The organism is Phycisphaerae bacterium (assembly GCA_017999985.1).
Taxonomy (GTDB): domain Bacteria; phylum Planctomycetota; class Phycisphaerae; order UBA1845; family Fen-1342; genus JAGNKU01.
Genome location: JAGNKU010000021.1, coordinates 1 through 53890, shown reverse-complemented (window position 1 = coordinate 53890; position 53890 = coordinate 1). Strand labels below are relative to the sequence as shown.

The following is a 53890-nucleotide window of genomic DNA, read 5'->3' as shown; positions in this document are numbered from 1 at the left end:
GCGCCAAACTCCGGCCGAGTCCGCCGCCACCCCCTCAAAAACGGACGCCGTCCGCTCCCTCCAGGCTGGTCAGCCTCCGGCCTCCCGCCCCCGAAGCGTCGAGATCGTTACAACGCAACCGGCTCGCGAGCGGCAGCGGCGACGAACCACCCGACGGGTTACCGGCCTGGTGCGGGTAGTGTGACGGCGGGTGCGCGGTAAGCGCAAGGCGGCGGGGTGCTGCAGCCGAGCGGCTCAGCGGCGTGGCGGGGGAACGGGCGGGTTTTTTCGGGAGCGGCCGACAGCGGGCGGCGCGTCAGGAGCTGTCCAGACGGATTTGCATGGCGCCACCGCGCGCGGGGGCGAGCGGAAGGCGGCGTTGGTGTTAGGAAGGGCGAAGGGATGGCGCCACCGCGCGCGGGGTCGAGCGACTCCGCCGGGATGAGTTGGTGGCGGAGGCTCTCGGCCAGGCGGCGCGCCACGCTGTGCAGGCTGCCAAACAAGCGTGCGGGGGCTTGGCCGAGCAGGTTGCCGCGTTCGAGCAGTTGCAGGATGACGTGGGCCATCTGCAGCAGGAAATACCCGTTCTTGATCGGCTCGGGTCGGGTGCTGTAGGCGTGCTCCAGAGCGAACCCGCCGTTCTTCTGGAGGTTGAAGCCTTCGTTCCCGATCTTCCAGCGCAAGTGGCCGCCGCGGTTGGCCAAGCGGACCACATTCTCGGCGCGGAGGGTGAAGTTGGTCAGCCAGGCAAAGCAGCGGGTCGTGTCGCCGTGTTGCTCCTGGCACTCGAAGGCATGCAAGCGGTGCGACCGTTTCTGGTCGTCCTGGTGGTGCAGATCGGTCACCCAGGCAAAGGTCTGCACGGGACCCTCGGCCGGCCGGCGAACCAGACGGTTCTGGGGACAGAGCTCTCGCAGGGTCTGGTACTCTTGCCACACCGCCGGCAGGCTGCCTTCCTTGAAGCTGATGCTGTACTTCCCGTCGCGCTGCGCACCAATGTCCAGGACGGTGCTGTTGGCGTAGAGGCCGTCCAGGCGCAGGCACCGGCGCAGTTGCGGGAAATCCTGGGCGAGCTGTGCCGCCAGGCGCCGGAAGGCTTTGAGCGCGCAATCCGGCTTGGAGGCCTGGCGGTCGGTGTTTTCGAGGAACGCGCTGCCGACGGAGAGGGCAGACCGGTCGGCGTGACGAGCTTGGCCTCCAGGACCGGGTGGAAATAACGGGTCTGCCCAGCGTGGGTCTGTTCCAGGCAGTGCGGGCAATGCCGCTCGCGGAAGGTCAACTGCCCGGTGCCGCCGATGACGATCAGACCGTGCCACGGCCTGGCGATGCGTTGCCCGACCCCGCCGCGCTCGGTATCTTGCGGCTGGCATGGACGCACCGGCCTTATCCATCGTTATTCCCGCGTTCAACGAGGCGCGCCGGCTCGGACACACGCTCGAACTCGTGCGCGCCTGGGTCATGCGAACCGGCCGGAGCGTCGAGCTCATCGTCGTCGACGATGGCAGCACCGACACGACCGCCGAGATCGTGCGCCAGCACGCGGCCGAGCCCCCAGCGGTGCAACTGCTCACGAATCCCGTCAACCGCGGCAAGGGCTACAGCGTGGCCCGCGGCATGCTGGCCGCCCGGGGAGCCCGCGTGCTGATGTGCGACGCCGATCTCTCCACGCCGATCGAGGAAATCGACAAACTGTGGACCTGGCTCGACCAGGGCTTCGACGTGGTCATCGCGTCGCGCGACCTGCCCGACTCGCACCTGGACCCGCCCCAGCCGCGCTTGCGACGCTGGGCCGCGTGGCTGTTTCGGGCGCTGCGCCGTCGCTTGCTGCTGCCGGAACTACGCGACACGCAGTGCGGCTTCAAGCTGTTCACCCGCGCGGCTGCCCAGGCGATCTTCGCACGCCAGACGCTCCACGGCTGGCTGTTCGACTGCGAGGCACTCGGGCTTGCCGAGCGCCTGGGCTACCGCGTGAAGGAGGTCGGCGTCATCTGGCGGCACCGGACCCATAGCCGCGTCCGCCCGCTGCGCGAGGCGCTCGTCGCTGTGCCGACTTTGCTGGCGATCCGGCGGCGCCTGGCCCGCCTGGAGCAGACCGACCGGCTACATCCCGGACGCGGTTTCTGATAACGTGCCACCATGCGCAGACCGCCCCGCAAGTCACCTCCGACGCGCCGCCCGCCGCCGCCTTCCGCCGGCTGGGATCGCGTCGCCGCGTGGTACGACAAGCTCGTCGGTGACGAGGGCTCAGATTATCACCGCCATGTGATTCTGCCCGCCGCCCTGCGGCTGCTGGACCCGCAACCCGGACAGCGTATTCTTGACCTGTGCTGCGGACAGGGCGTGCTCACCCGCGCGCTACTGGAGCGCAACGTCGGCTTCGTGCTCGCCGTGGACGCGAGCCGCCAGCTCATCGAGGCCGCCAAGACGCGCGGCCCGCGCGACGACCGCGTCCGCTACGTCGTCCGCGACGCCCGCCGCCTCGACGCCCTTGCCGACGGCACCTACGACGCGGCGGCGTGCGTGATGGCGGTGCAGGATACCGACGGGCTGGAGCAGCTCTGCGGCGGCCTGGCGCGGGCCCTGCGCCCCGGCGGACATGCCGTGTTCGTGATGATGCACCCCTGCTTCCGCGTGCCGCGGCAATCCGAGTGGGGTTGGGACGAGGCGAAGAAGACGCAGTATCGCCGAATTGACCGGTACGCGACGTCGATGACGATCCCCATCGCGACGCATCCCGGCCGCGAGCCCGGGCAGCAGACGCTCTTCTACCACCGGCCGCTGGCGGACTACGTCAATGCGCTGGGGCAGGCCGGCTTGGCGGTTGTCGCGTGCGAAGAACTCCTGACGCACCGGCGTTCCGATCCAGGCAGTCACAGCCGCGGCGAAAACCGCGCCGCGCAGGAAATCCCGATCTTCCTGGCGCTGAAGGCCATCCGCCTGTAGCCCGGGCCAGCACCACACATCAGGACCCCAAGCGGCAGCGCGGGCCCAGGCGGATGCGCGATAATCACTCGCTCAGCGTCAACACCCCGCAATCGACCAGGAACGTCCGCACATTCGTCCAATCGTTGTAGAACCCATTGTGCCCGCAGTCGAGCTCGGCATAGCGCGACCCGGGCGCCAGCGCGTGCAGCCGCCGGCCGTGGGAAACGGGGATCTTCAAGTCGCGCCGGCCGTGGAAGATCGCAATCGGGATGCCCAGCGTCGGCAACACCCGGTCCGTATCGAACGGATACCGGCAGAGAAAGCCCGGCAGGCCGTACGTGTGCGCGAGACTACGCATGCTCGTAAACGTGCATTCGAGGACAAGCGCGGCCGGCTTGCGCTCCGCAGCCAATGCCGTCGCCACCGCACCACCGAGCGAAGCTCCCTGGTACACAATCCGCTGCGCGTCCACCTCCGGTCGGGCCGTGAGCCAGTCGTGGAACCACACCGCGTCCGCCACGATGCCAGCCTGCGACGGGGTGCCGCCGGCACGACCGTAGCCGCGGTATTCCATCACCAGCGTGGACATGCCCGCAGGCACGGCGTGCTCGGCAATCCACCACGCCTTGTCGACCAATACGTAATTACCGTGGAAGTACATGATCGCCGGTCCCGGATGCTCCGGCGTGCAGCCCCGCCCGGGCTGGTACCAGGCTTCCACGCGGTCCCCGTCCGGCGTCGCGGCCCACACCTGTTCCACGGCCGGGTCTTGCGGACCCGGCGCCGCGGCGTGTGGCAGGACCACGCCGGGAAAGATGATCCCGTCCTGGCCAAAGTACATGACGCCGGCGTAGGCAACGTACAGGGCGGGCAGCAGGGCGAGCAGCCACCAAAGGCGGCGCCGACCTCTGCATCGCATGACGGGCGCGGCGACGGTCAAGCACTCAGACATCCGGGGAATCCTCGTCCAGCGCGACAATCACGGCGGCGCCGGTGGCTCGTCGCGACTCGGATTGCAGGTGTGCCACGGCTCTTGAGCAGTGAAATCCGCACAAAACACTGCTCGAGAGCAGTGGCACATGCCATTGCCAACGCGGAATCCGAATCCTGACGAACTGCTGGAGTGGTATTCGTGACACGGACGCGACTATTCGCGCAACAAGGCCGGACCCTACGCGGTGGCCGCGGCAGTCTCTTGCTCGATCCGCGCCGAGTCCTCCTGGAACTTCCGCTCGCTGAACAGCAGACCGAACGCGATCGCGCCGACGACCGTGACGGCGATGGGCACCAGGAAGAACTTCTGCCAGGCGTACGGCACTTCGGCCTTTACGAACATGTCGTAAAGCTGCCCACTGATCAGGTTGCCGATGAGCATCCCCACGCCGTTTGTGGCAAAGACCATCAGGCCCTGCGCGCTGGCCCGGATGTCCTTCTGGCAGAGGCGCTCGACCGCAATCATGCCGCCGACGAAGAAGAACGAGTAACAGATCCCGTGCAGGCACTGGGCCGCCACCACGAGCCAGGTCGGGTGAATGAGGGCGAAGATTCCGTAGCGCACCGGCCACGCCAGGATGCCGAGCACGATCGTGGTCCGCATCCCCAGGTACTTCAACGACGGCGCCAATAGCAGCATCAGCACGATCTCGGCCACCTGCCCGAGGCTCATCGCATAATTGGCCCAGCCGGGATCGAGCCCCACGCCCGCTTTCGTGTCCGTCAGGAAGATGTTCGTGAAGCTGTAGTAGAACGGCAGCTCGATCGCGACGATGAACGAGATCACCAGCAGCACCGCGAAGTTGCGGTTGCTCGTGAGCTTGAACGCCTCCAGGAACGCGTACGGGTTCTTCGCCCCCCTGGACGGCGGCGTGTTCGGCAGCGTGAAGCAGTAAAGCCCGAGGATCAGCGACACGATGCCGCCCGCGGCCAGGCAGTCGCCGACGCGCCACGCGTTGGGGTCATGCGAGCTCCACCAGATCAGGTAGCCGCTGATGATCCAGTTCAGGATGATCCACCCGATCGTGCCCCAGACCCGGATGAACCCGAATTTCTTCGAGTCCTTCATGTGGTGAAACGCGATCGCGTTCGTCAGCGCGATCGTGGGCATGTACAGAATGGCGTACGCCAGCAGGGCCCAGAACATCGGCCCGAACGTGCTCTGCTTCCACGCCACGAAGAGTAGCACCGCCCCCACCACGTGCACGGCCCCGGTGAATATCTGGTTTGGCAGGAAGCGGTCGGCAATCCACCCGGCCACGAGCGGCGACAGCATTGCGCCCAGCGCGGTTGTCAGGTACACCAGGCTGATTTCCTTGCCGCTGAACCCCAGGTGTTCCATGTGCTTGCCGAGCAGGACGGACCAGACGCCCCACACGGCGAATTCCAGAAACATCATGATCGACAGCCGCGCCGTCAGCAGCGGCGGCGTGGCATGCGGGGCGGGCTGAGCAAGCGATTCCGGGCCGGTCTGGGCTTGGCGATCCATAGGTATGTCTTCCTCTCTCTGTGAACGCCATCAGGCGCCAATTGGCGGGCATCCTAACGCGATCGCCCCCGCTTGTCGCCAGCGCACGGCAGGGCGATTCGGCCGGATCGGAGGGGCAGTTCGAGCCGTCAGCCCGGGCGTGGCTCCGCCTCGTTCCCACGTGCTCACGTTCGCACATTCCCACGAGGCTTTCGCGCCAGCGCCCGGTTCCCAAGCTGCCCACACGCCGCCATCTGCTCGCGGCCCTTCGTCACCCGGCGTTTGCAGCCTTGCCCCGCCTCCGTCAGCCATGCCAGGAACTGCGTCACGTCCGCCTCGGTCGGCGCCGGCCACGGCGAATCGCGGCGCGGGTTGTACGGAATGACGTTGAGCATGCTCTTGAGGGGCCGCAGGTACTCGGCGACCTCGAACGCGTGCTCCCGCGCATTGTTCACGCCGGGGATCAGCACGTATTCCATCATGAAGAACTGGCAGTTGCGCAGCGGGTACGCCAGCAAGGCGTCGCGCAGTTCCGCCAGCGGCTCCCGCCGGTTGTGCGGCATGATCCGCGAGCGGATCTCGTCGTTCGGCGCATTCAGCGACACCGCCAGGTTCAGCCGCCGCCAGCCGAGCTGCGCCAGCTTCCGAATCCCCGCCACGCGTCCGACCGTGGAGATCGTCACGCGTTCGCCCGCGAACGATAGCCCGTTGGGGTCCATCAACACGCGGATGGCGTGAATGACGTTGTCATAATTGTCCAGCGGCTCGCCCATGCCCATGAAGACGACGTTGCGAATGCCGCCCGCGAAATCGCGCTGGGCCGCGACGACCTGCCCGACGATCTCCTCCGGCGTCAGGTTCCGGAGCAGCCCGAGCTGGGCCGTCTCGCAGAATAGGCACCCGCGGGCACAGCCGATCTGCGACGACACGCACAGCGTTCGCCACACGCCGTGCGTCCGCGGCATCGGCACAACCACGCTCTCGGTCTCCAGCCCGTCGTGCGTCTGCTGCACGAACTTGGTCAGATCGCCGTCGTCCAGCCGCCGGGCGATCGGCCGCACGTCGGCCGTGAGCACAAACCGGGACGCGGGCGGCACTTCGGCGGGCACCGCGGCGCGTTGGTTGAACTTGTCCCCGTTCTTCGGCGCGTGCAGCAGCGCGCGGTATTGCGCGCGCAGCGCCTTGAGCTCATGCCGGCGGGGGCTCAGCGCGGCGGTCAGTTCGGCGAAGGTTTTTCCCAGTACGTCCATCCGGGCCTCTGTGCCTGTCGCGATCGAATTACGTAGTATATCAGAGTGCCGTGCGCCGCGGTGCGCTGCCGCCGGCGTGCCAGCACCGGAAGCGACGCTTCCAGAGGGCTCAGGTGACGTACGAAAGCGTGACGTGGTTTACGGGCCAGGCCGTCGCGCTGGCCTTCACCGCGCTCGCCGGGCACAGACTCGCCCGTGCGGGGCCGCGCGTCTGGAAACCCGCCGCCATCGTCTCAGCCGTACTGGTCGCCCTCTGGCCGCTGCTGCGCATCGAGCCGACCTGGTCCCGGGCCATGCTGGGCACCCACTTCGCCGTCTTCCTCGAACTCACCGGCGTCGTGTTCCCGGCGGTCTTGCTGTTCATGATCGCCACGACCCACATGAAACGGCTGCGCGACCGGCAAGCGCTGCGTTGGCTCCCGGTGATGTGTGCCCTGTATTTCCTGCGCAGCGGCCTCTGGATGGTCCGGCCGGGGATGCCCGCTACGCCGACTTCGCAATATGCGGACGCGATCTGCCGGCAATCGACGGACTACACCTGCGTGGCCGCCTCGCTGGTCACGCTGCTGACCGCGCATGGCATCCCGGCGACAGAAAACGAGATGGCCAAGCTCAGCCTGACGGAGGTCGGCAACGGCACGACCGACACGCGCGCGGTCTACGCCCTGGAGCGCAAGCTGGCCGGGCAGCCCGTCCGCGTGCAGTACCGCCGCCTGGATTACGACGAACTGCAGCGCGTGCCGCTCCCCTGTCTGGTCCCCCTGAAATGGGGCTACTACAGCTCGCACATGGTGCCGGTCCTCGGTGTGACGGAGACGCACATCGTGTTCGGCGACCCGCTGAGCGGCTGGCAGGAAGTGCTCCGCGCCGACTTCGAGCCCGAGTGGCTCGGCCGCGCCATCTACGTCGAGGGCCTGAGCCCCGCCAGCCAACCCGCGCCGGCAACCAGTTCGGATGGCACGAGCCAAATCGCCGGCGGCCGGATGGGCTGCTCCTGGACAGGTAGCACTGCGGCTCCGCCCGCCAGAAGGCGTGTGGCAACCCCGGCTCAGTCTCCCGCAGGGACGTGCCCACGGTCGACTCGTGCGCGGACTGGACGAAAACCCCTGCGATGTAAGCGGCCAGACAACGATCGGAGTCGCGACCTACGCCGTCACGCGGCTCTGGCGTGTGCGATGCGTGGTGGAGATTGATGGCGACGGCTGGGCCGACTCCGGAGACCTCGACTAGTTTGTGCAGCTCCCGACCCAACGGTAGTAACGACCGCGCTCGATGCCGTTTGCACAATCACTGATTCATCGTGAAGTTCTGGGATGGACGATTGATCGTGAACTGGCGGTAGCGCGGGCGCTCAAGGAGCGCGCAGTACCAGTCGTATACCGGCATCGACGTAGCGCGTATCGGGAGCAATGCTGGCCCGGGCTGCACAGCGGGCCGCGCTGGCGTACCAGCCCCAGCCCGTACCGCGCATCACCCGCACCGTGCCGGTGGTCGGACCTTGGGGGTTGGCGTATGGGCTGGCGGCGTACCAGGCAGCGTCGTACCAGTCATTGCAGAATTCCCACACGCCACCGGCCATGTCGTGCAGGCCGTAGCCGTTCACGCCGTTCTGCGTTTGGTAGCTGCCCGGCGATCCCGGCCACGCCCACTCCGCCTGCTCCTGCAGAGCGCCGGAGAAGAAGCGAAGCGGGCTGGTCCAGCAGTTGCTGCCCGTCACGCCCCACAACGGGTGGTAGCCGCGGGTCGTGCTGGTGTCGTACGCGTACGCGGCGTCGCTGCGGTAGTTGGCCCGCGTGTGCTCGATGGTGTCGGAGTCGGCCCATGGGAAGCGGTAGCCGACCAAGCCGCCCCGGGCCGCTTTCTCCCATTCTGCCTCGGTGGGCAGCCGGTAGCCCGCCGCGAGATTGCAGGACCACGTCGCGAGGTCATAGGCGGGAGGCTGCTGCAGCATGGTGCTGCGCCAATTGGCATACGCCGCGGCGCCGTACCAACTCACCATGACCATGGGATGGGTGGCGCGGTAGGGTAGGCACGCGAACGAACTGCCGTTCCAGACGACCGAACTCGCCGTTTCCGCGGTCTGGGTCGCCGCGTAAACGATGCTCGAGCCGTCTTGATAGATCAGGCCGTTGGTGACCGCGATCAGGTTGCCCTGGCGGAGTGCCCAGTTGAGCGCGTCCACATACTGCTGGTTGGTGACCTCGTGTGCGTCCATGTAGAAGGAGTCCACCTGGACAGCGTGGCGGGGGTACTCATCGGGGGCGCCTTCCAGGAAGGAATCGCCCATCAGGAACTCGCCGCCTGGGACGAGCACCATGCCGGCAGGATTGGGCGACGGACCGGTCATGCTCGCTTGCAGCAGGACGAAATCGGCCATGTCCACGTCGCAGTCTTTGTCCACATCACCCAGGGGACGGCCCTGCGCGTCCACCGGAATGCCGGTTGGGGTTTCGGGGCACGCGTCCCAGGCGTCCGGCACACCATCGCCATCGAGGTCCGCCGCCCATGTGGGCGCAGCAGTTGCCCAAGCCAGCAGACCGATCGCGGAAACACACCACTTCGCTGCTCGTCGCGTGTTCATTTGCGCTTCTCCTCGACCCACGTTCCGCCGGGTTGGCAGCGTCGGGCGCTTTAAATCCGGCTCTTCCCGCTTGACTTGGCCCGGCTCCGTTGCCGGGCCGTGCAGACCCATCGTACCGCACCCTGGCCTCCGGCGTACACGTTTTTATGACGCACTGACGGGTTTGGAGGCTGCGCAGGGTCAGTCCGGCTCGTCCTCAAGGCCGGTCGAAGCCCCACGCAGGCGCGAAAAGGTCCCTTGGCGCCGGCCGAGCGCGTGGGGTCGCGCGGCTTGGCTGAAGACTAACAGCTATGCGGGGCCAGCCGGCTTATCGGGACGGCACCACGGCAAGATCGGACCGGCACGGACCCTGAACGCGTTCCACGGTGGCGGCGAGTAGCCTTCTCTGGATAACCACCTCGGCCACCCGGGGATTTACCCCGCAGGCATGCATGACAACCTTGGCACCGATCTTCAGCAATATCTCACGCAGCGCGGTGAGCAACCAGTGCTTCAACACCCTGGGCAGCGCCAGCCGCCGCGAGAAGCTGCCCAGGATGCATGCGAGGGTGAACAGTTGCAATCGCAGCGGGTTGTCAACGAAGTCGCGGCAGCTCAGCCGTGTCCACTTCACCGCATTGTTGGCGCCTTTGGTCCATTGCTCGACCGTATCGCGACGGGTGCGAGACGCCACAACCTGCCGGGCCGGCTGACGTTGGTCTGTGACGAAGAATTCCACCCCCGCGAGCAGCTCGCACATGGTGCCGGTCCTCAGTGTGACGGAGACGCACATCGTGCCCGGCGACCCGCTGAGCGGCCGACAGGGGATGCTCCGCGCCGACTTCGAGCCCGAGTGGCTCGGCCGCGCCATCTACGTCGAGGGCCTGAGCCCCGCCAGCCAACCCGTGTTGGATTCCCTTTCGAAGCGCGCGCCTGCGCAGTAAGCTTTCCGCCTGACACGCCCGCGCGGTACGGGCGTGGTTGCGGGGCCGATGATTGAGGTCGCAGCATGTCGCGCTACCAAGGCGTTTCGCGTCGGCAGTTCCTGAAAGGCGCCGCGGCACTCGCCGCCGCACCCTACGTCCTCTCCGCCCCCGCCTGGGGCCGCCCCGCCCCCAGCGCACGCATCACGCTCGGCATGATCGGCATCGGCAACATGGGCGGCGGGCACCTCCACACCCTGGTGCACAACCGCGACTTCCAGATCGTCGCCATCTGCGACGTCGATCGCACCAAGCGCGAAAAGGCCAGGCAAACCGTCGAGGAAACCTACGCCGCCGAGAACACCTCGGGCACATTCAAGGGCTGTGACATCTACAACGAGTTCGAGTTGCTGCTCGCCCGCCCCGACATCGACGCCGTCCTGATCGCCGTGCCCGATCACTGGCACGCCCTCATCGCCATCGCCGCCTGCCGCGCCGGCAAGGACGTCTACAGCGAGAAACCGCTGTCGCTGACCATCGCCGAGGCCCAGCAGATGGTGCGGGCCGTCCGGCGGTACGGGCGCGTCTTCCAGACCGGCAGCCAGCAGCGCTCCAGCCCCGAGTTCCGCCTGGCCTGCGAGCTGGTCCGCAGCGGCCGCATCGGCCGCGTGCACACGGTGAACGTCGGCATCGGCGGGCCGTCGCAGGAGAAGTACCTGCCGGAAGAGCCGGTGCCCGACGGCTTCGACTGGGACCGCTGGCTCGGCCCCACCCCGTGGTATCCCTACAACGCCGAGCGCTGCAGCGGCAGCTACAGCGGCGGCTGGCGGCTGATCCGCAATTACTCCGGCGGCATGATGACCGACTGGGGCGCCCACCACTTCGACATCGCCCAGTGGGGCCTCGGCATGGACGGCACCGGCCCGGTCGAGATCATCCCGCCCAACCTCGCCGAAGCGAAGACGCTGACCTACAAGTACGCCAACGGCGTGACGATGTATCACGGCGGCGCGAACGGCATTCTGTTCACGGGCACCGACGGCAAGATCGAGGTCAACCGCGGCTATTTCAAGACGTGGCCCGAGAGCATCGGCCGCGAGCCGCTCGGCCCCAATGATGTGCACCTGTACGAAAGCCCCGGTCATCACCAGGACTGGCTGAACTGCATCCGCAATCGTCAGCGGCCGATCGCCGACGTGGCCATTGGCGCCAGCTCGATCACCGTCTGCCACCTCGGCAACATCGCGTGGTGGCTCGGCCGGCGGCTGCAATGGGATCCGGAAAAGCAGGAGATCATCGGCGACGAGCTGGCCAGCCGCTGGCTCGACCGCCCTAAGCGCGCCCCGTGGCGCCTGTACCCCTGAGCGGAAGTACGAACATGAAGAGACTCAGCATACTGGTAGCGCTCCTGACGTTGTTCTGCACCGCCTCTGGCTGCCAGCAACCGACGAAGCCCGGCGCGGTCGACGCCGACCGCGCGGCGCGCACCATGTTCGACGGGCTGATCGACGCGTGGCTGCCGGGCATGTCCGCGGACAACATCGCGGACCGCGAGCAGCCCCAGCAGCGCCTCGAGCAGCTCTGCTTCGAGATCGGACAGCCGGGGCGCGAAGCGGACCGCGTGGCGCTCTGCGAAGCCATGACCGCGCGCCTCGGGCCGGAGACCCCCAAGCCGGCGCGCATCTGGCTCCTGCGCCAGCTCGAACGCCTCAGCGGTGCCGAGTCAGTCGCGGCGGTCGCGCCCCTGCTCGACGAATCCGACGGCGAGGTCCGCGACCAGGCGCGGCGCGTCCTGCAGCACAACCCGTCCGCCGAGGCCGCCGCCGCGCTGCGCACCGCGCTCGAGCTGGCCATGGAACCCGCCTGGCAGCTCGCGTTGGTCAACGCGCTCGCCGCCCGGCGTGACGCGACGGCCGTCCCGCTGCTCGTGCGTCTCACCCGGCACGACGACGACGCCCTCGCGACGGCGGCCACCGCGGCGCTCGGTGATATCGGCGGCCACGACGCGGTGAACGGCCTCTATGCGCTGTGGCGCGGGTCCGACGAGACGCACCGGGCCACCGCGGCCGCGGCCCTGATCCAGGTCGCCGAGCGGCTGGTGGCCGGCGGCGACAAGGCACAGGCCGTGGAGATCTTCACGACGGTGTATCAACCGTCGCTGAGCCCGGCGCTGCAGACGGCGGCGCTGCACGGCCTGACGGTCGTCGATCCGGATGCGGCCGTGCCGCGGCTGCTCGAGGTACTCCACGGCCCGCGAACCGCCGCACTCGGTCCCGTCGCCGTGCGGCTCCTCGCCGACCTGCCGGGCCCGGCCGTGACCAGCACCCTGGTCCAGGAACTGCCCGCGCTTTCCCCCGAACTGCAGCTTGTGGCCGTCGAAGCGCTCGGCACACGGGGCGACCGCAGCGCGAAGCCGGCCATCGTGGAGATCCTCACCAGCTCCGACGTGGCGGTGCGCTGTGCAGCGCTGCGGGCCCTCGAACTGCTCGGCGATTCGGCCGATATCCTGGTCCTCGCCGGCGTGGCGGCAAGTGCCGACCGCGAGGAGCGTGATGCCGCGCGGCACGCGCTCGCCCGCCTGCGCGGCGCAGAGCTCAATGCCGTCTTCATCGCCAGCCTGCGAAGCGCTCCGCCGGAGCAGTGCGCGGAGCTGATTCGCGCGCTCGCCGCGCGGCGGCACTACGCCGGCGTGCCCGTGCTGTTCAAGGAGGCGAATCGGTCGGAAGAGGTCGTGCGGGTCGCGGCCCTCAACGCGCTCGGTGAGCTCGGCCAACCGGAACACGCCGCGACGCTGGTCACGTTGCTGGCCGACAGCGAGGCCGTTCGTGCGGCGGCTGCGGACGCCGTGGTGGCCGTCTGCCAGCGGACGGAAGACCCCGAGCAGCGCGCCGCGCCGATCCTGGCCGCGTGGGACAGCACCAGCGCGACGGCCCAACCCGCGCTGATCGACGTGCTCGGGCGCGTCGGCGGCGACGCGGCGCTCGCCCGGATTCGCACGGCGCGGCAGGCGGACGACGCCGAACTCGTTGACGCCGCGGTGCGCGCTTTGGCCCAGTGGCCGAGCAACGCGGTGCTCGACGACCTGCTCGATGTCGTGGAGCACAGCGCGAGCAAGACGCACCGCGTGCTGGCGTTGCAGGGCTATGTGCGGCTGCTCGGTCTGCCCAGCGAGCGGACACCGGCCGCGACCGCCGGCCTCTACAAACACGCCTGGGAGAAGTCAGAACGTCCGGACGAGAAGAAGGCGGTGCTCGCCGGATTGGCCAAGGTGCCGCACATCGACGCCCTGGACGCCGCACAGCAGGCGCTCGGTGACGAGGGTCTGCGGGCCGAGGCGGAAACGGCCGTGCTGGCCATCGCCCGGCTGATCGGCGGCGGAGACTCGGCGGCAGCGCGCGCGGCCGTTGACGCAGTCCTGGCGCAGACGACGAACGACGAGACGCGCAAACGCGGCAACGACGTGCTCGCGTTCCTGCGGCAGGCCAAGGGCTCCATCACGACGTGGCAGGCGGCGGGACCGTACTTCACTCAGGGTCAGACGTGGGAGCATGTCCAGGCCACTGCATACCCGCCGGAAGAAGCCGGCGCGGACGTGCAGTGGCGCGCCTTGCCGCCGACGAACGCAAACGAGCCGTGGGTGTTTGACCTGACGCCGCTCGACAAGGCCACCGATCGGTGCGTGTACGTGCGCTGCGCCGTCTGGACCGCTAGCGCGGGCCCCGCGCGGCTCGACGTCGGCAGCGACGACGGCGTGAAGGTCTGGCTGAACGGCGCGCTGGTGCACGAATTCAAGGGCTCGCGCAGTCACACGCCGCTGCAAGACCAGGTGCCGGTGCAGCTTGTCGGCGGCTGGAACACGCTCCTGCTGAAGGTGGTGCAGATCAGCGGCCAGTGGGGTTTCTCGTGCGCCGTGCGCGGTACAGACGGCGAGGCCCTGCCGGATATCAAGTTCCAGGCCGAAGTCCCCGTGAGCCAGTAGCGACGGCCCAGCCGCTCGGCTTGCGGGACTCTTGGGACCACTGGTACCGTGCCCATAATACTGCACGGCGCGGGTCGGAAACGGCCCCCCGGCACGGAGGTGGCGCGGTGAAGACGATGCGTGTTTTGGGCGGGGGGCTGCTGTTGGCATGTTGCGCGGTGACCCCGTCCTGTGTGGGGCCGCTGCTGACGATCGCGCCCGCGGAGTTACCCAACGCCGTGGAGGGCCTGAATTACTCGCAGGACCTGTACTCGGAAAACCTCGACCTCGAATGGGGGATCGTTGACGGCGCCCTGCCGGCCGGACTGATGCTCGATCGCGACGACGGCACGCTCAGCGGACGCCCGCTGGAGACCGGGACATTCACGTTCACGGTCGGCGTGAACAGCGCCTCGGTGCCGGTGCGCGAGGGCACCGCCGCGTACACACTGACTGTGCTGGAGCGGCTGACGGCACAGTTTGCGCTGGCGCCCGCCCGCGTCGGCGAGGCCTACGAAAGCACGCCCACGATCTCCGGCGGCGTTCCTCCCTATGCGATCACGATCATCGGCCTGCCCGCTGGCCTGGACTACGACGACGACACCGGCCGCATCTTCGGCACGCCCCTGGTGGAGAAATCCGGGCTGCAGCTCGAAATGGCTGTCACGGACAACGGCGATCCCCAGCAGTCGATCACCGAACGGGCCACGCTCGCGATTCATCCGATCGGCGTGACGATCACGACCACGGAACTGGAAGCAGGTGAGGTCGGCACCGCGTACAGCGCCCAGCTTCAGGCCATCGACGGGCGTGAGCCGTACACGTGGCGCGTCAGCGCTGGCGTGCTGCCCGACGGCCTGCGGCTCAGCCGCACCACGGGCCTGATCAGCGGGACGCCAACCGCCGGCGGCGGCACGGCGACCTTCACCATCGCGGTGACCGACACGGACTCGCCGGCCTCGACCGACTCACGCGAGTTCAAGATCGTCGTACCCGTGGTCGTCATCACGACGACGCTCGCGCCTGCCGCCGACGGTGTGGCCTACGAAGTCGCGCTCGGCGCGGCGGCGGGTCTGGCGCCATACACGTGGGCCGTCTCGGAGGGCACGCTGCCCGACGGGCTGACGCTCGCCGCGGACACCGGCCTGATCTCCGGCACGGTCACGGCCGCCGCGATGACCGAGACGTTCACCGTGTCAGCCATGGACGCCGACTCGCCGGCTACGTCGGCCGCCCAGGAGCTGAAGCTGGTCGTCTCGCCGCTGATCACGACGACCACGCTCCCGGACGCAACGATCGGCGTGGCGTACAGCGAAACAGCGGCCGCGGCGCATGGCGTCGCGCCGTACACGTGGTCGCTGACAGCCGGCGCGTTGCCGGCCGGCCTGACGCTGAACGCAGCCACGGGCGAGATCTCCGGCACGCCGGCGGTCGGCGCGACGAGCCAGACGTTCACGCTCCGGGTGAGGGATAGCGACACTCCGGCGATGACCGGCACACGAAGCCTGACCTTGACGGTCGGCCCTTGACGGAGGCACACAAATGGTCAAACGCAGCATGGTAGTCGGCGTGGTGAGCCTGTTGTGCATGGGCGGCAGTTGCACGATCACGATCGGTCCGGGCGACGGCGGTACCGCGCGCACGTACCTCGACGAGACGACGGCGAACATCGAGATCTCGCAGGTGCTCGGCGCGTCGCAGGCGACGGTGAGCGCGACGATCGTCGATGACGATGGCCGCGCGATCGAGTTCGAGGATGATCAGTCCGTGGAGGTCAACGCGGTCGCGCTCCAGGGCCCGAATGCGGCCGACATGTTCACGGCGACCGTGCCCGCGGCCGACGTGTATGTCATCCGCGTCGATGAGCCGACGCGCGGCATTGAGAGCACGTCGGTCGATGCGCCGGGAGAGTTCGCGATCACGTCCCCGGCGGAGGGCGGCGGGGCCTCGCTGGCGGGCTTCACACTGCAGTGGAGCGGGGCGAATGCGCGCCTGCAGGTGCGGATCCGACTGACCCAGACGGTGTTCGGGAAGACCGAGGTCGTGAATCTCGGCCCCTACACCGATACCGGCAGCCGGGAACTGACGCTCGACGATCTGGACCGGTTCGTGCAGGGGGCGGACTTGGTCGTGACCTTGACGAAGATCAACGCGGTGAACACCGTCGGCGGCTTTCAGGCCGGCACGGCGACCGCCCGGCTCTCGATTGAGCACACGCTGTCGCCGCGGCCATGATCGCGCGGCCTGACGGCCAGCCGTCAAGCGCCCGCGCTGGCCAGCGACCGGCGGGAAACCGCCTTGGTTTTTTGACAACCTTGCCAACTTGCGGTATCTGGTATAATTAGATGGACGCGATGCCAGCGCGGGCTGGCGCGCGGACGATGGATTGGAGACCTGCCCCCCGGGACTGAAACGCGCAAAAACTGAACGCGGCAACGCTCCTGGCTACGCGACGGTTGCCCACGCTCGCCGATAGGCGGAACGGCCTCATACATAGATATCATCCCCCCGAACGGCCGTCGCGGTAGACCTCCGACGGCAGCCGCTGCGAAACGATCGGCGGCCCCCCACGCGTGTAGTGTTCAACCTGACCGATCCTGCGCCGCACCGGCGGCGCTGGAAGATGTATGTCTTGGCGGCAGACGTGCGCACCCCGCATGCGCGGGTGCCCGGCCGGCTGACGCCCAAGGAGTACGTGTCATGGCTACCGGAAACGCAGTCTGGGGCATCGACGTCGGACAGTGTGCCCTCAAGGCCATCAAGCTCCGGCCGGCGGAGGGCGGCAAGGTTGAGTGCGTCGCCTTCGATGTCATCGAGCACCCCAAAATCCTCTCGCAGCCCGACGCGGACCGGGACGAGCTGATCAGCTCCGCGCTGGAGAAGTTCGCCTCACGGAATGATTGGCAAGGCGACCGCTTCGTCGTCGGCGTGCCGGGCCAGCAGACCTTCGCCCGGTTCTGCAAGATGCCGCCGATCGACCTCAAAAAGGACGCGAAGAAGATCCACGACCTGGTGCGCTATGAAGCCAGCCAGCAAATCCCGTTCGACATCGATGACGTCGTCTGGGACTACCAGGTCTTCACGAGCGAAGGCTCCCCGGATGTCGAGGTCGGCATCTTCGCCATCCGCAAGGACCTGATCCGCAAGCACCTGGGCTATTTCGCGGCGGTGAACATCGCGCCGGCCGGCGTCCAGACCGTGCCGGCCGCGCTCTACAACTTCTGCCAGTTCGACGGGCAGGCGGCGGGCGAGGGCGGCGCCACCGTCATGATCGACGTGGGCGCCCAGAACACCGACCTGATCATCGTCGAATCGAACGCCGCCTGGACGCGCAACATCCCGCTGGGCGGCAACAGTTTCACCGAGGCACTCGTCCGGGCGTTCAAACTCTCGTTCGCCAAGGCGGAAAACCTCAAGCGCTCGGCCGCGACGAGCAAGTATGCCCGGCAGATCTTCCAGGCCATGCGGCCGGTGTTCGCCGACCTGGTGGCGGAGATCCAGCGCTCGATCGGCTTCTACAGCTCGTCGCACCGCGACGTGGAGCTGCGGAAGGTGCTGGCGCTGGGCAACGCCTTCCGCCTGCCCGGCCTGCAGAAGTACCTGGAGAACAACCTGACGATCTCGGGCGGCGTCGCCAAGCTGGAAAAGTTCACCCAGCTCCTGCCGACCGCGACGATCACCGCGCCGCAGTTCACCGACAACATCCTCAGCTTCGCGGCCGCGTACGGGCTGGCGCTCCAGGGTCTCGGGCTGGCGAAGATCCGCGCGTCGCTGCTGCCGACCGAGCTGGCGCGCATCGCCGTCTGGCAGAAGAAACGCCCTTATTTCGTGGCGACCGCGGCGGCGCTGCTGATCGCCGCCGGCATCCCCTACGTCGCCAACGCGCTCGATCAGCAGACGCTCAACAGTGAAGCCGCGCGCCAGGCCCGCGCCACAACGGACAAGATCGTCCGAGAGGCCAAAACCTTCCGCGACGGGTTCAACACGGCCCAGACCGACACGAGCCAGCGCAAGAAGGACATCGACAACCTGCTCAAGCTGCAGGAGTACAAAACGCTGCTGCCGCAATTGCTGGTTCTGCCGAGCGTCGCGCTGCCGCCGCTCAATCCCCCGGAACTCATGCAGGTGACTGCCGCCGAGGAACTGAAGAAGCTGATTGCCTCCGATCCGACCCGGTTCGACCGGCGCACGCGCGGCCAGTTCATCATCGAGTCCCTGCGAATTGAGTATTCGCCCGCGCTCGATCCTGCGCAGCTTGACGCGACCGCCGCGTCCGGGGGTGGGGCCCGCGCCGCGGCCGCTACGCCGATGACGCCCGCCGCGGCGCCCACGACGCCGCCACCGATCGGTGGGCGGTCCGCCCGCGGGCGCGGTGTGCGGCCACCCACGCCCGCCATGCCGCAGTTCCAGGCCCCCGCCGGGGGCGAGGGCGGTGAGGCGCCCAGCGCTCCGGAAGGCGCAGGCTTCATCGTGCGGATTGAAGGTCGGCTGCTGTACGGCCGCACGCAGGCGGAGGCCATCAAGTGGCTGACCGAGGCTTATTTTGAGAACCTCCGCGAAAAGAGCCAGACGCCCGGCCTCGGGTTCTACATCCCTGACCCTGATGAAAAAGGCAAGAAGTACATCAGCGACCCCATCCCGGTGCGGTACAACCCCAGCGTGCCCACGGCGTACACGCCGCCGGGCGCCACCCCGTCCGCCGGTGGAGGCACCGCGCAGTTGCTGGACCCGGTGACGGGCGAGGACACGTCCGGCGACTGGAAAGTGTCGTTTGCATTCATGGCCAAGTTGGGCACAAAGCCGGCCGCGCCGCCCGACGGCACGAAACCCACGGAGTCCCCCGCCGGCACGCCGGCTCCCGGCGGCCAACCGGGCGCGCCGCGGCCCCCGCGCGGGGGAGCTGTGGCGCCGGCGCCGCGTGAAGATGGTCGTTGAGCGCGGGCCGTCTGCGGACCGCGCTGTTCGAGCAGGAGACTGGACATGCAATTCATCAAGACCCATTGGATGTTGCTCGCGAGTGGCGTCGTCGCGCTGGCCGCGATCGCCGTGACCGTCCTGGGGATGACGAGCGACGCTGTCATCAAAGAAATGGAGCAGCGCAAACAGGCGGCGAGCGAGATCAGCACGCTGCGGAGCGCCCCCCAGAACGAAGAGACGATCAACGCGGAAAAGGAGCGCGGCCACAAGTTCGAGCAGGAATACAAGACGGTCGTGGAAACCGCCGAGCGGATCAACAAGCGCGAGCCGCTGATCGAAGGCGCGTTCCCCAAGCCCGCGCAACTGGAAACCCAATATCGCTTCAAGCAGACCTACGCGCGCGCGATCTGGGACCTGCCGCGGTCCCTGAAGGCCGGCACGCTGCCCACCGACCAGGATCTCGCCGACGAGGCCGAGATCATGGCCGACATGCAAAAACGCAAGAGCGAGCTGGAGGGCGAGACGCCCGCCCCAACGGCGGAACCGTGGGCGCGGCCCCCGGTGCAGCCGCTGACGCCCCAGCCGCTGGCGCCCGTGCCGAGTGGGCGCACCGGCCGCGGGGTGCGCGGGCCGCGCGGCGGCCCGACCGGGGGGCAGGTGCCAACCGAGGCCGGCGCCGCGCTGCAGCCGGCCGCGATGCCCACGGGCGTGGCCGGCGAGGAGGTGCGCCGGCGGGCCGCGATCAAGAAGGCCCGCAACATTCGCATCTACGCCGACCCGCAGACCTCGTTCCACGTGAGCCCGATCGCGGACGCGGACGCGGCGCCGACGCCAGCCGAAATGTGGTACGCCCAAGTGAGCCTGTGGATCCAGCAGGACCTGGTCGACGCCATCGCGAAAGTGAACGACGCCGCGGCCCAGCAACTGGGCCCGAGCGAGGCCAGCGTCGCCCAGATGCCGGTAAAGCGCATCGAGCAGATCATGGTACACGGATACATCCTGAACGGCGGCGTGGTGGTGCCGTTCACGGCGGGCACCGCGCGTCCGGGCGCCGCCGGCGCACAGGTGGCGACGCTCACGTCGTTCACGAACCGGGTGTGCGACGAGCAGTTCGACGTGGTGCGGGTCACCTTGACCGTAATCGTCGACCAGCGCGAGCTGTTGAGACTGATCGATGCGATCGCCCGTACGAATTTCTACCAGTTGGTGGGCGCCGAATACACCGTCGTCGACAGCGTGGACCCCGCGGGATATCTGTACGGCCAGGCCCCGCTGGTCCGCGCGGCCCTGGATTTCGAAAGTTACATGGCCCGCAAGATCTACAAGAGCATGATGCCGGCCGAGGTGCTGCAGGTGCTGGGCGCCGCCCCGGCCGCCGGCGCGAACCCGTAGCCCGCGAGCCGGCCGCCCCTGCGGCGCGCGGAGCTCTGGAGGACCAGACATGGCCAAGAAAGGTTCGTTGAGTTTCGTCGAACTGCATTTGGAGAAGGGCATACTCGGCTTGGCGGTGCTCTTCACGCTGTTCCTCGGCGTGTACTACCTCGGGCTCGAGCCCAACAAGGTCGAGTTTGACGGGCAGGCGCTGGGGCCGCGCGAGCTGGACGAGGCCATTCAGCGCAAGGCCGAAGATCTGAAACGGGCCGTCGGGAGCATACAGCCCAAGACCGAGCCCGTCCCGCAATACGCCCGCGTGCTCGAGCAGAGCTTCGAGAAGGGCCTGTGGACCGATGACGCCACGTCCGGCTCCGAAGTACCCAAAACCGTGCCCGTGTTCGCACAGTTCGGCACGCCCCTGCCCACGCTCGAGGAAGGCGTGGAAGTCGACAACGTGGCGCTGGTGACGCCGCTGAGGCCCACGGCGGCCGTGGCGCGGACCGGGATCAGCCTGGCGCAGCGCCGCCCCGCCAGACTGCCGCAGGCCCGCACCGCGCAAGGCGCCGACCCGATGCCCACCGAGGACGAGGAGGCCACCGTCGGGTTCTCGTGGGTCACCGTAGCGGCCTACTTCCCATTGCAGGCCCAGCAAGCCGAGATGACCAAGGCCGGCTACGCGGCGTACCGCGCGAAACCCTATGTGGCCGGCATCGACGTGCAGCGCCAGGAAATGACGGCAAGCGGGGAGTACTCGGATTGGAAGGACGTCGCGCCCGGCAAGGCGATGCTGCAGCTCGACATCCCGGCCCCCATCTACGATGACAAGAGCGGCGACCTGATCAACCAGGCCGAGCTCGACGAGAAGCTTGAACTCGTGAAGCGGGCCCAGTCGCTCATCATGCAGGCCCCGTTCTATCCCGTGGAAGCCGGCGACGAGTGGGAGATCCCACCGCTGCCCGGACACGAACCGGTGGAGGAGGAAGAGGTTGTCGTCGACATTCCAGGGCCAGAGACACCGGCGCCGGCGCGGACGGGCGGCGACGAGCGACCGCGCACAGCCCCGCCGCCCCCCGTGGTCGCACCGCCGACCGGACCGCGCGGCGGGGGACGTGGGGTGCGTGGGCCGCGTGGCGGCGGGCAGGTCAACCCATTCACGCCGCTGCCCACGACGCCCACGCCCCAGCAGGACGCCGGCCGGGGCATCAAGGAGGATCTGCGCGAAGCGAAGAAGGCCGTACGGGAGAAGCAGTGGGACCGTGCCGAGCAGCTTGCGCGCGGCATCGCCAGCAACGGTGACGCGTCGCGCAGTGACCGGACCCAGGCCGAGCGCATTCTCCGCGACGTGGCCAAGGCCCGTGCCGCCCAGCAGCGCCGGGAGACCGGGCGCACGCCGACTGCGGCCACCGGGACCACGCAGGAGATCACCCTGGTCACGAACCCCGAGAAGGAGGGCGAGCCCGCCGTCTGGTTCCACGACGATTCCGTCGAGCCGGGCAAGACCTATCGCTACCGCCTGCGCGTGAAGCTCTGGAACCGCTACGTCGGCCGCCGGGCCTCGCTGAAGGACCCGTCGCAGGCCGACCAGACGCTGTTGGCGAGCGAATGGTCGCTGCCGACCGCCCCGCTCACGGTCGCGCCCAAGCGCCACTTCTTCGTCCGCAGCCCGGTCTTCGGCGAACCCGCCGCCAGCGTGGACGTGTTCACCTGGTACAAGGGCAACTGGCTGAAGGAAGACTTCAAGGTCCGCGTCGGCGACGTGATCGGCAACGCCCTCGAGGTGAAAACCGGCGAACTCGACAAGGACGACAAGCCCAAGAAGGAACGCGTCGACTTCTCGACCGACGCGCTCGTGCTCGACTTGCGCGTCGACGAGCCCGTGCTTCTGCGCCGCGCGGCAGGCAAGGCGGGCGAGTTCAGCTATCGCGAGGCCAAGTCTCTGGTGCTCGTCTATCTCGATCCGGCCGATGGCCAGGTGAAAGAGCGGATCGCCGATGTAGACCGCAGCGACCCCCTCTACACGAAGCTGAAGGCGGAGTGGGACACCTTCCGCGAAGGCCTGTAGGCGCGGCGTGTCGCTGCGGCTGACCATCCTCGGCTCCGGCACGTCGCATGGCATCCCGATGATTGCCTGCGACTGCCCGGTCTGCACGTCCCCCGATCCGCGCGACCGGCGGACGCGCACCAGCGCGCTGGTCAGCTTCGACGGCCGCCACGTGCTCATCGACACCGCCCCGGAGCTGCGGCTGCAGTGTCTGGCCGCAGGGGTCACGCGCGTGGATGCCCTGCTGTTCACGCACGCGCACGCCGACCACGTCGTCGGCCTCGACGACGTGCGCCGCTTCAACCACCTGGCACGCACCGTGCTGCCCGCGTACGCCAGCGCGGCGACACTGGACACGCTGCGCCGCATGTTCGACTACGCCTTTCGGGATGATCCGGATTACCCCAGCGCCAAGCCGCGCCTGGAGGCACGCGTGGTCACCGGGCCATTCGACCTCTTCGGCCGGCGCGTAACGCCGCTGCCCTACCCGCATGGCCCCACCGAGGTCCTCGGCTATCGCATCGGCAACATCGCCTACTGCCCGGACTGCAGCGGCATCCCGGACGAAATCCGTCCGCAGCTCGCGAGCCTCGACGTGCTCGTGCTCGACGCGCTGCGTCGCCGGCCGCACCCGACGCACTTCAACCTGGAGCAGGCGCTCGCCGAGGCCCGGCGGATCGGTGCGCGGCGAACGTACTTCACGCACATCGCGCACGAACTCGGCCACGCGGCCGCCAGCACCGAGTTGCCGCCCGGAGTGGAACTGGCCTGGGACGGGCTGATCTGCGAATCCGACTGACGCCGGCCAGCGTCAGGGTTTGGGCGCCGGGGCCGGCTGACTGGTGGGCTGCGTCCCGGCCGGGCGTGCGAGGGCCTGCTCGATCTGCCGCAGGACATACGCGGACTTGTTGGCGTGCATCTGCTCCTCGACGCGCTTCAGGCCGGCGGCCTCGTCCTTCGCAAACTCGCCCGCGCAGCCCGGGCAGCAGAAGTAGACCGTGCGGCCGCCGAAATCGCGCTTTGCCGCGAGGTTGATTTCTCCGCGACAGGCACCGCAGGTCGTCTGGAACGTGTAGCATTCCGCCTCGAGCCGTCGCGCAAAGGGCTTGCTGTCCGTGAGCCATTTCTGCTTGGCGTCCTCGGTGGCAAAGAACACTGCGCTGTCGCCCGCGCCCACGTAGATGTCCGCGGCCGGCGGCTCACCGGTCACCGGGCACTTGACCTGCACGCGCAGCGGCGGGTCCGCCTCCCACTGCGCCTGTACGCGGTCGGCAAACTCGTAGGGGTCATGCTCGAATTTCTGGCGCGCCGCCTCGGTCGCAAAGTACACCCACTTGCCGCGAAACCGGCTGACCTGCGCGCGATCCACGGCTTGGCCGGTGACTGGGCACAGCACGGCGGGTCGGGTCGTCGCGGACTTCTGGCCGGCCGCCTGCTGGGCCCGCACCCCCTCGACACTCAGACCGATGACAAGCCACGCCATCACACACTGCAACGCACGCTGGGGCATACTCCACCTCTGATGAATTCAGGACAGGCCGCTACTTCGGCAGGAACCTGGTCGTCGCGGCGCACAGCTCCTTCACGTGCGCCACGCTGGCATCCAGCATCTCACGCTCGCGCGGTTCGAGCTTGATCTCGATCACCCGCTCGACACCGTTCCGACCCAGGACGCACGGCACGCCGACGAAATACCCGCCCACGCCGTACTCCGCGTCGCAGTATGCCGCGCACGGCAGCACCCGGCGCTTGTCGCGCAGGATGGACTCGGTCATGGCGAGCGTAGCGGCGGCGGGCGCGTAGTAGGCGCTGCCGGTCTTGAGCAGGTTGACGATCTCGGCCCCGCCGTTGCGAGTGCGCGTGACGATTTCCTCGAGCTTGCCCGGAGCGATGAGCTGCGTGACGGGAATGCCGTTGACCGTGGTGTAGCGCGGCAGCGGCACCATGTCGTCGCCGTGGCCGCCGAGCAGCATCGCCTGGACGTCCTCGACGCTGCAGCCGATCTCCGCAGCGATGAAGGCCCGGTAGCGCGCCGTGTCCAGCACGCCGGCCTGCCCCACCACGCGCTGCGTCGGAAAGCCGGAGACCGTGTGCGCCGTGTAGACCATGGCGTCGAGCGGGTTCGAGACAACGAGCAGGATGGCGTCGGGGCTCCGGGCGACGGCCTTGGCCGTCACTTCCGCGACGATCTTGACGTTGGTCTCGAGCAACTGGTCGCGCGTCATGCCCGGCTTGCGCGGGATGCCGGAGGTGATGATGACCACGTCGCTGCCCGCGGTCGCTTCATAGTCATTCGTCCCGGTGATGGCCACGTCGTAGCCCTCGACGGGCGCGGCTTCGTACAGGTCGAGCGCTTTGCCCTGCGGCAGCCCCTCGACAATGTCAACCAGCACGATGTCGCCCAATTCCTTGGACGCGGCCCAGTGCGCACACGTCGCCCCGACGTTGCCGGCCCCGATGATCGTGATCTTCGCGCGTCGCATGGCGTGCCTCGCTCCCGCGAATAGCGTCTCGTGTTGCCCGTGTCCGGCCCGCTGCACGGTGGGCATACCAGGCATTGTAGGCCCGCGGGCGTCCGGCGGCGACCGGTGCGGCCGCGGCCGGACGCGCTGCGTGCCGCGCGGTTACTTGAGCAGGTGCGACACGGCGGCTTCGAGCTGCAGGAGCCGGTCGCCGGCCATCTTGGCGACATCGAGCAGGTAGCGCTGGGACTCGACTTCCTCGACCTGCTCGTCCACGAACCAGCGCAGGAAGCTCTGCGTCGCGTAGTCCTTGTCCTTTTCGGCCAGCGCCACCAGCGCGTGAATCTGGTCGGTCACCTTCAGCTCGTGCTCCAGCGCCGCCCCGATTGCCGCCTGCACGTTGGCGAACTTCGCCGTCGGCTCCGCAATCGCCTGCAACTTGACCTTGCCGCCCACGGACAGGATGTAATCGAGGATCTTCAGCGCGTGCTCGCGCTCTTCCTCGGTCTGCTTGCGATACAGCTTGGCCAGCATCTTCAGGCTCAAATCGTCGAACATACACGCGATCGCCAAGTACAACTGCGACGCGTAGAACTCGTTCGTGATCTGCTCATTGAGCTTCGCGTTCATTGCCTTCGAAAGCGCCATTTCAACCACCTTCCTTCTGGATGGACGGGGCACCGCGCCGGCGCCCCACGCATGTAATTTCATCCGCTCGCCACCCGCCGGCCTGCGTACGCCACGGGTGCGAGGCCCCGTCCGCGACCGCGCTGGTCCATCGGGCGGAGCCTGGATTGTAGGCGCCTCGTCCACCCTTAGCCATGCCGGCGCGCCACGCCGCCCTCACTGCGTCCACAGCAGCCGCGTCAGCCGGGCCCGGGCGGCGTTCAACCGGCTGACGTTCCGCCGCACCAGCGCGGCCCGCCGCACGTGCGGCCGGGTGTCATCCGCCAGCGCCGCCAGATCGAGCCCGGCACACCGGCGCGCGACCTCCGCCACCAGTTCCAAACTCCACGGCTCCTCTTCGGCAACGCGCTGCGACCGGGGCCAGCGCCCTACCGCCTCCAGCAGCGGAGCCACTCCGCGCGACAGAGCCAGCGAAGCCGTCTTGCGCTGCTGCGCATCGCCTTCCACCGCCCACCGCAGCAGGTCCGGCGCCCCGCGCGGGTCCCCCAATTCCACCCAGGCCGCGCCGCGGCCGATGCGGTCCGCGGGCTCATCCCCCGGAGGCAGCGCTGCCGCCAGCGCGCGAAAGCGCTCCGGATCCAGCCGCGCCGCAGCCAGCCAGGCCGTCTGCCGCACATACGGATGGGCGTCGGTGCGGATCACGCCGGCAATCACCGGGAAATACCCGGCCACACCGCTCCGCCCCAGCGCATACACGTACGCTTCACGCACACCCGGGTCGGGCTCGGACGGCGCCGACCCCGATTCAGCGCCGCCGGCGGACAGCAACGCGGCCATGCAGCGCCAGGCCGCCGGCGCCTCGGCGCGGGCGGCAAGCTGCGCCCCCTGGCGGCGAACCGCCGGATCGTGCGACTGCAACTGCGCCAGCGCAGCGCGGTCGGCCCACCCACAGAACCACATCCAACCCAAAGGCAATCCGAGGATCATCACGAGGCTGAGGGCCGACAGTCCCAAGGCGCTCCAGCACCTGAGGCGCCGGGCGCGACGCTCGACATCAGACGGACTGGCGCCGTTGCACATGCGGATCTGCATCGAAGCCAAGCGTAGCGGCCGCCGGCCCGACCGGGAAGAGGGTCGCCATTTGCCTGCGTCCGGCGGCAGCGGTACACTGCCCCTTTTGAATCCGAATCAGGAGAGTAGGGTACTCCAATGACCGAAGTGATTTCCGCCAAGCTGGACGCCGCCCCGTTTCGCTTTGGGCTGGTCGTGGCGCGCTTCAACGAATTCATCACCTCGCGGCTGCTCGAGGGCGCGATCGATGAGCTGACGCGGCACGGGGCGAACCCGGAGCAGATCACGCAGGTTTGGGTGCCCGGCTCGTGGGAAATCCCGCTGGCCGCGCAGAAACTGGCCGCCACGGGATCCTATGCGGCCGTCATCTGCCTCGGTTGCGTCATCCGCGGGCAGACGCCGCACTTCGAATACGTGGCGGCGGAAGTCGCGAAGGGGATTGCGCAGGTGTCGCTGGCCACGGGCGTGCCGGTGACGTTTGGCGTCGTGACGGCGGACGCGCTGGAACAGGCTATCGACCGGGCCGGGGCGAAGACGGGAAACAAGGGAGCGGACGCGGCGCGGGCCGCAATCGAGATGGCCAACCTGCTGGTCCTGATCGAAAAGAAGTAGAACGGAGCGTCGTCCCGGGTCCGGTTGCCAACATGCCCCTCGATGAACGGTCGCAGGCTCGCATCCTGGCGCTGCAGGCGCTGTGTCTCTTTGATGCGCTGGGGGACTGTTTCGCGGAATCGCTTGACGCGTTCCTGCGCGATCGGCTGAACTACGCCGACCTGGGCTGGAAACGCGGCCCGCGCCCTAAGCTGCTGGAGCTGGCCCGCGTCCGCGCCACCGGCACCTGGCACGCCCGGGAAACCTGCGATCAGTACCTCAGGCAGTACGTGCCCGACTGGTCAATCGAGCGCATGCAGCCCGTCGACCGGAACATCCTGCGCCTGGGGCTCTACGAGCTGCTCGAATGCCCGAAGACGCCACCGGCAATCGTGATCAACGAGGCCATCGAGCTGGCCCGGCGGTTCGGCGGCGCCGAGTCGCCCGCCTTCGTGAACGGCGTGCTGGACCACGTGCGGCGCGGGCTCGCGGCCGCATCCGAGCCGGTCGAGCCCAGCCCGCCGAAATAGCCGGCATAAGAGATTTATCATGGGTTTGTTCGACGCATTGAAACGGGGTTTGACGAAGACGCGTGACAAGCTGGTCACCGGTCTGCGCGGGCTGCTGCCCAGCGGGCGCAAGATCGACGATGACCTGCTCGATCAGCTCACGGACGCGATGCTGGCGGGCGACATGGGTCCGCGGGCCGTGGTCAGCCTCGTGAACGAGGTCCGCGGGGCGTGGAAAGCCGGCCAGATTGGCGAGGCGCAGGAGATCCTGCCCTTCATGAAAAAGCGAATCGCCGACACCTGGAGCGCCGGCGAGCGCGCTGTGCATTTCGCCGCCGCGCCGCCGACGGTCATTTTCGTCGTCGGCATCAACGGCTCGGGCAAGACGACCAGCGTCGCCAAGCTCGCGTACTACCTGCGCCAACAGGGCAAGTCCGTGCTGCTGGGGGCCTGCGATACGTTCCGCGCGGCCGCCATCGACCAGCTCGTGATCTGGGCCCAGCGCGTCGGCGTGGACATCGTGAAGCACAACCCCAACAGCGACCCCGCCGCGGTCGCCTTCGACGCCTGCGAAGCGGCGATCGCCCGCCACGTGGACGTGCTCCTCGTCGACACGGCGGGGCGCCTGCACACCCAGGAGCACCTGATGCGCGAGCTGAGCAAGATTCAGCGCGTGGTGCAGAAGCGCATCCCCGAGGCGCCGCACGAAGTGCTGCTCGTGCTCGACGCGACCATCGGCCAGAACGCGATTAACCAGGCGAAGATCTTCTCGCAGTCGGTGCAGGTCAGCGGCCTGTTCCTGGCAAAGCTGGACGGCTCAGCCAAGGGCGGGATCGTCGTCGGCATCCGCGACCAGCTCGACATCCCGGTCAAATTCGTCGGGCTGGGCGAGACGATCGACGCGATCGAGCCCTTCGACCCTGAGGCGTTCGTCGAGGCATTGTTCGCCGGCCTGTGACGCGGTCGGAGGCGCTCATTCCAAGCGCTGCATAAGCTCGTCCGCCAGCTCCGCCGTGTCGTCCACCCCATCGGCTGCGAGCCACTGCACACCCGTCATCCGCTTCAGCCACGTGCGCTGCTGCTTGGCCAGTCGGCGCGAGTGAATCTTGATCTGCTCGATGGCCTCGTCGAGCGCGCCGCGACCGGCGAAATGCGCGAACAGCTCCGCGTAGCCCACCGCCTGCAGCGCCTGCGGCCCGACGCCCCGCGGATCGCTCCAAATCCGCCGCGCCTCATCCACCAGCCCGGCCTCCACCATCCGCCGCACACGCAGGTTGATCCGGTGATTCGTCTCCTCCCGGCCGCGCTTGACGCCGAAGAGCGCCCAGCGCCATTCCGCCCGGCGCGGCGTCGCGGCGTCCCATTGCTGCTGCAATTGACTGATCGGCCGGCCGGTCAGTTGATGCACCTCCAGCGCCCGCTCGATGCGGCGCAGATCGTTACGATGAATCTTCGCCGCGGCCTCAGGATCAATACGCGTCAGCTCCGCGTGCAGAGCATCTAGCCCCTCGCGCTCCGCCCGCGCGCGAATCCGCGCCCGCAGCTCCGGGTCCGCGCTCGGCCCCGCGAACATCCCCTCGTACCAGCACTTGAAGTACAGCACCGTCCCACCCACCGCCACGACCGGCCGCCCGCGACCGTGAATCTCCGCGACTGCCACATCGGCCAGCTCGACAAACCGCGCCGCACTGAACGGCTCCCACGGGTCGGCGACGTCGATCAAATGATGCGGGAGCGCCGCGCGCCATTCGGTCGATGGCTTGGCCGTGCCAATGTCCATCCCGCGATAGACCTTCATCGAGTCAATGCTGACGATTTCGGCCCCGAGTCGCTGCGCGACCGCCCGCGCGAGCGCCCCCTTCCCCGTCGCGGTGCAGCCGAGAATCGTGATGACGCGCTTCTCCACGGCCACGTTGTAATTCCTCCCGCCGGCGACACGCAAGTTTCCGCGCGGCCGACCCACCCTGCGCTTTGACCACAGCCCGCCCGGTGTGGATCATACGCACGGTCCGCAACTCGGACTCACGGAGGTATGCACCATGCGCACACGTTGGTGGATCGTGCCGGCGGCGGGGGCCCTGCTGGGCCTGGCTGGCTGCGTCACGGCGCCGGAACGAATCGACGTCCGGGTCGGCAGCGACCGGCCCGCGCCCGTCGACAGCAGCCGCGTCCCGAACCCGCAGACGCTCGAAGAGGCCCGCGCCGAGCTGCACAAGGCCTACCAGAACATCCAGTACCTCGAACAGGAGAACGAGCGGCAATCACAGAAAGCCGCCAAGTACAAGCGCGAGCGCGACGACTACAAGGATCGCCTCGAGAAGTACGAGAAAGACTGATCCCGAGGCCAGCATGGCCGTCACGTTCATCCTGGGCCGCGCCGGCTCCGGCAAGACGCACCATTGCATTCAGGCACTGCTGCGCGCGCTCGCCGCGCCCGCCGAGACGCGCCGCCTCATCCTGCTCGTGCCCGAACAGGCCAGCTTCCAGATGGAACGGACGCTGGCGACACAGACGCCGGCCGGTGGCTATTGTCGCGCCGAGGTGCTCAGCTTCTCGCGGCTCGCCCGGCGCGTCCTCGGCCAGACCGGCGCGGAGCCCACCATCCTGAGCGGCGATGCCCGCCGCCTCGCGCTGCGCCGCGTGGTGGCCCAGGCCGGCCCGCAGTTGCAGGTGCTCCGCCGGGCGGCGCAAACGCAGGGCTTCGTCACGCAGCTCGACCGGCTGATCGAGGAGTTGCTGCGGGAGGACGTCACGCCGACCGCGCTGCACGACGCGGCGGCGCAGCTCGCAGACGCCGCCGCCGCGCGCAAGATCCAGGAAATCGCGCGGCTGTACCGCGATTACCTGGCGTGGCTCGGGCCGGAGCGGTTCGACCCCGCAAGCCGCCTCGCGCTGCTGCGAGCGCGACTCGCGGAACTCGACTGGCTTCCCAGCGCATCAATCTGGGTCGATGGTTTCGCGGGTTTCACCGGCCAGGAATTGCAGACGCTGGTCGAGCTCGCTGGCCGCGCACGGGATATGCACATCGCGCTGCTGCTCGATCCGGCAGCCCCCGCGGTGCAAAACCCGCGCCAGCCACCCGATCCGCTCGGCCTCTTCCAGCGCACCGAGGCGACGTATCAGCGCCTGCACGCGCTGTTGGCGGAGGCCGGCATCGCCGTGCAACCGCCGGTCACGCTGCCGCCCACGCCGGCGCCGCGCTTCCGCGCCAACCCGGCGCTCGCGGCCCTCGAGCACGGCCTCGCTACACCCGAGAAGGAGCACAGAGCGCAAGTCGCGCCCGGCGGCGTCCGCCTGATCGAGTGCCCGACGCAGCGCGCCGAGCTGCGCGATGCGGCACGCTGGATTCGAACCATGATCGCCGATGCCGGCGGCGCGCTGCACTATCGCGATTTCGCGGTCATCGCGCGCGACCTGACGCCGCTGGCGGAAACCGTCGCCGAGGTCTTCGCCGAATACGAAATCCCGTATTTCCTCGACTGCCGGCGCGCGATGCGCGCCCACCCACTCAGCCGGCTGCTGCCCGCGCTGTTGGACGCCGTCACGACGGACTTCTCGGTGGAGGCCCTGACGCGCCTGCTGCGGACGCGCCTGCTGCCGCTGTCCCGCGACGAGGCGGAGCAGCTCGAAAACCTCATCGTGAACACCTCCATCAGCGGACTGACGGCCTGGCGCCGGCCGGAATGGGAGTTGGAGCGCGTCGGCCAGACCGTCGCCGCGTGCGCCCCGCAGCGCGCCCGCATCGTCGCGGCCCTCGAGCCGCTGGTGACGCTGGGTCAGGCCAAGGACGCAACCGGCGCGGCGTGGGCACCAGCACTCTACCAGGCGCTCGTCGCACTGGGTGTGCCGCAACGCATCGAGCAGTGGATCCAGGAGGCCCGTGCCGGACAGCACTGGGAAAGCCTCGAGACGCACCGGCTCGCCTGGAGCGCGCTCTGCGGCGTGCTCGACGACCTGCACGCCGTGCTGGGCGACACGCCCCTCTCGGCCGCCGACGTGACTGCGATCCTCGGCACGACGCTCAGCGAGTTGACGCTGGGCCTCGCGCCGCCGACCATAGACCAGGTGCTCGTCAGCTCCATCGAGCGCAGCCGCCACCCGGACATCCAGCATGCGTGGGTGGTGGCGTTCAACGAGGGCATCTTCCCGCCCCGCCCGCCCGACGATCTGCTGCTCAGCGCCGCGGAACGCATCGCGCTCCAGGCCGCGCACCTGCCCGCCCCGGCCTCACATCGCGACGACGCGCTCGGCGAACGGCTGCTCGCGTACATCGCGCTCACGCGACCGTCGCAGAGCCTGACCATCAGCTACGCCACAGCGGCGGATGACGGCTCCGAACTGATGCCGTCGCCGCTGCTGGCGGACGTGCGACAGGCTTTGCCGGGCCTGGCAGCGACACCGACCGCGCAGCATGAACCACCGGTCTGTGTCGGCGAGCTGGCGCGCGAATACCTCGCCGTCCACCGCGACGCCAGCCGACAGCGTGCCGCACTGCGCTATGAACGGCTGTGTGAACACGTGCAGGCGCTGCCTGCGCTCGCCGGCCCGCTCGCCTGGCTGCTGCGCGGCCGGGACTACGACAACCGCCCGGCGCCGCTGGGCAATTTCCGCCGACCGAAGAACGCGGCCGAGAACGTCATCTGGGACGGCTCGCCCTCGGAGGTCGAGACCTACCTGGCGTGTCCGTTCAAGCACTTCGCGCGGCACGGTCTGCGTCTCGACGCAGCGCGCGGCCCGCGCCCCTTGCGTTGGGACCTCGGCGACATCGCCCATGAGATTCTCGCACGCGTGACTCAGCGCGGCCGCGACGAGCCCGGCGGCGTCCGCAACGTGTCGGATGAACGCTGGCAACAACTGCTCACCGAAGCGCTGGACGAACAACAGCGCAAGTCACCCGCCGACCAGGCCGCACGCCGGCCCGATCTCGTCTTCATGCGTGACGTGCTGGCCGGGTTCCTCCGCGACGTGGTCGCCGCCCACGCCGCCCGCTGGCAACGCGGCCAGTTCGAACCGCTCCGCTGCGAGTGGGGCTTCGCGCCGCAGGCTGCGCCGCAGACGCTGCGGGCCCTCGAGCTGGCGCTGCCGGACGGCCAGCGCGTTCACCTGCATGGAAAGATCGATCGCGTGGATGCCTGCCACACGGGGAAGGATGCCTGGTTGCTCGTCTACGACTACAAGAGCGCCAGGGTCGACCCGCTGCGCGGCACGTTCCTCACCGGCCAGCGCCTCCAACTGCTCATCTACTTGCTGGCGGTGCGGGAGGCACATCGCGCCGACCCACACCTGCGACTGGCCGGCGTCATGCTCGCACCGCTCTACCCGACGCTCAAGGCGCTGGAGAACAAGTACGCCTCCGCCGCCCCAAGAGCTGACCAGTTGATGTACCTCTTCCGCCCGCGCGGCGTGCTCGACGAAGCGGTGGCACCGTTGCTCGATCGCCAACTCGGCACAACGCCGTCGCCCGTGGCGGCGCTGCAACTGCGCAAGGATGGCGGCTTCCACGCCCACAGCGACACTGTCTCCGCCGATCGCCTGGCCGCCTACCTCGACCTGGCCGCTCGGACCGTGCTGTACGCCGCCGAGGGCGTGGGGCGCGGCGGCATCGACATCGCGCCGCTGGTCGAAAAACGCACGCTCGCCTGCCGTGCGTGCGACTTCGCCGACGTCTGCCGGTTCGATCGGCTCTACAACACGCCGCGCGCCGCCGAGACGGCGTTGCCGACGTTGCCGGCGGAGCCCGCCACCGCGGAGGAGCTGGAATGAACCTCACGGCCAGCCAGCGCCGGGCCGTCGAGCATCGCGGATCGAATCTGCTGGTGTCCGCGTCCGCCGGCGCAGGCAAGACCGAGGTGCTGGCACAGCGCTGCGTGGGGCTGATCGCCGATCCGCAGCGGCCGTGCGACATCGACCGGCTGCTGGTCGTGACGTTCACGCGGGCGGCCGCCGCGGAGCTGCGCGTGCGGATCGCGGACATGTTGCGGCGGACCGTGGCGCACACGTCGGCGGGGCCCTTGCAGCGCCATCTGCGCCGCCAGCAATTGCTCGTGCAGGCCGCGGAGATCGGGACCATCGATGCCTGGTGCGGGCGCCTGGTGCGCGAGCATTTCGCCCAGGCTGGCGTCGACGTCGCGTTCACCGTGCTCGGCGGCCAGGATGCGCAGGTCTTTCGCGCCGCTGTACTGGACGAGCTGTTCGACTGGATCCACAGCGCGGCCGACCCGCTCGCGACCGAGGCACGCACCTGGATCGCGCGCGCGACGTCACCCGACGACAAGTTCCTCCGCGAGCTGGTCGCGGCGCTCAGCCGCTATCGCGAGCATCTCGTGAACCCGGAGGCGTGGTTCACACGACAGGCGGCGACTGCCAACGACGCCGCGCAGGTGCTGGCACACGAGCTGGCCGCCGAGTGCGCGTTTCAGCACGCACAACTGGCCGAGTTACCTGACGCCGTGGGCGCGGCGCTGGCGCCCTATCGCGCCGCGCTGGCCGCGTGGCAACAGTCGTTAAACGACCCGGGCACGCTGACCACCGTCGTCGAGTTGATCAAGGACCTCAAAGTTGGCGGTGGGCGCAAGCGAAAGGACGCCCCGCCCGAACCGGCCGGCGTCGCCGAGGTGCGTGAGCGCTGGTTCAAGAAGCGCCTGAAAGACCGCTGGAAACCGGACGTCATCAATTCCATCCTCACGTGTGCACAGCAGACCGCGACACTGACCCAGACGCTGCTGCGCCTCGAGGCGCGCTACCAGGAGCTGTTGACCGCGGCGAAACGTGCGGCGGCCAAGTACGAATTCGGGGACGTGCTGCGCATGGCCCTGGATCTCCTCGGCAGCCCGGCCACTGGCCACGAACGCACGCCTACCGACATCGCTCGCCGCCTGCAACGCCGCTACGAACACATCCTCGTCGACGAGTACCAGGACACCAGCCCGGTGCAGGTGGAAATCCTGCGGCTGGTGACGCGCGCGGAGCCCGGCCGCACCAACCGCTTCATGGTCGGTGACGTGAAGCAGAGCATCTACGGCTTTCGCGAAGCCGAGCCGCGCCTGTTCACGGCGCTGGTCGGGGCCCTGGAGGCCGGCGCCGCCGAGGGCCGCGTCGAGTACCTCGCCGACAACTTCCGCAGCCACGCCGACCTGCTCGCGGCCCTGAACCAGATCTTCGCCGCGCTGTTCGACCCGGCGCTCGGCGGTACGGCGTACGGCCCGCAGGAGCGACTGCAGGCCGGCCGCGCCGGCTCCGAGATCACCAACCCGACGCTCGGCGGGCCGCCACGGGTCGAAGTCCACGTCATCACCGCGGATACGGAAAGCGCGGACGCCGGCGACGACGAGGACGCGGCCCAGACAGAGGAGCCGGAACCGGAAATCATCGAACGCGAAGCCCAGCTCGCCGCCGTGCAAATCCGCGACCTGCTGGCCTCCGGCGCACAGGTGCCGGCGCGGAGCCCGGACGGGACCGTGCGCCTACGCCCGCTGCAACTGAACGACATCGTGATTCTGCTGCGGTCGGCGGTGCATGCCGCCGGGCAGGCGGCGAGTGTCCTGCGCCGCAACGGCCTCGCGTGCGTCACGGCGGGGCGCGAGACGCTGCTCGACGCGGTCGAGGTCCGCGACGTCTGCAACGTGCTCAAGCTGCTGGTCAACCGCCGGCAGGACGTGGCCCTCGCCGCGTATCTGCGCAGCCCGCTGGGGGGTCTGAGCGCGGCCGACCTGCTCGCCATCCGCGGCGCTGGTCCGGAGCCGCGCGTCGATTTCTACACTGCCGTGGAGCACTATGGTCGCGCGCGCCCCAGCGTGGCGCTGGCGGCCCGCCTCGACGCGGCGCTGGCCCAACTCGACGGATGGGCGCGGGCGGCACGCGAGCTGGAGCTGCCGGCGCTGCTTCGGCGCATCTACCAGGACAGCGGCCTGCTTCTGCTGGCGGGTGCGCTCAACGGCGGCGCGCAGCGCGTCACCCTGCTCCAATCACTGCAGAACCTCGCCGCCGCATTCGCCAGCCAGGGCACCGGCGACCTCGACGGCTTCCTCACGTACCTCGAGCGGCTGCGCAGCGAGGAGCTCGATCCCGGTGCATTGGCCGCCGGGCCCGAAGACGCCGTGCGGATCATGACCATCCACGGCGCGAAGGGCCTCGAATTCCCGGTGGTGTTCCTCCTCGGAACCGGCATCAGGTTCAACGTGGCGCGCCAGCGAGAAATGCTGCACGCCGACGAGGAACTCGGACTCGGCCTGCGCTTCAGCGATTACCCGGCCCGCGCCACGCTGCAAAGCGCTGCGCACTTCGTCCTGCAACGCCGCATCGCGCAGCGCGAGCTCGAAGAGGAGCTCCGCCTGCTCTACGTCGCCGCCACGCGCGCCCGCGAGCGCCTCTACCTGGTCGGCCACGGCAAGGCCGACGCATGGGCCGCGCAGCAGGCCCAGGCGGCCGAGCACGCCGGACCGCCCCCGCTCATCGCCCGACTCAGCGCCGCCAACCGGCTCGAGTGGATTCTCATGGCGGCGGCCCGCGCCCCAGCCCAGCCGCCGCTGATCCGCGTCGCGACCCACGCAGCCAACGACATCGTGATCGAAACCCGGGCGCAGGGTGCGCCGGCCAATGCCGACGCGACCCTGACGGCCGAGGACGAGTCTTGGCTGGCGCGGGGCCGCGCCCTGCTCGGCGCCGACGTGGGCAGCGTGCTGGCCGACGTGCCCGCGATGATGTCCGTCAGCGCCCTGAAAGAAGCCGCCCTGCGCGAACACGCCGCCGACCAGCCGTTCATCGTCGGGCACGCCGCCGCGCCACTGCCACGCCCGGCGTTTGCCGCCACCGAGACGGCCGATGGTCGCGAGCTCGGAACGGCGTGCCACCGTTTCCTGGAACTCGCCGACCTGGGGAATCTCGGTTCGGCCGCGGCGGTACGTGCACAGGTCGCGGCGCTCTGCGGCGGAGGCCGTCTCAGCGCCGCGCAAGCCGCACGGGTGCCGGTCGATGACCTTGCCTGGCTCGCCACGACCGAGATCGGCGCGTTGCTGACCCGCCACGCCAAGCGGCTCCGCCGCGAAGTCCCGTTCGTCTTTGCCCTACCCGTGGGCGACAGCGGCGCGCGGACGATTGTGCGCGGCATCATCGACTGCCTGCTGGAACTCCCCGACGGGCTGATGATCGTCGATTACAAGACCGACCACGTCCGCGACGCGACGGACCTGGAGGCCCGGCTCGTGGGCTATCGCGTGCAGATGCAGGCGTATACCCAGGCGGCCAGCGCGATCTTTGCGCGTCCGGTGACGCGCGCCGCCCTGGTGTTTCTGCTCGCCCGCCAGGTGGTGGACGTGCCGCCCGCACCTGTGCATCTCAGCGACCTGCTCGCCGGTGAGCCGGCCGCGGCAGACGCACCGGGCACGCCGCCGTAGAATGCCCACGGTCGGGCGGCCGTGGAGAAGGTAGAGCACATGATCGACAAGGCCACCGTGATCGGGATCGGGGGCATGGGTACCGTGGTCGCGCAAATCCTGGCCACCAACGGGGTCAACGTCGCACTGCTCGCCCGCGCGTGCGAGCCAGTCGACGAAATCTTCATCGACCGCGAGAATCGCCGCTACCAGCCCGGCCTGCGCCTTGCGGAACGCGTGCGCCCGACCAATAACCCGGTCGCGGCATTCACGGGTAGCGAGCTGATCGTCTCCGCGATTCCCACCCAGTTCCTGCGCGCCGCCTGGGAGCAGCACGGCCCGCAGGTGCCGCGCGGGGTGCCGATCGGCAGCGTCACCAAGGGCATCGAGATCGCCACGCTGGCTCGTCCCAGCGACATCATCGCCGCCCACGCGCCCCACAACCCCGTCGCCGTGCTCTCCGGCCCGAACATCGCCCGTGAACTCGCCCGCTGCCTGCCCGCGACCGTCGTCGTGGCCTGCGAATCCACCGCGGTGGCCGAACTCATCCAGCAGACGATGGGCACGTCGTGGCTCCGCGTGTACACCAGCCGCGATGTACTCGGCGTGGAACTCGCCGGCGCCCTCAAGAACGTGATCGCGCTCGCCGCGGGAATCCTGGACGGCCTGCGCGCCGGCGACAACGCAAAAGCTGCGCTCGTGACACGCGGCCTGGTCGAAATCACGCGGCTCGGCGTCGCACTGGGCGCGCGACCGGAGACATTCGGCGGCCTCGCCGGCGTCGGCGACCTCTTCACCACCTGCGTGTCCCCGCACGGACGCAACCGGTCCGCCGGCGAACGCATCGGTCAGGGCGTCAGTCCCGAGCAGGTCGTCGCCGAGAGCGCGGCGGTCATCGAGGGTATTCCCACCACGCGCGCCGTCCTGGAGCTCGCTGCGCGTCTCAAGGTGGAAATGCCGATTACACAAGCGGTCGCGGCCGTCCTCTTCGACCACAAGGCGCCGCTCGTGGCGATCACCGAATTGATGAACCGCCCGCCGAAAGCCGAAGACCGTCCGTGAGCCGAATTGACAGCCGCGCCCCAGCGCCCGTATCATGCGCGCTCGTGGGTGGGTTGTGGTGAGCGACCGGGTCAGCAGTCGGGAAAGGACCGTGCTCCCATGTCCGACGAGTGCACGCGGCCCACTGCCGCCGGATGTGCCTGTGCGACACCCTCCAGATCGGTGGCCAACGAATCCATTGAATCGCTGCGGGCAACCATCCGCGGTCTGCAGGACGAGCTCATCGCCTGTCAGCGCCTCGCGCTGCTCGGCAACATGGCCGCGATGGTCACGCACGAGTTCAACAACCTGTTGACTCCCATCATGGCCCGCGCCGAAGCCGCCCTCACCGGCGACGACGTGCCCTTCATGCGCAAGACCCTCGAGCGCGCCCTCATCCAGTCGCAGCGCGCCATGAGCGTGACCAGGCACCTGCTCGACATGGTCCACAACGACGCCTGCCCCGCCGAGGCCTGCTCCGTGGCCGCCGCCGTCCACGAGGCCATCGAAACCATGACGCGCCCGCTGGAGAAAGACGGCATCCAGTTGCACGTCGCCGTGCCCGACGACCTGCGCGTCAACGCCCGCAACGACCTGCTCTGCCAGGTCCTGCTGAACCTCCTGCTGAACGCGCGCCGGGCCATGAAGGACGGCGGCGGACCACTCACCGTCGCCGCAACCGCGGTGGACGGCCGGGTGCAGATCGAAGTGCGCGACAGCGGCAGCGGGATCTCCGCCGAAACGCTCGACCAGGTCCTCAATCCGTTCCTGGCCGCCGACCCGCGCGAACGCCCCACCGACTGGCAACAGGTCGGCCTCGGCCTCAGCGTCTGCCGCATGATCGCCCGACACCACGGCGCCACGCTCCAGGCCTTCGCCAACGACGGCAGCCGCGGCTGCACGTTTCGGCTAGTGTGGCCGGCCGCGGGCACGCCGGCGGGACGGTCGCGCGGCACCTGCTGAGCCCCGGCGCTCGATCCCACCCCAAATGGCCAGCAGCACCCACCCACCCCCGCACATCAGCGTGATCAGCGCGCCGGACACCAGGCCCGGCGGAAAGTACGCACAATCGATCTCCACGGCCGCGCCACCCGGGATCCGCACCGCCAGCAGCCCGCCCACGCTCTCCGCCGGCACGGCTTGCCCGTCGACCCGGATGATCCAGCCAGGCAGCGCAAGCTGGGAGATCACCAGGCGCGGACGCTCGCCCCGCTCGTCCGGCCAGGTGTCCGCCCACACCCTGAGGCGCGCGGCGCTGGGTCGCACCGTTCGCACCGCCGCCGTCTGGGCCGCATCTTCGAACATCGCCCAGCCCACCGCCGCCGGATTGCGATACAACCGCCAACCCTCCGGCGTAATCGTCACGAGGTCGCAACCCGTGGGCGCTGGCCGGTCGCGGTCACAGAGCAGCACCCAGCCGACGTCGTAGAGCCGCATCCAACTGGTGTCGGCGAGCAAGCGGTCGGCCGCCAGCGTTTCGCCCCACGGCAGAAAACCGAACTGCTCGACCACCACGCGCGGGTGCAGCGGCCCATAGTCCGTCAGTGACGCGATCCCGAGCAGCATGTTCGTGTTCGCCACCGCCTTGTCGATCGAGGCGAAGTACTCGCCGGGCAGCCAGCCCTGCCGCCCAGTCACCACCCACAGACGGTCGCCCGATTCCGCTACCTCGTCCATCCACTCCGTCGCTTGCGGCGTCAACAGCGACTGCGGGCCGGCGTGCCCCGCCGGCACGTCGATCGTCCAGCCAATGACGGCGAGGTCCGCAGCCGTCAGCGGCAGCAGCAACCAGAGCAGCAGCGGCTGCCGCCAGCGCCGCACGACGAAGCCAAGCACCACGCATGTGACCAGCGCCGTCACGAACGGCACCCACATGGCCGGCGCCCACGGTCGCAACGCGTGCAACGCCGCCGTCCGCAACTCCACCCGCAGTAGCGGCATCGCCGCCAGCACCAGTACCGCCGGCACCACGACCACCGCCGCGGCTAGCACCACCGGCCGGCTGGTCCAGCGAATGATGAGCGCGCGCAGTCGTGCCCGTCGCGGCGAGACCGTTGCCCCCAGATCCTCCAGCGTCGTCGCCGCCAACGCCGCGACCGCCATGTTCACCAGCAGCAGCGCCCGCGCTGGACAGCGGAACAGACTGCTCCCCGGCAGCCAGTACAGCAGCGGGCACAGCGGCCCGAGTTCTCCCAGTGCGAGCAGCAACGCCAGCGCCGCCAGGATAATCCACGGTCGCCGCCGCGCATCGCGCCACCAACCGGCCCGCAGCGCCAGCCCCGCCAGCAGCAGCGGCAGCAGCCCCGCGTACCCGAACTGCTCAACCTGGTGCGACGGCCCCCAGTACGCCTGGTCGAATAGGTTCGGCGTCCGCTGCCCGAGCAGCATCGGCGTCAGCCACCCCAGCACCGACGCAGGGCTCCAACTGTTCTCGATAAAGTCGCGGTACGTGCGCTCCACACGCGTGCAAAGCTGCATGTAGTCGTAGGTCGGCAACCATTGGATCGCGAACAGGCCGGCCGCGAACACGCACACCAGCCCCCAACGCACCACGACCGCCGGCGGCGCGACCAGCGGCCCCGCGGCCCGCGCCGTCGCCCTGGTCCGCTTGTGCCCCGCAGGCCCGTGCGGCGGATACGCCAGCATGAACGCCAGCACGCCGAGCACCGTCAGCGCCGCCATCTGCACGTGTCCGGCGAAGCACTGCAGCGCCAGCACCAGCGTCGCGGACACGAACCGGCTGACGCCGCCGCCCGCCAGCGCGAACCGCTGCACGCGCCAGAAGACCCACGGCGCCCACGCGGCGGCGTGCTGCATCGTGAAATGTGCCCGATGCGCCAGCATGAAGCCGCAGAACGCGAACGCGATCGCCCCGAACAGGGCCGCCCGGCGGTCCAGCGTCTGCGCCCGCAGCAGCCGGTACATGCCCCACAACGCCAGGCTGTAGTGGGCCCAGAGCGACAGCGGGTAGGCCTGCACCGGCGGCAGCACGGCGAACAGCCAGGTGAACGGGTACCACACGGCGGCTTGCGGGTCGGCGGCGAACGGTCGGCCGAGCCCGGTCCACGGGTTGAGCCACGGCCACTCGCCGGCCCGGATCGTGTCGTGGAAGAAGGTGCGGGCGGGGAAGTAGTAAAGGATGTCGTCCTCGCCGGCCCCGAGCCCCGCCAGCCGCCAGACGGGCGCAAGCAGCGCGCCGGGGAGGAGCACGACAACGAGCAGGACCACGACACGCAGAGTCCGCATCGTGGGGATACTAACGCCAACCCGCCGCAGGTGGCACCCGCGTCCCGCCGGTGGTGTGAGGGGGAGAGCGAAGCTCCGCTTTGCTTCCCGTGGCACCGGCGTCTCGCCGGTGGACCCCCTCCCTTGTGGTATCGGCATCCTGCCGGTCATGTGGAGGGAGAGCGAAGCGCCGCTTTGCTCCCGCAGCGATTTCGAGCCGCGGACGCGCTCCACCCGCACTCCACCGGGCCTATCCGCAGCCACGCTGCCAATCAATCACGGCGCAGCGGGATTGAATGCGTGAACGAAGAGCGGTAGAACAGGAGAGCGGGGGAACGGGCGGACCCGCTCGTTGGCGCTCGGGGCTCTGGTGCGCTGCGCTGGCCCGCTCGCTGCCGCTCGAGGCTCTGGCTGCGTGGCTACGTCGCTTCGCCCGCGACGAGCTACAGGTCCGCGTCGTACTTGAACGACAGGTTCACCCGCGCGCGGTACGCGACCACCTTCCCCTTCTCGATCCGCATGTCGAGCTTGGTGATCTCCGCGACCCGCAGGTCGTGCAGACTCTTGCCCGCCGTCTCGATCGCATTCTTCGCGGCGTCCTCCCACGACTTCGGGCTCGTGCCGACCAACTCGATCACTTTGTAGATGCTGTTTTCCGGCATGCTGGGCTCCTCGTCGAAACGCTTACGCGTGGCCAAATCCTACCAGCGCCCCTGTCCGTCCGTCACGAGCCGGCAGCGCTCATTTCAGCCCGGCCGGATATCGCCGGGCCAGATCGACGTACAACTCCTTGAACCCCTTCCATTGCGCCTTGAAGTCCTCCGCGACCACCTTGTCCAGCACCCGCGCCGGCGTGCCGACCGCGATCCGCCCGTCCGGCACTTCCTGCCGCTGCCGCACAACGGTCCCCTCGCCGACGACCGACCACTCCCCCACCACGGCCCAGTCCGACACGATCGCGCCCATGCCGATGATCGCCCACGCCCGGATCGTCGCATTGTGCACGATGCACGCGTGGCCCAGCGTCACCCAGTCGCCGATCGTCGTCTGCTCACCCGGCCGGGCATGAATGACCACGTTGTCCTCGACGGCGGTATGGTCGCCGATCTCGATCCGCCCGTAGTCGCCGCGGATCCGCGCCCCCGGCCCGATCCAGCATCCGGCCCCAAGCTGCACGTTCCCGAATACATCCGCCGATGGATGCACATACGTCCCGGGCCCGATTTCGGGCGTCCGCCCTTCAAAGCTGTTGATCATCCCAGTTCTCCAGGGATCGCGGCGCTCCGACGCCTCCGCGTGCCGGCGGCATTGTACGCAGAATCGAGCTCGATCACGGCCCCCGGCCCGGCCGGATCTTTGCGGCTTGAGAATTAGGATCAACACGATACCATATCACCGTTCGGGCCGAGCAAGCCAAGGCTGGCGTGACGCGTGTGTGCCGCCGCGCGCCAGCCGCATCACATTCCGAACGTCTGGCACGTCGGATCTGCGAAAGGAGCGCACCCCATGCGACGCCGCGAATTCCTGGCTGCACTTGGCGCCACCGCCCTGACCCCGCTCGCCACTCGGCGACCCTTCGCCCTGGCGGAGGAGAAGCCGCCCGCCACCTGCCATGGCCCCGGCTTCGCCACGCCGCGCGATGCGATGAAGTCTGAGCGCGAGAAGCTGCTTTACGTCACGGGCATCTACGTCGGAACCGACCGCGAGCACCCGGACTTCCTCGCCACGGTCGACGTCGATCCGCGGTCGCCGCAGTTCGGCAAGGTGATTCACCGCCTGCCGATGCCGCAGGCGGGCGACGAGCTGCACCACTTCGGCTGGAACGCGTGCAGCAGTTGTCACGGCGACCCGACCAAGTCCCGCCGGTACGCGATCGTGCCCGGCCTGAAGTCGACGCGCATTCACATTGTCGACATCGAAGATCCGGCGCGGCCGCGCCTGCACAAGGTGATTTCCGCCGAAGACGTGCTCCGCAAGACCAATCTCTCCGCCCCGCACACCGTGCACTGTCTCGCGGACGGCACGATGGTCATCTCGATGCTGGGGGACGCGCAGGGGCGCGGGCCGGGCGGGTTTCTGGTGCTGGACGAGGACTTCAACATCAAAGGCCGCTGGGAGCGCGACGCCACCGGCATGCGCTTCAACTACGATTTCTGGTACCAGCCGCGGCACAATGTCATGGTCAGCAGCGAATGGAGCGACCCGCAGACGTACGCGGGCGGCTTCAAGCTGGAGGAAGCCCAGGCCGGCAAGTACGGCGCGCGGTTGCACTTCTGGGATTTCGAGCAGCGGGCGATCCGCCAAAGCGTCGATCTTGGCGAAGAGGGCCTGATTCCACTCGAGGTGCGCTTCCACCACGACCCGGCCAGCACGCACGGGTTCGTCGGGGCCGCACTTTCCAGCACCGTCTGGCACTGGCACCGGGACGCCGGCGAATGGAAGACGGAGAAAGTCGTCGCCGTCGAGCCGATCGAGGTGGCCGGCTGGGACTTCCCCGTACCCGGCCTGATCACCGACATCCTGCTCTCGATGGATGACCGCTACCTGTACATGTCGAATTGGCTGCATGGCGACATTCGCCAATACGACATTTCCGATCCGTCGCAACCGAAGCTCACGGGCCAGGTCTGGTGCGGCGGCCTGACGGGCAAGGATGTGCGCGTGCGGGGCCGCAAGCTCACCGGCGGGCCGCAGATGCTGCAGCTCAGTCTGGACGGAAAGCGGCTCTACGTGACGAACTCGCTGCTCAGCGCGTGGGACAACCAGTTCTACCCGGAGATCGCGCGCGACGGGTCGTGGATGCTCCAGCTCGACGTCGACACGCGGAAGAGCGGCCTGGCCATCAACCCCGAGTTCCTGCTCGATTTCGGCCAGGAGCCCGGCGGGCCGGCGCGGGCGCACGAGATGCGCTTTCCCGGCGGCGACTGCACATCGGATATCTTCGTGTAGTCTGCCAGATCGCGCAGCCGCGCGTGCCCCGGAGAGCGGGGCAGTCTTATCTGCCCCCCGTGGCACGCAGATGGGTTCGATCCCGCGTCCCTGCGTGCCGGGCCGGTGCGTCGGTCAGTAGTCGAGCGTGAGAATGCGTCCCTGCGTGAAGCCGAAGAAGGCCGCCTTCTCCGCCGGCTTCACCCCGGGGAGCAGATCGCCCGGCTGCTTGCCGGCCGCCTTCAGGCAGCTCGGACACGCGTAGAGCGGCACACCCTTGTTGAGCAGGGTCTGCAACTGCGCCCGCGCCGGCTCGAATTCCGGATGCGTGATCTCCGGCGCGTTCTGCAGGACGACGTTGACGCCCTTCAAATCGAAGTACACCAGCACATCGTGATCGGCCGCCATCAGCGACGCCATCTTGAGGCCCATCAGCACGGCGTGGGCGTCCTGCCCGTCCCGGCTGATGTGGACGAAGACGCCGTCGCGCTGCCCGGTGGCCCGCGGCCCAAGGCCCTGGCACCCGGTCAGGACCGCGAGCGTGAGCGTCAGACTCACTGACCACGCAACCCGATTCGCCAGCTTCATCGTGAGACTCCCGCAGATTCACAGGTCGGCCGGCCCGCGCCACCGCAGGCCTGGTGGAAGCGTACGCGGAAACCGGGCCGACGCAAATCCCGCAAGCCGCCACGCGCGGCGGCGGCGCAAAGCAGCGGGGCATCGTCCGGCGTGAACGATGCCCCGCGTTTGGTCTGTGGGCTCAGCGCGGCGCGCTAGTCCGCGGACTTCACATTGACGGCCTTCGGACCCTTGGGTCCCTGGGCCACCTCGAACTCCACGCGCTCGCCCTCGCGCAACGTGCGGTGTCCTTCCGCGTTGATTTCGGTGTGGTGTACGAACACATCCTGACCATCGTCTGAGCGGATGAACCCGAATCCCTTGGTGTCATTGAACCATTTGACCGTCCCGGCAGCCATGAGTCATACCTTCTGCATCGCCCAGGATTGGATCCGCTCGAAACAAACGCTGCTTCGACGTGGCTACAGATGCGGCAACCTTCCCTGCGGCACGCCATTCCGCATTATCGTCGTAAGTCGTGTGCCTGTCAAAGCTGGCGCACTATCAGCCCGCGATTCTTGCCGGCCTGCGCCGGTCCGCGCGCCCCAGGCGTTACCCCACCAAAGGTCAGTGCAACACGCTCGCGAGCGGGTCCGTGCGCGCACGGAATTCGATTCCCGGCGGAATAGAATGGCTACAACATCCTGTGTTTAAACAAATTACGCTACAGGCCCGCTTCACGCGTCGTGCTCACCGCCTGCGACGTGGGCCGAACGCGCGCCGCTGCACTCCGCCCCTTCACCTCCGCCGGCACGCGCTCCAGATAGTCTCGCAGGGCCGTCGGGGACCAACTGAGGATTATGAAACGGTCCGTGACAATCCAGGCCGGGCCAGCAAGCCCGAGCCAGTCGGGGCCGGCGAGGCTCAGGCGCAGGTACCAGATGTCGTCGTAGTCGCGATGGAGCGTGAAGGGTGGCGGCGCGCCGCCGCGGGCCGCAACCTCGCCCAAGGCGTCGCGCCAGGCGCCGCAGATCGCCTCGATCGTCCGGGATACGGTCGCGGGCTCGTCGCGGATCTCGATCAGCGTGGTCAGAGCCAGCGGCAGGCGCAGCGGATGCGGGGGATCATTGTGGAGCACGACCCGGTCGCCCAGATGCGCAAGCAGGTCCCGCTCAACGTCGAGCCCATGCCGGGCCTGCCCCTCGGCCCACAGGCGCTCGATGTTCGCGCGGGCCTTCGGCCCCTGGAACGACAGGAGCCCGCCGAAGAACCGCGGCAGGAAGCGCCCCATCGGCACATCGAAGATCGCGTAACGCGCGTCCGCCGGGATCGCCTCGAGCAGGCGCGGATCGCGGTTGTCGGCGTCGGCGTACACCCGCCGCACGGTCTCCGCGCCCCGCCGAAAATGCGCCACGCAGTACAGCGCGGAGCCGCCGAAACCCACGGCCCAGTGGGCCTGCTCCAGATCACCCGCGTCCCACGCGCGGAAGAAATCGCCGGCGCGGCCCGCGATGAGCGGGTCCAGCCGCTGGAGAATCACCTTGCCGGCGACGAACACCTCGATCAGCGCGGTCCGGCGGCGCGGCGCGCGCGACACGGCGTACCACGTATCCTGGCTCAGCGCGGGTTCGTCCTTCATCACGACCGCCGCGATCTTCGGCCAGACGCCGGGGCCGACCGTCAGTACGAAGTAGTCGCCGAGCCGCCCCCAGGCGATGACGGCCCAGTCGGGCAGGCGCTGGTCGCTCAGTTCCTGGTACGTCCAGCGCCCGGCGCGGCGATTCGTCAGCGTCGCGGCGCCGCTGTTCGTCTGTTCGTTTACGGCCTTCTGGATGATGCGGAGAAACGGCTCGACCTGCTCGCCGCACTGGACGATGGCGGCGAAACGGAGGCGGTCGACGCGGCGGGCCTCGGGGTCGGTGACGGTCGGCTTGGCGCTGGCATCGATCAGCACCAGCGCGTGCGGGTAGCGGACAAGCTGGCCGAACATCTCGGCCGCGCGCGCGCCAAGCTGCGTGCCGCTGTCGATCGTGCCGCCAGCGATCCGCGCGCCGACTTCGAGTATCGTCTGGAGGGTGGAGGGCTGATCGGTCGCTGGTGCCAGGTCGGGCAGCGGTCGCCCGGCCCAGCAGAGCATGCTGTCGGCGGGGACGAGGTCGAGCGGTTCGCGCGGTCCGGCCGGCGGATCAGCGGCCAGCGCCGGCGCGCGACAGACGGCGATCAAGCACAATGCGAAGCAGACGCGGGTGCACATCCGCGGCAGGGTATCGCGCCCGGCGCGGGCTTGGCAACTCCGCCGGCTGGCGACCGTAGGGTGCGTCACAGGCAGCGGACGCGACGCGGAGTCCGGCTGCCGTGCAGCGGATTGCAGCGGAGGAGCGGGTTGCTAGTCGGCATCCACGCGGATGGCGAGCACGGTCAGATCGTCGAGCGGATAACCCATGCGGCGTAAGGCACGCTGGCGGCCCGCGACCTGTTCGAGCGCCGCGGAAGGACCCTGGTCGCGGAGCACGTCGCACCAGGGCGAGTCCAGCACCAGGTTGCGCTCGCACGGCGTGTCCGCCGCGCGTGTCAATGTGTGCCGGGCGGCGGCCGCTTCGTCGGTCGGCGTGCCCACGTCCGGTTCGGCCAACGTGGCAAGCGCGACGCCGCCGCCATCCGCACCGTCCGCGTCGGCCGCGAGTGACCGGCTGGCGGCCATCTGGTCGGCGGCACGCTGCAGCCCTGCGGGCACGTTACGGACGGTGTGCTGGGGCGCGACGACGCGCTCCAGGCCATCCGTGCAGAACAGCACGCACTCGCCCGGCTGCAGTTGCACGGTGCGCACTTCGAAGCGGGCATGCGGGAGCACGCCCACGACGCCGCCCGGGGATTCGATCAGGTGCACCGCCCCGTCCGCTGTGCGATACAGCGGGTACGGCGCGCCGCCGCGGGCGAGGGCCATTTCGAGCGTGCGGATATTCAGCACCGCATAGATGGCAGCGACGAACGGGCACTCGCTGAGACCGGCTTCGAGGATGTCCTCATTCAGCGCGGACAGTACCTCGTCGGGTGCCAGGAGGCGGTACGAGCCGTTGTCCACCTCCTTGCCGCGCAGCGCGCGCTTGATGTACACCGTGAGCAACGCGGCGGGAATGCCGTGGCCGCTGGCGTCAGCCAGCGCGATGCCGACATGGTTCTCATCCAGCCGGCGCACGTCGTAGATGTCGCCGGAGACGTAATCGACCGGCCGGAAGACAACGTCGAACGACAGCGGGCCGAAGCGTGGAAGCGTCTCGGGCAGGAACTCGCGTTGCACCTGGCTGGCCAGGCGGAGCTGGCTCATGTAGCGCAGCGCGACGCTCTCACCGCTGCGCCGGTTCGCCAGTAACCCCCGGTGCAGCGAATCCAGTGAGTTGCGCATGGCGAGCATCGTGGTGAGGCGCGCCGTCAGGTCGTGCTCATCCAGCCCGCTGCCGAACGTGACCGGCAGGGTGGGCGGATGATCGAGCGGAGGCAGCGCGGGGTTGCTGGGTGTGAGCAGGAGCGTGGCGCGCGGCCGCTCGGCCAGGCGGTCGAGCAGCACCCGCAACGGGCCAGCCAGCGCCGTCGCGTCCTGCGGTAGCACGATCACCACCGCGTCGGCCATCAAGGTCGGATCGCCGCGGAGAGCCTCCGACAGGGCCCAGAAGCTGGTCGTCGCGCTGGTGCGCTGCAGGGCGGCGCGCAGGCTTTCCGGCACGGAGTCGGCAGCGAGAATGACCTGGATGTGCGGCTGGGCCATCGTGCGTCCATCACGGCGCGGGCAGCACCGACCGGTAGCGGAAACCACCGTCTATAGGATCGGACGTTTGGCCGGCGCGACTTGTCCGCCAAGGCGGCGCGGAGAAAGTGACGGCGAGCGGCAGATTGTGCGCGGTCGGCAACGGCACGCCGCTCCCGACCAACCTGTCGGATCCAATCCCCCGGCGTGGCCCGCCGCCTAGGCCTTCCCGGAAAGCTCGGTCGACTCACACGCCGCGATGGCCTGGTGCAGGTCCCGCGCGGACATGGCCTGGTCGACGGCGTTGCGGAAGTCCTCGATGTTCATCAGGCGGCTGATCTTGGCCAGAGCCTGGATGTGCGGGCCGGTCTGGTCGGGCGGGCTGATCAGCAGCACCACGAACGTCACGGGACGCCCGTCCAGGCTCTGGAAATCGACCGGCGCGGCGGGTTTTCCGGCCGCCATGACCAGCCGATCACAGCCGTCGCTCTTGCCGTGCGGAATGGCGAGGCCGTAGCCGATCCCGGTTGTGCGTTCGGCCTCGCGTTTCAGGACCGCGTCGAGGGCCGCGTCCCGGTTCACCAGGCCGCCCGTGGCGGCCAGCACGTCGACGAGTTGAGTGATGACGCCGATCTTGTCCGCCGGCTCAAGCGGTACGCGGATGCGTTCGGGCGTCAGGATGCGGCTGAGTTCCATAGGTCCTGTCCTGGCAGCAAAACTCGCAAAACGCGCAGTATATCCAGCTGGCGCCGCATCTGCCACCCCGGCGGCGGGGGGCCACCGGGGCGCCCCTCGCGGTGCCGGGGGGCACATGGTACCATAACGGCTTCGGTGGCGCGACGCACCGGCAGCGGAGTCCTAATACGCGAGGTTCAACCCCATGAAAAAGTTTCGCCTGTTCACGCCCGGCCCCTGTGCGGTCCCCGAGGAAGTCCTGGTCGAGATGGCAAGGCCCTTCCACCATCATCGCACCGACTGGTTCAAGGGCTTCATGAAGGAGGCCACCGCGAAGCTCCAGGAGGTCCTCCAGACCAGGAACGACGTGCTCATCATCACCGGCTCCGGCACCGCCGCCGCCGAGGCCGCCATTATCGGTTGCAACCCAACCGGGTCGAAACTGCTCACGATCGAAGGCGGCAAGTTCGGCCAGCGCTGGGGCGAAATCGCGGAGCAGTTCGGTCTGAACGTCGTCCGCCACCCGGTCGAATGGGGCACCGCCGCCACGCCCGAGCTCGTCTCCGACCTGCTCAGGAAAGACCCCGCCATCACGGGCGTCATGGTCGTGCACAGCGAGACCTCGACGGCGACCGCGTGCAACCTGGAGGGCATCGGCACGGTGACGCATGCGGCGGGCAAGCTGCTGCTGGCTGACTGCATCACGTCCGCCGGCGCTTTGCCGCTGAAGCCGGACGCCTGGCACGTGGACGTGGTCATCACCGGTGCCCAGAAGGCCCTGATGCTGCCGCCCGGCCTGGGCTTCCTGGCGATCAGTGAGAAGGCGTGGAAGGTGATCGAGGGCAACCAGCGCCAGCCGGCGTACTACCTGAACCTGAACAAGGCCCGCAAGATGGCAAAGGAAAACGACACGCCCTTTACGCCGGCGCACCTGCTCGTGCGCGGCCTGGTCAAGGCGCTGTCGATACTCCTCGAAGATGGGATGGAGACCGTCTGGCGGCGCGTGGCGGCGATGGCTGCCGCGACGCGCTCCGCGGGTGAGGCGATCGGCCTGAAGGTCTTCTCGAAGTCGCCGTCGGACTCCGTCACCGCGCTGTGCCCGCCGGCCGGCATCACGGTGAAGGACCTGCGCAACGAACTCGAGAAGCGCTACGGGATCGAATCCGCCGGTGGCCAGGATCAGCTCAAGGGCAAGATTTTCCGTCTCGGCCACATGGGCTACGTCGACGAGCTGGACACCGTGCTTGCCATCGCGGCGCTCGAGCAGTGCCTGCTAAAGATGGGGCACAAGTTCCAGCTCGGCGCGGGCGTGACGGCGGCGCAGAAGGTCATCGCCGAACGCCTGTAGCCACCAGAACAAGTTTCCGAAAATCGCCCGGGCACTGGGCCGCGCACGCGAGCCGGTGCCCCGCGCACGAAACAGCCCCGCCGGTGGTCGGGTGATCGCCGGCGGGGCTGCGCGTTTTCGCGGCGCTGCGACTTACGGGGTGGTCAGCATGTTCACGAACAGGTTGATGTCCTCGAAGCCCACGGTGCCGTTGCCGCTGATGTCCGCGTTGAGCCGGTCACAACCCGGGAACTGAGCCGCGTAGCCGGCCGCATCGGTCAGCGCCAGCACGAACGGGTTGATGTCGGTGAAGGTCACGATACCGTCGCAGTTGAGATCACCCGGACGCGGCTCCGGCGCGCTGGCCTTCAGCGCCCAGATCTCGACATCGTCGATGTTCCAGCCAGAGTAGGCGTAGGCGCCATTGCCAACCTTGTAGCCCCAGCGAATCCAGACGCTCGGCTGATTAGTCGCCACGGCCGAGATGTCATACTGCTTCGCCGCCCAGGTGCTCTGCTTGGTTTCCGTCGTGCCGTTCGTCCAGACCTGCGTCCAGTTTGCCCCGTCGCTGGAGACTTCGATCGTCGCGTACACGTACGGCTGATAGTCGCTGTTCAGCCAGCGCTGGAACCGCAGGCTGACCTCGCTGCCGCCCGTCAGGTCAACCGGACCGAGCGTCAGGTAGTACGGCCCGCCCGCGGTCGTGGCGTAGTCGCCGGCGAGATTCACGCCGTACACATTCGTGCCGGTCGCGCCAGCGGTGGGATCGGGGTACGGGTGCTGCACGCCACCCTGGCCCAGCGGCGTGCCGAACTGCCACTGCCCCTGCACACTCCAGCCCGGGCTGCTGTCAAGATTCCAGGCATATTGCACCGTCGGCACGCCGACCTTGAGCGTGACGCTCCGCGACGTGTCGCCGTCGTGATCGGTCGTGTTCACGAAGTCGATCGTCGCGGCGTAGAGCCCGACGCTCAGCAGGTTAGCCCCTTCGTTGAGGCTGATCGTCACGGTCACCGCGCCGCCGGGCGGCAAGGTGCCACTGCCGTTTGCGATCGTGATCCAGCTCTCGGAAGCGCTGACCTCGTAGGTCAGCGCCGTGTCGCCCAGGTTCGCGAGCATGTAGCTCGCGCTGTCCGGCGCGAACGGCCCGCCCGCCGGGCCCTCGGCCGCCAGGCCCGTGTCCGGCGTGACGGCGATTCCGTGCGGCGGAGTCGGCACGCCGACGATCCGCAGCGAGGGGTCGCCAAAGATGTGCCACGTGTTGAACATGTCGGCGCCGCCGCTGCCATACGCATCGATCATCGAGCATGAACCGGCGAAGCACAGCCCGCCGTAGGAGAAGTAGCTGTTGGCCTCGACCTGGGTCAGGAGCATGTTGAATTCGTCCTGGGCCTCCATGGGCGGCGCCCACGACTGGTTGATCGAAGACATGTACGCCCCGATCGCGCCGATCGGCTGGCCGTTGTGCGTGGAGCGCAACCACGCCTCGGCAAAGCACGTGTAGCCGTCGAACTGCCCGTTGACGCAGGCCACGCTGATGATGAACGGCAGCACGTTGTCGTTCTGCAGAGCGGCCACGTTGGAGTTCGAGAACCCGGTCGTGCTCCACGATGTCGTGCTGCCGTGCCCACAGTAGTTGACGACGCCGCGGCCGTTGTTGAGCGCGGTCGTCACCATCGCGGCGGTGCCGCCGTTCGTGTCGTAAATCTCATCGACCTGCGTGTAGCCGTAGTTCAGCAGCCACGTGCGGATCTGCCCCATGTGCACGTAGTCGGCCTGGCCCTCGTCGCCGATCCCCGCGCCCTGGGACGACGCGATGCCGGTGCCCTTCTTGAACCAGGCCTGCTGCGTGGCGGGCAGCGTCTCGTACGTGATCGTGCGCTGGACCTGCGTGTCCACCTGGGCGGCGGTTTCGGCCGAGAAGCGGCCCACGAGGATGTCGGGGTAGTTGTCGCTGCCGGCCAGCTTGGAATAGGTCGGGTCGGCAGAGCCGCCCGAGGCCGTGGGGGTCGCCACCTGCGCCGCGTCACCGACGAGCAGCACGAACGCGAGGTTGCCCTGGTTGTAAACGCTCTGGATGTAGCTCTTGATCGCCGTGGCGTTGTTGCCGATCGTCGCCACGCCGACGGCCGTCGTGGGGATGCCGATTGAGTTCTTGTGGTTGACCAGTGGCTGGATGTTCGGCAGCCACGCGTCGTGGCAGATGATCAGCATGTCGCCAATCTCGTCCAGCGGGTTGTAGCGCAACGTCGGGCCGCTGTTGACGAAGTGCGTGGCGTAGAGCTCGTCGAAGACCTTGCTTGGGCGACTCGTGTCGCGCCGCAGCACGTTGGCCCCGCCATCGGCCACGCGCACCACCTCGACCGTCAGCGTCGTGTACAGGCGCAGCGTGCGCGTTACGGGATTGTACTGCACCGGATACACGTCCACGACCGCCCCGCGATGATCGCGCAGAATGTAGGGCTCGCGCACTTCCGCCAGCGTTCCGGGATAGAACGCGTCGGTGCCATACGCCGCCCCGAACTCGTACGGCACGGTGTCCGGATCCACCGTACGCGCGAGGTTGCCCTTCGACGGCACAACGTCGACGTCCGGCAGGTCCTCGTACGTGAAGTCAACCACGCGCACGTCCATCACCCCGTCGTCCGGGATGATCACGCTGCGCGTCACGTGCGGCAGGTCCGGCGCGCCGGCGTCCAGCAGGCGCGGCTCGCCCGCCAGTTCCACGAGCGCATACGGCCGCCCGTTCACATCGACCGTCGTGTGCACCAGGTCCGGCAGCCGGTACTGGAGCACAATCTCACCGGCGGCGCCGGACGTCGCTTCCACTGCGGTCCTGGCGCCCTGGCTCCCGGCCAGTGCCACGGCCACGAACACGGCCGACACCACGACCGCCGCCAACGGGCGCCGGCCGACACCGAGCACGAGTGCGACACAACGGCTGAACATAGTCTCTCCTTGCGTGAATTGGGCCCGTCGGCGCACATGAGGAATGTCCCGCGCCGGCCGGCCAGTCGTGGCTCGCTGCGCTCCATCCACTGTTGGTGTCCAACGCCGCCGCTTAGGTCATGAAGGGCGGCGTCAGCACATAGTCCACGCCGCCCGGCACCCCACGGCCCGGGGCAAGCGGCTCTGCATTGTTATTCAGATCGTACCACGGCCCTGCCGCCATTCCTAGGCAGTTTTTTCGCCGCCAGCCCATCCCGTCCGATAACGGTCCCGTCGGACCACACGAGGCACGGACAAGTGTTGCCTGCCCGTGCCTCGGTGCATTTCAGGTCAGCACTCCGCCTACGGTGCTGTCAGCAGGTTCACGAACGGGTTGATGTCGCCGAAGCCGACCGACCCGTCGCCGTTGATGTCGCCGTTCATGAT

42 protein-coding genes are annotated in these 53890 nt (G+C 68.7%); 22 read left to right on the top strand and 20 right to left on the bottom strand.

Annotation, left to right across the window (positions count from 1 at the left end):
* Positions 1 to 158: 158 nt before the first annotated feature.
* Complete coding sequence (locus tag KA383_19405; GenBank protein MBP7748288.1) at positions 159 to 1370, bottom strand: hypothetical protein; 1212 nt, start codon at positions 1368 to 1370, stop codon at positions 159 to 161.
* On the opposite strand from KA383_19405, the gene KA383_19400 reads away from it, so the two are divergent.
* Both KA383_19400 and KA383_19395 read left to right on the top strand, forming a co-directional pair.
* On the top strand, positions 1348 to 2103 hold the full coding sequence (locus KA383_19400; GenBank protein ID MBP7748287.1) for a glycosyltransferase family 2 protein: 756 nt from the start codon (positions 1348 to 1350) through the stop codon (positions 2101 to 2103). The genes KA383_19405 and KA383_19400 overlap by 23 nt on opposite strands.
* A 12-nt stretch (positions 2104 to 2115) precedes the next feature.
* Positions 2116 to 2922, top strand: a complete 807-nt coding sequence (locus KA383_19395; GenBank protein ID MBP7748286.1) for a class I SAM-dependent methyltransferase — start codon at positions 2116 to 2118, stop codon at positions 2920 to 2922.
* Between the two features lie 64 nt (positions 2923 to 2986).
* Here the strand turns inward: KA383_19395 and KA383_19390 are convergent, their stop codons facing one another.
* The 3 genes from KA383_19390 to KA383_19380 all read right to left on the bottom strand — a co-directional run bounded on the left by KA383_19390 (position 2987) and on the right by KA383_19380 (position 6615).
* Entirely contained in the window at positions 2987 to 3856 is an 870-nt protein-coding gene (locus tag KA383_19390; protein ID MBP7748285.1) for an alpha/beta hydrolase, read from the bottom strand.
* Positions 3857 to 4075: 219 nt separating this feature from the next.
* A complete protein-coding gene (locus KA383_19385) occupies positions 4076 to 5386 on the bottom strand; it encodes an MFS transporter (GenBank protein ID MBP7748284.1) in 1311 nt (436 codons plus the stop codon).
* Positions 5387 to 5550: 164 nt separating this feature from the next.
* Positions 5551 to 6615 carry a 23S rRNA (adenine(2503)-C(2))-methyltransferase RlmN gene (locus tag KA383_19380; GenBank protein MBP7748283.1) on the bottom strand — a complete coding sequence of 355 codons (1065 nt, stop codon included), beginning with the start codon at positions 6613 to 6615 and terminating at the stop codon, positions 5551 to 5553.
* Positions 6616 to 6728: 113 nt separating this feature from the next.
* On the opposite strand from KA383_19380, the gene KA383_19375 reads away from it, so the two are divergent.
* A complete protein-coding gene (locus KA383_19375; protein ID MBP7748282.1) occupies positions 6729 to 7808 on the top strand; it encodes a hypothetical protein in 1080 nt (359 codons plus the stop codon).
* Positions 7809 to 7966: 158 nt separating this feature from the next.
* On the opposite strand, the gene KA383_19370 is transcribed toward KA383_19375, so the two are convergent.
* Together KA383_19370 and KA383_19365 are read right to left on the bottom strand one after the other, a co-directional pair.
* Positions 7967 to 9196 carry an SUMF1/EgtB/PvdO family nonheme iron enzyme gene (locus tag KA383_19370; GenBank protein ID MBP7748281.1) on the bottom strand — a complete coding sequence of 410 codons (1230 nt, stop codon included), beginning with the start codon at positions 9194 to 9196 and terminating at the stop codon, positions 7967 to 7969.
* Positions 9197 to 9503: 307 nt separating this feature from the next.
* The gene (locus KA383_19365) at positions 9504 to 9935 is read right to left on the bottom strand and encodes a transposase (protein ID MBP7748280.1); all 432 of its coding nucleotides are present in this window, start codon (positions 9933 to 9935) and stop codon (positions 9504 to 9506) included.
* On the opposite strand from KA383_19365, the gene KA383_19360 reads away from it, so the two are divergent.
* The 9 genes from KA383_19360 (at position 9934) to KA383_19320 (ending at position 23187) form a co-directional block, all read left to right on the top strand.
* Positions 9934 to 10119, top strand: a complete 186-nt coding sequence (locus tag KA383_19360; protein MBP7748279.1) for a hypothetical protein — start codon at positions 9934 to 9936, stop codon at positions 10117 to 10119. The genes KA383_19365 and KA383_19360 overlap by 2 nt on opposite strands.
* Before the next feature lie 65 nt (positions 10120 to 10184).
* A complete protein-coding gene (locus KA383_19355) occupies positions 10185 to 11462 on the top strand; it encodes a Gfo/Idh/MocA family oxidoreductase (GenBank protein MBP7748278.1) in 1278 nt (425 codons plus the stop codon).
* 14 nt (positions 11463 to 11476) lie between these two features.
* Entirely contained in the window at positions 11477 to 14077 is a 2601-nt protein-coding gene (locus tag KA383_19350) for a HEAT repeat domain-containing protein (GenBank protein ID MBP7748277.1), read from the top strand.
* A 107-nt stretch (positions 14078 to 14184) separates the two neighbouring features.
* Positions 14185 to 15585, top strand: coding sequence for a putative Ig domain-containing protein (locus KA383_19345; protein ID MBP7748276.1), 1401 nt, complete (start codon positions 14185 to 14187; stop codon positions 15583 to 15585).
* A 13-nt stretch (positions 15586 to 15598) separates the two neighbouring features.
* Positions 15599 to 16291, top strand: a complete 693-nt coding sequence (locus KA383_19340; protein MBP7748275.1) for a hypothetical protein — start codon at positions 15599 to 15601, stop codon at positions 16289 to 16291.
* A gap of 465 nt (positions 16292 to 16756) precedes the next feature.
* On the top strand, positions 16757 to 18991 hold the full coding sequence (gene pilM / locus KA383_19335) for a pilus assembly protein PilM (protein MBP7748274.1): 2235 nt from the start codon (positions 16757 to 16759) through the stop codon (positions 18989 to 18991).
* A 45-nt stretch (positions 18992 to 19036) separates the two neighbouring features.
* Positions 19037 to 20365, top strand: coding sequence for a hypothetical protein (locus KA383_19330; GenBank protein ID MBP7748273.1), 1329 nt, complete (start codon positions 19037 to 19039; stop codon positions 20363 to 20365).
* A 49-nt stretch (positions 20366 to 20414) separates the two neighbouring features.
* On the top strand, positions 20415 to 22409 hold the full coding sequence (locus KA383_19325) for a hypothetical protein (protein MBP7748272.1): 1995 nt from the start codon (positions 20415 to 20417) through the stop codon (positions 22407 to 22409).
* A gap of 58 nt (positions 22410 to 22467) precedes the next feature.
* Positions 22468 to 23187 (top strand): MBL fold metallo-hydrolase, encoded by a 720-nt coding sequence (locus KA383_19320; protein MBP7748271.1) that lies wholly within the window; start codon positions 22468 to 22470, stop codon positions 23185 to 23187.
* Positions 23188 to 23199: 12 nt separating this feature from the next.
* On the opposite strand, the gene KA383_19315 is transcribed toward KA383_19320, so the two are convergent.
* From KA383_19315 to KA383_19300, 4 genes are all read right to left on the bottom strand, one after another.
* Positions 23200 to 23871, bottom strand: a complete 672-nt coding sequence (locus KA383_19315; GenBank protein ID MBP7748270.1) for a hypothetical protein — start codon at positions 23869 to 23871, stop codon at positions 23200 to 23202.
* Between the two features lie 58 nt (positions 23872 to 23929).
* Complete coding sequence (gene mdh / locus KA383_19310) at positions 23930 to 24871, bottom strand: malate dehydrogenase (protein ID MBP7748269.1); 942 nt, start codon at positions 24869 to 24871, stop codon at positions 23930 to 23932.
* 141 nt (positions 24872 to 25012) lie between these two features.
* Complete coding sequence (locus KA383_19305; GenBank protein ID MBP7748268.1) at positions 25013 to 25498, bottom strand: ferritin; 486 nt, start codon at positions 25496 to 25498, stop codon at positions 25013 to 25015.
* A 195-nt stretch (positions 25499 to 25693) separates the two neighbouring features.
* A complete protein-coding gene (locus KA383_19300; protein ID MBP7748267.1) occupies positions 25694 to 26491 on the bottom strand; it encodes a hypothetical protein in 798 nt (265 codons plus the stop codon).
* A 195-nt stretch (positions 26492 to 26686) separates the two neighbouring features.
* Here KA383_19300 and KA383_19295 point away from each other — a divergent pair, with 195 nt between their 5' ends.
* The 3 genes from KA383_19295 to ftsY are packed head-to-tail and all read left to right on the top strand — an operon-like array spanning position 26687 to position 28606.
* A complete protein-coding gene (locus tag KA383_19295; protein MBP7748266.1) occupies positions 26687 to 27160 on the top strand; it encodes a 6,7-dimethyl-8-ribityllumazine synthase in 474 nt (157 codons plus the stop codon).
* A 32-nt stretch (positions 27161 to 27192) separates the two neighbouring features.
* Entirely contained in the window at positions 27193 to 27669 is a 477-nt protein-coding gene (gene nusB, locus KA383_19290) for a transcription antitermination factor NusB (protein ID MBP7748265.1), read from the top strand.
* A gap of 19 nt (positions 27670 to 27688) precedes the next feature.
* Positions 27689 to 28606 (top strand): signal recognition particle-docking protein FtsY, encoded by a 918-nt coding sequence (ftsY, locus tag KA383_19285; GenBank protein MBP7748264.1) that lies wholly within the window; start codon positions 27689 to 27691, stop codon positions 28604 to 28606.
* 15 nt (positions 28607 to 28621) lie between these two features.
* On the opposite strand, the gene miaA is transcribed toward ftsY, so the two are convergent.
* Positions 28622 to 29560, bottom strand: a complete 939-nt coding sequence (gene miaA, locus KA383_19280) for a tRNA (adenosine(37)-N6)-dimethylallyltransferase MiaA (protein MBP7748263.1) — start codon at positions 29558 to 29560, stop codon at positions 28622 to 28624.
* Positions 29561 to 29687: 127 nt separating this feature from the next.
* Between miaA and KA383_19275 the strand changes: the two genes are divergently transcribed.
* From KA383_19275 to KA383_19255, 5 genes are all read left to right on the top strand, one after another.
* Positions 29688 to 29984: a hypothetical protein gene (locus KA383_19275; GenBank protein MBP7748262.1), complete on the top strand. Its 297-nt coding sequence runs from the start codon at positions 29688 to 29690 to the stop codon at positions 29982 to 29984.
* A gap of 13 nt (positions 29985 to 29997) precedes the next feature.
* On the top strand, positions 29998 to 33411 hold the full coding sequence (locus KA383_19270) for an exodeoxyribonuclease V subunit gamma (protein ID MBP7748261.1): 3414 nt from the start codon (positions 29998 to 30000) through the stop codon (positions 33409 to 33411).
* Positions 33408 to 37040 carry a UvrD-helicase domain-containing protein gene (locus KA383_19265; protein ID MBP7748260.1) on the top strand — a complete coding sequence of 1211 codons (3633 nt, stop codon included), beginning with the start codon at positions 33408 to 33410 and terminating at the stop codon, positions 37038 to 37040. Before KA383_19270 ends, KA383_19265 begins: the two co-directional genes overlap by 4 nt.
* A 39-nt stretch (positions 37041 to 37079) precedes the next feature.
* Positions 37080 to 38081: an NAD(P)-dependent glycerol-3-phosphate dehydrogenase gene (locus KA383_19260; GenBank protein MBP7748259.1), complete on the top strand. Its 1002-nt coding sequence runs from the start codon at positions 37080 to 37082 to the stop codon at positions 38079 to 38081.
* 99 nt (positions 38082 to 38180) lie between these two features.
* Complete coding sequence (locus KA383_19255) at positions 38181 to 39023, top strand: HAMP domain-containing histidine kinase (protein MBP7748258.1); 843 nt, start codon at positions 38181 to 38183, stop codon at positions 39021 to 39023.
* Here KA383_19255 and KA383_19250 read toward each other — a convergent pair.
* The 3 genes from KA383_19250 to KA383_19240 all read right to left on the bottom strand — a co-directional run bounded on the left by KA383_19250 (position 38970) and on the right by KA383_19240 (position 42542).
* Positions 38970 to 41306: a hypothetical protein gene (locus tag KA383_19250; protein ID MBP7748257.1), complete on the bottom strand. Its 2337-nt coding sequence runs from the start codon at positions 41304 to 41306 to the stop codon at positions 38970 to 38972. The two genes, KA383_19255 and KA383_19250, sit on opposite strands and share 54 nt — an antisense overlap.
* Positions 41307 to 41728: 422 nt before the next feature.
* Entirely contained in the window at positions 41729 to 41947 is a 219-nt protein-coding gene (locus KA383_19245) for a dodecin domain-containing protein (GenBank protein ID MBP7748256.1), read from the bottom strand.
* 79 nt (positions 41948 to 42026) lie between these two features.
* Complete coding sequence (locus tag KA383_19240) at positions 42027 to 42542, bottom strand: gamma carbonic anhydrase family protein (protein MBP7748255.1); 516 nt, start codon at positions 42540 to 42542, stop codon at positions 42027 to 42029.
* Between the two features lie 249 nt (positions 42543 to 42791).
* Here KA383_19240 and KA383_19235 point away from each other — a divergent pair, with 249 nt between their 5' ends.
* The gene (locus KA383_19235; protein MBP7748254.1) at positions 42792 to 44234 is read left to right on the top strand and encodes a selenium-binding family protein; all 1443 of its coding nucleotides are present in this window, start codon (positions 42792 to 42794) and stop codon (positions 44232 to 44234) included.
* Positions 44235 to 44348: 114 nt separating this feature from the next.
* Here KA383_19235 and KA383_19230 read toward each other — a convergent pair whose 3' ends face one another.
* The 5 genes from KA383_19230 to KA383_19210 all read right to left on the bottom strand — a co-directional run bounded on the left by KA383_19230 (position 44349) and on the right by KA383_19210 (position 49209).
* On the bottom strand, positions 44349 to 44801 hold the full coding sequence (locus KA383_19230) for a DsrE family protein (GenBank protein MBP7748253.1): 453 nt from the start codon (positions 44799 to 44801) through the stop codon (positions 44349 to 44351).
* A 185-nt stretch (positions 44802 to 44986) separates the two neighbouring features.
* Positions 44987 to 45190 carry a cold-shock protein gene (locus tag KA383_19225; GenBank protein ID MBP7748252.1) on the bottom strand — a complete coding sequence of 68 codons (204 nt, stop codon included), beginning with the start codon at positions 45188 to 45190 and terminating at the stop codon, positions 44987 to 44989.
* A gap of 305 nt (positions 45191 to 45495) precedes the next feature.
* Positions 45496 to 46995, bottom strand: coding sequence for a hypothetical protein (locus KA383_19220; protein MBP7748251.1), 1500 nt, complete (start codon positions 46993 to 46995; stop codon positions 45496 to 45498).
* 162 nt (positions 46996 to 47157) lie between these two features.
* On the bottom strand, positions 47158 to 48534 hold the full coding sequence (locus KA383_19215) for a SpoIIE family protein phosphatase (protein ID MBP7748250.1): 1377 nt from the start codon (positions 48532 to 48534) through the stop codon (positions 47158 to 47160).
* Between the two features lie 198 nt (positions 48535 to 48732).
* Positions 48733 to 49209 carry a PTS sugar transporter subunit IIA gene (locus KA383_19210; GenBank protein MBP7748249.1) on the bottom strand — a complete coding sequence of 159 codons (477 nt, stop codon included), beginning with the start codon at positions 49207 to 49209 and terminating at the stop codon, positions 48733 to 48735.
* 184 nt (positions 49210 to 49393) lie between these two features.
* Between KA383_19210 and KA383_19205 the strand changes: the two genes are divergently transcribed.
* Positions 49394 to 50536 carry an alanine--glyoxylate aminotransferase family protein gene (locus KA383_19205; GenBank protein MBP7748248.1) on the top strand — a complete coding sequence of 381 codons (1143 nt, stop codon included), beginning with the start codon at positions 49394 to 49396 and terminating at the stop codon, positions 50534 to 50536.
* Between the two features lie 132 nt (positions 50537 to 50668).
* Here KA383_19205 and KA383_19200 read toward each other — a convergent pair whose 3' ends face one another.
* A complete protein-coding gene (locus KA383_19200) occupies positions 50669 to 53464 on the bottom strand; it encodes a hypothetical protein (protein ID MBP7748247.1) in 2796 nt (931 codons plus the stop codon).
* Between the last annotated feature and the right edge of the window lie 426 nt (positions 53465 to 53890).

Excerpts from the sequence above, each read along its gene's own strand:
- KA383_19205 (MBP7748248.1), top strand. The coding sequence starts at position 49,394 with ATGAAAAAGTTTCGCCTGTTCACGCCCGGCCCCTGTGCGGTCCCCGAG.
- KA383_19355 (MBP7748278.1), top strand. The coding sequence starts at position 10,185 with ATGTCGCGCTACCAAGGCGTTTCGCGTCGGCAGTTCCTGAAAGGCGCC.
- KA383_19250 (MBP7748257.1), bottom strand. The coding sequence starts at position 41,306 with ATGCGGACTCTGCGTGTCGTGGTCCTGCTCGTTGTCGTGCTCCTCCCC.
- KA383_19365 (MBP7748280.1), bottom strand. The coding sequence starts at position 9,935 with ATGTGCGAGCTGCTCGCGGGGGTGGAATTCTTCGTCACAGACCAACGT.
- KA383_19245 (MBP7748256.1), bottom strand. The coding sequence starts at position 41,947 with ATGCCGGAAAACAGCATCTACAAAGTGATCGAGTTGGTCGGCACGAGC.
- KA383_19200 (MBP7748247.1), bottom strand. The coding sequence starts at position 53,464 with ATGTTCAGCCGTTGTGTCGCACTCGTGCTCGGTGTCGGCCGGCGCCCG.
- KA383_19325 (MBP7748272.1), top strand. The coding sequence starts at position 20,415 with ATGGCCAAGAAAGGTTCGTTGAGTTTCGTCGAACTGCATTTGGAGAAG.
- KA383_19265 (MBP7748260.1), top strand. The coding sequence starts at position 33,408 with ATGAACCTCACGGCCAGCCAGCGCCGGGCCGTCGAGCATCGCGGATCG.
- KA383_19385 (MBP7748284.1), bottom strand. The coding sequence starts at position 5,386 with ATGGATCGCCAAGCCCAGACCGGCCCGGAATCGCTTGCTCAGCCCGCC.
- KA383_19315 (MBP7748270.1), bottom strand. The coding sequence starts at position 23,871 with ATGGCGTGGCTTGTCATCGGTCTGAGTGTCGAGGGGGTGCGGGCCCAG.
- KA383_19330 (MBP7748273.1), top strand. The coding sequence starts at position 19,037 with ATGCAATTCATCAAGACCCATTGGATGTTGCTCGCGAGTGGCGTCGTC.
- KA383_19225 (MBP7748252.1), bottom strand. The coding sequence starts at position 45,190 with ATGGCTGCCGGGACGGTCAAATGGTTCAATGACACCAAGGGATTCGGG.
- ftsY (MBP7748264.1), top strand. The coding sequence starts at position 27,689 with ATGGGTTTGTTCGACGCATTGAAACGGGGTTTGACGAAGACGCGTGAC.
- KA383_19230 (MBP7748253.1), bottom strand. The coding sequence starts at position 44,801 with ATGAAGCTGGCGAATCGGGTTGCGTGGTCAGTGAGTCTGACGCTCACG.
- KA383_19350 (MBP7748277.1), top strand. The coding sequence starts at position 11,477 with ATGAAGAGACTCAGCATACTGGTAGCGCTCCTGACGTTGTTCTGCACC.
- KA383_19210 (MBP7748249.1), bottom strand. The coding sequence starts at position 49,209 with ATGGAACTCAGCCGCATCCTGACGCCCGAACGCATCCGCGTACCGCTT.
- mdh (MBP7748269.1), bottom strand. The coding sequence starts at position 24,871 with ATGCGACGCGCGAAGATCACGATCATCGGGGCCGGCAACGTCGGGGCG.
- KA383_19390 (MBP7748285.1), bottom strand. The coding sequence starts at position 3,856 with ATGTCTGAGTGCTTGACCGTCGCCGCGCCCGTCATGCGATGCAGAGGT.
- KA383_19320 (MBP7748271.1), top strand. The coding sequence starts at position 22,468 with ATGATTGCCTGCGACTGCCCGGTCTGCACGTCCCCCGATCCGCGCGAC.
- KA383_19255 (MBP7748258.1), top strand. The coding sequence starts at position 38,181 with ATGTCCGACGAGTGCACGCGGCCCACTGCCGCCGGATGTGCCTGTGCG.
- KA383_19380 (MBP7748283.1), bottom strand. The coding sequence starts at position 6,615 with ATGGACGTACTGGGAAAAACCTTCGCCGAACTGACCGCCGCGCTGAGC.
- KA383_19295 (MBP7748266.1), top strand. The coding sequence starts at position 26,687 with ATGACCGAAGTGATTTCCGCCAAGCTGGACGCCGCCCCGTTTCGCTTT.
- KA383_19400 (MBP7748287.1), top strand. The coding sequence starts at position 1,348 with ATGGACGCACCGGCCTTATCCATCGTTATTCCCGCGTTCAACGAGGCG.
- KA383_19405 (MBP7748288.1), bottom strand. The coding sequence starts at position 1,370 with ATGGATAAGGCCGGTGCGTCCATGCCAGCCGCAAGATACCGAGCGCGG.
- KA383_19340 (MBP7748275.1), top strand. The coding sequence starts at position 15,599 with ATGGTCAAACGCAGCATGGTAGTCGGCGTGGTGAGCCTGTTGTGCATG.
- KA383_19270 (MBP7748261.1), top strand. The coding sequence starts at position 29,998 with ATGGCCGTCACGTTCATCCTGGGCCGCGCCGGCTCCGGCAAGACGCAC.
- KA383_19395 (MBP7748286.1), top strand. The coding sequence starts at position 2,116 with ATGCGCAGACCGCCCCGCAAGTCACCTCCGACGCGCCGCCCGCCGCCG.
- KA383_19370 (MBP7748281.1), bottom strand. The coding sequence starts at position 9,196 with ATGAACACGCGACGAGCAGCGAAGTGGTGTGTTTCCGCGATCGGTCTG.
- KA383_19240 (MBP7748255.1), bottom strand. The coding sequence starts at position 42,542 with ATGATCAACAGCTTTGAAGGGCGGACGCCCGAAATCGGGCCCGGGACG.
- KA383_19260 (MBP7748259.1), top strand. The coding sequence starts at position 37,080 with ATGATCGACAAGGCCACCGTGATCGGGATCGGGGGCATGGGTACCGTG.
- KA383_19215 (MBP7748250.1), bottom strand. The coding sequence starts at position 48,534 with ATGGCCCAGCCGCACATCCAGGTCATTCTCGCTGCCGACTCCGTGCCG.
- KA383_19235 (MBP7748254.1), top strand. The coding sequence starts at position 42,792 with ATGCGACGCCGCGAATTCCTGGCTGCACTTGGCGCCACCGCCCTGACC.
- KA383_19360 (MBP7748279.1), top strand. The coding sequence starts at position 9,934 with ATGGTGCCGGTCCTCAGTGTGACGGAGACGCACATCGTGCCCGGCGAC.
- KA383_19305 (MBP7748268.1), bottom strand. The coding sequence starts at position 25,498 with ATGGCGCTTTCGAAGGCAATGAACGCGAAGCTCAATGAGCAGATCACG.
- pilM (MBP7748274.1), top strand. The coding sequence starts at position 16,757 with ATGGCTACCGGAAACGCAGTCTGGGGCATCGACGTCGGACAGTGTGCC.
- KA383_19275 (MBP7748262.1), top strand. The coding sequence starts at position 29,688 with ATGCGCACACGTTGGTGGATCGTGCCGGCGGCGGGGGCCCTGCTGGGC.
- nusB (MBP7748265.1), top strand. The coding sequence starts at position 27,193 with ATGCCCCTCGATGAACGGTCGCAGGCTCGCATCCTGGCGCTGCAGGCG.